Source organism: Bacillus sp. XB1, assembly GCF_053557995.1.
This window is the reverse complement of the sequence record NZ_JBNRIL010000001.1, coordinates 2298595-2356265: the sequence shown is the minus strand read 5'-3', so window position 1 is coordinate 2356265 and position 57671 is coordinate 2298595. Positions and strand designations below refer to the sequence as shown.

The window sequence follows — 57671 nt, the reverse complement described above, 5'->3', positions numbered from 1 at the left end:
AGTATTACGATTGCAGTTATAACAACGATTGTGACAACGGTACTTGGTGTATTCTTTGCAATTGCTTTACATCGTTATAAATATCGTTTCGAAGGGGCTATTAATGGCCTTGTATATTTACCAATTTTAATTCCTGATATTTTAATGGGATTATCTTTACTAATTCTTTTCAGCCAGTTAGGAATGGAACTTGGACAAACAACGATTATTATTGCACATATTACATTTAGTATTTCGTTTGTTGTTGTTATTTTAGCTGCGCGTCTTTCAAGTATGGGACGTGACTTAGAAGAAGCTGCAAATGATCTAGGAGCAACGCCTTGGCAAACGTTTCGTTATGTAACGTTCCCAGCAATTGCACCGGGAGTTATTTCGGCAGCATTATTAACATTCACATTATCAATTGATGATTTTGTAATTAGTTTCTTCGTATCAGGACCAGGATCAACAACATTGCCATTATATATTTACAGTATGGTTAAGCGCGGAGTATCACCAGAAATTAATGCTCTTTCTACAATTTTAATTGTTGCTATCGTAGGATTAATGGTTCTATCTGAAATCTTCCGGAATAAAGGTGCAGATGGTGAAGAAAACTCTGGAGGACACCTTCCTTTATAATACGAACGATATAGAAAGTACAAGGGGGTAATAAACCGATGAAATTAATGAAAAGAATAGCTGGCGCAGCAATTAGTTTTAGCCTTGTTGCTGGTGTGCTTGCTGGTTGTGGTGAAAAGAAAGAAGAATTAAATATTTATAGCTGGGCTGACAATTTTGATGAGCAAGTGCTAAAAGATTTTGAAAAGAAATATAATGTGAAAATTAACTATGACAAGTACGCAAGTAATGAAGAAATGCTTGCGAAATTACAAGCTGGTGGCGCAAAGTACGACTTAATCCAGCCGTCTGATTACATGGTTAAAACAATGGCGAAAATGGACTTATTAGCGCCGTTAGATAAAAAGAATATCCCGAATATCGAAAATATGGTTTCTAATTTCAAAACACCTGCGTTTGATCCAGAGAATAAATATTCTTTAGTGTACACTTGGGGTGTAACAGGGATTGCATACAATAAAAAGTATGTGAAAGAAGCACCTACAAGCTGGGCGGACTTATGGAATGAGAAATATAAAGGACATGTAACGTTACTGAACGATTCTCGTGAGGTATTAGGAGTGGGTCTTAAGAAGCACGGGTTCTCAAACAGTACGAAAGACGATGCACAATTAAAGACAGCAGCAGATGATTTAAAGAAGCTGCTTCCAAACTTATTAGCATTTGATACAGATAACATTAAACAAAAATTCATTACAGAAGATGCTTGGATCGGAACAGTTTGGTCTGGAGATGCAGCATTTATCGCAAAAGATAATAAAGATGTAGAATATGTTGTACCGAAAGAAGGCGGCACAATTTGGGCTGATACGTTAGCAATTCCAAAAGGTGCAAAACATAAAGAGCTTGCTGAGAAATTTATGAACTACTTACTAGATGAAAAAGTAAGTGTGAAAAACTACGAGTCAATTGGTTACAGTAATCCAAATGAAAAAGCTCATCCTCTTCATAGTAAAGAATACCGTGATAATCACATGATTTTCTTAACGAAAGAAGAGTTAGATCGTACAGAATGGCTTGTTGATGTAGACGATAAGTTAAAAGACTATGATCGTTACTGGACAGAGCTAAAAACAAAAGGTAAATAAGTAAGGAAATGCGGTTTCTAAAGTAGAAATCGCATTTTTTCATAGTAGGAGGAAATCGTTTGAATAAGAAGTTACATCAGTATGAGGTAATGTGTATCGGTTTGTTATTTGCTGTATTTGGTATTGTTGCTTGGCGCGTACATGCAGGTGGCGTTACAGTGATGGATACATACGTCCGTGGATTAGTAAGAGGGCTACAAACGGAAAGTTCTCTTATATTTTTCTCGTACTTTACAAAATTGGGATCAGCAATTGGGATAGTCGCTACGCTCGTCATAAGCTTGCTTGTTTTTTGGAAGAAGCGTTATTATGCTGCGATGATTGTATATCCAATGGGAATTTTAATAACACATCTTGTGAATAAAGGGATAAAAGAGATTGTAAAGAGAGAACGTCCGTCATTAAATGAAGCGCTAGATGCACTTGGATATAGTTTTCCTAGTGGACATGCAATGCTATCGATTATGACATTTGGATTTCTTACTTATATCATTGCTGCTAATTTGAAAAGCGTAGCTGGGAAATGTGTCACAACGATTTTGATGGGTATAGTAATTCTATCGATTGGATTAAGTAGAGTCATTTTAAATGTACATTACCCAACTGATATTTTAGCTGGTTACTGCGTAGGTGGTATTTTGTTAATTATCGCGATTTACTACCATCGTTTACTTACTGAGAGATTAGGGTTTAATAAAGAGAGATAGAAAAACGTCTGGAAAAACTATTATTATAGTTTTTCCAGACGTTTTTTGTTTATATCAAGATGTGATACAGTATAAGTGACAATTGAATTATTTAAAGTAGGTGAAAATGTGTGAAGACAAACGTACATAAAGTTGATAAGTGGGGGAAGTTAGGAACCTTTTTGTATCAGTTTCGTTATACAGTAATTGTAGCGTTACTGTTGCTCGCAATCGCACTTGGGATTTTTGCTCCAAAGTTACCGGGAGTATTAGGTGGTGACGGTTTCCAAACGGAAGGCGACTATCAAAAAACAAAAGAAATTTTAGATCAAGATTTTAAGAAGTCTCAAGATACGCTACTGCTCGTTTTTGAGAAAAATAAAGATGCTTCGCATGAGGAATTTAAAAAGCGAATAGATGAAATTGTAAAGAATGTTCAAGAGAAAGAGAGCTATGAATCTTTCCATCACCCAATCCAAAATAAAGAAATGCTACAAGATGACATCGGTTATGCGACAATTTTATTTTCCGGGAAAACAAATAAAGAAAGAATGGAAAAGACATTACAATTTGCTGATGAGATTGAGAAAGAAAGTAATGTAGCATTAAAAGTAACACCTACAGGATTTCCGAAAATTAATCAAGAGATTAATGAAAGAACGCAAAATGATTTAAAAGTAGCAGAAATGATTGGATTACCAATCGCGTTTCTTGTATTACTATTTTCGTTTGGTAGTCTTTTGGCATCAATTTTACCGATTTTGAATGGGGCGCTTAGTGTTATTAGTACGATGGGGATATTGTATTTCATCGGTGTTGATAAAGAACTATCTATTTTCGTGTTAAACGTTGCGCCGATGATTGGACTTGCATTATCTATTGATTTTGCGCTATTATTTGTGAACCGTTTTCGAGAGGAAGTTGCTAAACGAACGGTAAAAGAAGCGATAGCAATTACATATCAAACGGCAGGACGTGCGATTGTATTTTCAGGATTATGCGTATTTGTTGGGTTATCCGGTTTGTTTTTCTTTAAGATAGATTATATTCAATCTGTCGCGATTAGCGGAATGATTGTTGTCATTATGAGCATTTTATTCTCACTCACACTTCTTCCAGCACTATTATCGTTAATAGGTAAAAGAATATTAAAAAAGAATCAAGTAGCACATACGCCGGCAAAAGCATGGCGTAAATTTGCACAATTTGTGATGAAACATCCAATTGCAATGATTATTGTTGTTACAACATTTATTGTTATTTGCTTATTACCGTTACGTACAGCTAATTTGCAGTTCCCTGGTGTTGAAGCTTTACCTGAAAAGAGTGATACAAGGATTGCATATGAAAAGTATGAAGAAGCATTTAATGAAACTGTCAAAACACACGCTGATGTTACGTTAGTTGTAGAGACGAAAAAAGATATGAAAGAAAAAGAAAGTCTACAAAAGATAGAAGAAGTCGTTCGAAAGTTAAAAGATGATAAGAAAGTACATGAAGTAAGAAGTTTATACGACGGGTTAACTGGAATGAAAGCAAATCAAGTTGTTGGAATATTGCAGTCGCCAGAATCAGCGAAACTAACTCCTGTATTTGAAGCATACACGCAAGGGAATAAGACGACGATAGAAATCTTTTTGAAAACAAAACCACGTACAGAGACTGCAAAACAGTGGGTACGTGACTTTAAAAAGAACTATAAAGAAACGGATGTTACGTATTATCTAGGCGGAATGACGACGTTTCAACAAGAATTAGAAGATGAAATTAAAGATAAAGTTGTAATTGGTATGTCTGTTATATTTGGATCGACCTTTGTTATATTATTATTTGCATTCCGATCTATACTCATTCCAATTAAGGCAATTGTTATGAATATACTTAGTTTAAGTGCAACCATTGGAATTGTTGTTTGGTTATTTGAAGGTGGTCATTTCGGTTTAGAAGCAAGTCCGGTTCTGTTTGTCTTACCAATCTTCATTTTTGGCCTCGTATTTGGGCTTAGTATGGATTATGAAGTATTTCTTATTTCACGTATTCATGAGCTCTATGAAGAAACAGGAGATAACGATCAAGCAACGTTAGAAGGGCTCGTTTCAACAAGTAGAATCATTACATCAGCTGCTTTAATAATGATTGTTGTAACTGGTGCATTCGCATTTACTGATATTTTACCAGTAAAGCAGATGGGTCTTGGCGTTGCATTAGCAATATTTCTTGATGCAACAATTATTCGTCTTATGCTCGTACCAAGCTTAATGAAGTTATTTGGAGACTGGAACTGGTGGTTACCATTTCGAAAAAAACGAGAAAAAGCATCGTAAAAAATGCTCATCAATATGATGAGCATTTTTTATGAATAGCAAAGCCTACATTTTGCAAATAGTATGTGATAAGAACATTACATAATAAGTAGGTGAAGGCAATGTTTCGTTATTTTAAGTTTAAGTTAAATGATACAGTACAGTTTGCTGAGAACGATGGGCATATGTATCGCATTGTCGGTTATCGGTTAGAAAAAGGATTTTATCCAAAAGATGAATGGACTCATATCATTTATGAACTACTTAGAGAATTTGACGGGTATACGATGGATGCAGAAGAGGAAGAACTTGTAAAGGTCGTTCAAGTAGAGGATGAGTATTACAAAATACAAGAAGTATCAGGTTATCGCTATCCAGTAAAAATGAAACAAAAACAACAAGTGATGAAAATAGAAAAGATGGACGATTTATTAGATGCTTACAATGATTATAAAAGGTTGGCGGATTTCTTTAAGGATTTATCGTATGAACAAAAAGCTGAAGAAGTATTATTAGAAATGAAAAGACTTAGAGCTTGAGGGGCAGTCTATTATAAGACTGTCCTCTATTTTTGACAGTGCATCAAAGTGTGTTTTCCGTTACAATGAGAGAATCAATAGAAATAAGGTGATAAACAGTATGAAAACAAAGAAAAAGGGCGAATGGTGTGAAATTATCGTTCCAGCTAAATGGAATGGTATAAGTATTGAATCGGTATTAAAAGTAGAATGGGAAATACCGAAAAAGCTATTACATCAGCTTCGTATGGAAAAAGGTGTTACGGTTAACGGGGAACAAAGAAGATGGAATGAGCTTTTAAAAGAGAACGATAAGTTACAAGTCCATATGTTTGCGGAGGAAGAGTACGGTGTAGATCCAGAATATGGTGAATTACATGTAGTATACGAAGATGATCACGTACTTATCGTAAATAAACCAGAGCAAATGGACACACACCCTGCTGAAAAAGGTGGAACCGGGACGCTTGCAAATCTTGTTGCTTTTCATTTTCAAATGCAAGGTTTAGAGACGAAGGTGCGTCATATTCATCGTTTAGATAAAGATACGACAGGTGGTGTCGTGTTTGCTAAGCATAGAATTGCTGGTGCAATTATGGATCGTCTATTAATGGAAAGAAAAATTAAAAGAACGTACGCAGCGCTCGTTGAAGGGAAAGTAAAGAAGAAACAAGGAAAGATTGATGCTGCTATCGGAAGGGATCGCCATCATGCTACAAGGCATCGTATTTCTCCAAAAGGTGACCAAGCTATCACATATTATAAAGTAGAAAAGTATTTTAAGAAGCAAAACACGACTTTCGTAACGTTACAATTAGAAACGGGTAGAACACATCAAATTCGTGTTCATATGAGTCATAATGGTAATCCACTAGTTGGGGATGTATTATATGGTGGACAAACAAAATATATGTCCAGTCAAGCATTGCATGCGATGAAGATAAATTTCTTGCATCCAATTACGAAAGAAGCAATTGAAGTTGATGTGCCGTTTCCTACAAAGTTAAATAAAAAAATAAAAGAATTTCAAAAAGAAAATGCGTAAAGTATAAGTTTTAACTTGAAAAAAGTAGATTTTTGCAGGGATTTCTCTAAAAGAAGCGAAGCCGTTAAGAGAAAAGAGAGGTGAGAATCACTTGATCAAATATAAGTATGTACTTGGAATATTTTTCGCTTGTCTTTTACTTACTCTATTTCTCTATCCCTATTTACCAAATCGTATGGCAGTACATTGGAATGTAAATGGTGAGCCAAACGAGTTTATGAGTAAACAAGTTGTTGTAGCATTTATTCCTTGTTTTATTATTTTTTCATATGGATTTTTGTATATTATTTCACATAATATATTTAAGTTTAATGAAAGAGAGCATGGTATTATAGGCGGATTTATAAAGAAAATTACGTTATTTATGTTGTTTATTCATATGCTTATCCTCTTTATTAATTTTGGGGATTTGATATCCTTTCAAACAGGATTAACGATTGGGATTAGTATGTTTCTTTTTATGCTGAGTAAAGAATTTAAGAAAATAAAAGGCAAAGAAAAAGATCCAATTAAATTACAAAAAATTCGTTTAGTAAGTAGACGAATTTTTCAAGTGATGGCATGTGGTATATTGTTTTCATTGTTTTTGAACTTAGAGTGGGGATTTTATGTATTGCTTAGTGTAATAAGCTGTGGATCTATGTTGTTTATGTTATATATTTTCTATTCATACATAATAGAAAGCTATGAAACTTAAAAAAGAGTCTTCTCATGAGAAGACTCTTTTAATCTATTTATTTCGTAATAAATTGTTGTGTCCAGTAGTTGCCGCTTTCTACATAGCCAACACCGATGTGAGTGAAGCCGTTATTTAAGATGTTTGCACGGTGTCCAGCGCTGTTCATCCAAGCTTGTACTACTTCTTCAGGTGTACGTTGGCCTTGAGCGATGTTTTCACCTGCAGATGTATAAGAAATACCAAATTTCTTCATCATATCAAACGGAGATCCGTATGTAGGACTGTTATGATCAAAGTAGTTGTTTTTTTGCATATCTTCAGACTTAATACGTGCTACTTTACTTAATTCAGTATCGATTTTTAGTGCTGGTAAGCCTTGTTTTGCACGCTCAGCGTTTGTTAATTCAACAACACGTTGTTCGAACTCGCTTAAAGATTTTGCTTCTTCAGCAGGCTTTTGCTCAGCTGGTTTTTGTTCAGCAGGTTTTTGAGTATTGTTGTTTTCAGCAGGTTTTTGAGCTTCTGGTTTTTGAACTTCTTCAGCAGGCTTTTGCTCGGCTGGTTTTTGTTCAACTGGCTTTTGAGTTTCTGGCTTAGCTGTTGGTTGCTCAGTTACAACATTTTCAGTAGGTTGTTGACCAGGAATGAAGCAGTTTGGTTGGAAGTTTCCTTGTTGCCATTGTGCTAATGATTCAACTCCCATAGATTGTAAGAATGCTTGTAATTCTTGTTGGCTCATTTGTTTCATCATCACTTTTGAATGCTGAATATTTTGAACCTTTAAGTTAGATGGTTGTACTGTTGCAGCTTGTGCATCTAGAGAAGATACTCCTAAAGTAAGAGCTGTTGCAGCAGCTACAGATAATAAAACACGCTTTTTCATGATGTGTGTCCCCCTATATAAAGTTTTAATTTGTTTTCACACGATTTGTTTTTGACAGCCTGTCTGACTGACAAATTCATCGTAGCATACAATTTGCGAGAAAAAAGATGGAAAAAAATTCATAGACTTTAAAATTACCTAATTTATCCTAAGAGAAGGAGGGAGCAAAAATAAGAGAAATATAGAGTATAAAAGGAATTTATAGTGTTTTTATACTTGGTTTTAAGAGGGGGTTTTTGGATAAAGTTACCTAAATAGAAAATGAAGAATCCTATTGTATCAATGGTTTGAGCGATTTTTTGAGGAATATAATGGATTGATTTTTACAAAACTGTAATGTTTCTGTTGTTCTTTTTTATAATAAAGTAACATATTTTTAATGTTGTAGCAGACAAAAAAGCGGCTATCTCTTTACATAGACGAAGGAGATAGCCGTTTTCCTATTATTACGTATGTTACGAGTTATTACGAGTTAGTTTCAATTGCTTCTAATAATAAATCCACAATGTGAATTCCTCTTATCTTATGAGAAAGCCCTTCTCGCTCAATACCCAATTTCATTTGTAATAAACAACCTGGATTTGCAGTAACAATGGTTGCTGCTTCTGTTTCATGCACACGGTCCATTTTGTAATCTAGAAATTCCATTGATAACTCTGAATGAACAATATTGTAAATACCAGCAGAGCCACAGCAACGATCGGCATCTTTCATTTCTCGATATGTTGCACCTTGGATAGCCTCTAGTAACATACGAGGTTCAGAAGATGTGCGCATAACATTGCGTAAATGACAAGAGTCTTGATACGTAATAACTTGCGGCGTGAGTCGTAAGTCAGTTCGCTTATGGAAGTCTAGTTCTACTAGTATAGCAGTAATATCTTTAATCTTAGAAACAAACTGCTTAGCACGTTCAGCCCAATCCGGATCATCCTTTAAAAGATAATCATAGTCTACGAGGTAAGCTCCGCAACCACCTGCATTCGTAATAATATAGTCGATGTTTAAGTCTTCGAATGCTTTTATATTGCGCTTTGCTAATTCTTTTGCTCCACTCTTTTCACCAGCATGTCCATGCAATGCACCGCAGCAACTTTGTGTTTTCGGAATAACGATATCACAACCAGCTAATTGAAGAAGTTTCATCGTTGCGTTATTTGTTTCTAAAAACATCGTATCCATTAAGCAGCCTGTGAAGAATGCAACTTGTTTTTTCTTTGTACTTTCTGCAGGTAAAAATGAAGGACGATCTTTCATCGCTTTCATTTTAGGGACTTTTGGTAAAACGAGATCCATCGTTGCAAGTGTTTCGGGGAATAACTTCATAATCCCTGTTTTATGTGTTAGCGTTTGTAAACCAGAACGTTGATAAAATCCGATTAGTCCAGTTAATGTTCTCATTCGATTTTGATGGGGGAATAATCCTTCAAAAACGACTTTTCGAACAGCTTTCACTGGCACCGAGAATTTTTTATTTTGATTAATAATATCACGAGCTTCTTCTAATAAATGCCCATAATTTACACCAGATGGACAAACAGGCTCACAAGCACGGCAACCAAGACAAACGTTTAATGTATTCTCAACATCTTCATCTGGTTCGATTAAACCATCAACGACAGCTTTCATTAATGCGATACGTCCGCGCGGTGAATGTGACTCTTTATATCCGGATTGAATGTAGGTAGGACAAGTAGGTAAACAAAAACCGCATCGCATACAGTTTAGTAATTCATCTTCACTTAATCGTTCTTTAAATTCTTTTTGAATATTTCCTTTATTCAATGTCGTCATCGCTCAACCACCACTCTTTTTCGGGTGTCTTTCGCGAACATTTTTCCAGGATTCATAATGTTATTTGGATCGAAAGCTTGCTTTATTCCTTGCATAGCTGCAATACCTTCCTTACCTAATTTCATTTCTAAATATGGAGCTTTCATCGCACCAACACCATGTTCACCAGTAATTGTGCCACCAAGTTCAATTGCTTTCGCAAATATTTCAGCAAAAGCTTGTTCAGCTCGGTGCATTTCTTCTGCATTACGAGCGTCTGTCATACAAGTTGGATGTAAGTTACCATCACCAGCGTGTCCAAACGTACAAATAGGAATATTATATTTTTTTGCAATGGTATTAATAGCTTCAACCATTGGAGCTATTTGTGAACGTGGTACAGTTGCATCTTCTAATATTGTAGTAGGTTTTAATCGTGCGAGCGCTGATAGGGCACTACGGCGAGCGGTACGAAGCGCATCTGCTTCCGTCTCATCTTTTGCAACGCGAACATCAACTGCATTCATAGAGTGACAAACGTTAGCCATTTTTTCAATATCTCGATTGACTACTTCGGGTGGACCGTCTTGTTCGATTAATAAAATTGCTTTTACATCTGTAGGTAAACCGATTTGTGCAAACTCTTCTACTACTTCAATTGTCGGTTGGTCTAAAAACTCCAGTGTTGCTGGAATGATTTTATTTGCAATAATAGAAGAAACAGCACGTGCAGCTTCATTAATATCTTCATATAATGCAAGCATTGTTTTCTTTGTTTCAGGCATAGGAACAAGTTTTAATATGGCTTCTGTTACCACGCCAAGTGTTCCTTCAGAACCGATAAATAAACGAGTTAAATCGTAACCAGCTACATCTTTTGCTAATTTACCACCAGTGCGAATAATATCACCATTTGGTAAGACAAGTTCAAGCCCCATTACATAATCACGTGTTACGCCATATTTCAAACCGCGTAATCCACCTGAGTTTTCATTAATATTACCGCCGATTGTAGAAATTTTCATCGAGCTTGGATCTGGTGGATAAAATAAACCTTTTTCTTCTACCGCTTTAATAATATCAAGTGTAATGACACCAGCTTGTACAGTAATTGTTAAGTTTTCTTCATCAATTTCTAAAATATTGTTCATATGGCGGAAAATAAGGACGATACCGCCTTCAAGTGGACATGTTCCTGCGCAAAGATTTGTTCCAGACCCGCGCACATACACAGGAATTTTGTGAGTGTTACATACTTTTAACACTTCAGCTACTTCATTTGTATTACGAGGAGCAATGACTGCATCAGGCATTGCTTGGAAGTTTGGAGTGGCATCATAACTATAAGTTAAACGCCCCATATTGGATGTATCTACATTATCTTCGCCAACAATAGATACGAATGAATGAATAATTTGTTTTTCTAACATTGGAAATCCCCCTCAAACTGTTAACGTGTTTAGTTATAATAAACAACGTGGTAACAGTGCTTTCATTATAATGATAAAAAAGTCGAGGGATTCTTTCTATGTATAATCATCTAAAGATTAATCTGTTTTATCGTTCTTTTTTGTATGATTATCTAATAGGAGGAGTGCGAAGTATAAAACGTTTAAGTCTTTGAATTGTTTTGGATCAAGTCCTGTATGTTCTTCAATCTTTTTTAGCCTATAATGTAAGGTGTTAATGTGTATATGTAATTGTTTAGCTGTCTGTTTATAAGATTGGTTATAATCGATAAATAAGCGTAAAGTGTGCATAAGCTCAGGAGATGATAGTAAGCTTTCGATGGTACGCTCTAGAAATTGTTCACGCGTTTCGGCAGAAATATCTTGTAAACACATTTCTAAACGTAAATCTTCATTAAATACAATTTTTTTCGTTTCCAATGATACAGAAAGAGCACGTAATGCTTGTTCGTAACATATGTTCATATTGTTTGGGGTAACTGTTTGCCCAATCCCGATATATAAAGGAATAGAAAATAAAGCTTCGCAGTCTTGTTTTAACCGTTTTAAAAACTGATAAGTTTGTTCTTTGGAGCTCATCGCTGTAAATAAAATAAAACGATCATTTCCCCAGCGAACAAATAGATGCTCTTTTGTTAAAATATTTCGTACATGTTGCCATATTTTACGCTGGAGCATTGTGTCATTTTTGCCAATAGAAAACAAAACAAGTTGTTTTTTCTTATATAAATCAATGCCAAGTGTTTTGGCACGATCAAGAAAACTCGGGGACCACTCTGTATTTTGAAGCCAATCAAAGACAAAAGCTTCATAAGAACGGTGCTCAAGTTCTAATTGCTCTAAAAAGTAGTTTTCATGAATTAATAATTCGGTCATCTTACGCAATATTTCTCCGTAGCGTGAAATATTTTCAGGTTCTCCGGTAATCCCAATGACACCAATTACTTCATCATGAAATAATAGAGGAAGATTCATCCCAGCCTTTACACCTTGCAATCGCCTTTCATCTTCTTTTGTAATGATGACGGTTTTCTTTTGTTTAGCGCAGCGGAGTGCACCTTCATGAAATTGGCCAATTCTTTCTGTATCTGTACTTGCGATAATAACGCCTTCTATATTAATGATAATTATATTTTCTGTAATTAGTCTGCGTACTTCTCGTACAATTTTATTCGCTAAATCAGGAAATAGCATAATTGACACACCTCAAATTCTATTTGTTGTACATTATATATGTAAATTGAGTAAGAAAGGGGAATTTCACACTTTCCACACATTTATTTGTTATTTTACAATTATAACGAAATCATCTGAAGATGGAGGGAATCTTTTGAGAAAGTATGTTTTTCTTCTCTGTTTTTTATTTCTATTAGTAGGGTGTCAAGGAAGTTCATATACACCAATTGCTAAAGATAAAAATGTTATTATAACTACGAATATAAAAGAAGGCAGTATTAGTTTTATTGATAAAAAAGATAAAAAGTTAATTACGACATGGGAACTAAATGAGCCAATGGCTGGAATCACACTGCTTCCAAATGGCGATGAAATACTTGTATACGGTAAGCAATTAGAATATATGTATGTATATTCACTAGCGGAAGGAAGGCAAGTGGAAAAATATAAAACTGGAAAGGGCATTGTAAATGTGGTCGTATCAGCAGATAAAAAACAATTATTTGCTGCTGATCAAAATGTTCAAAAGGTAAGGTTCTTTACGATAAATGGGAAAGAGACAGGAAATGTTTCAACAGGAAAAGGGCCTATAACGATGGTAGAGTATCAGAATCGGTTATCTGTACTAAACTTTTATGATACGAAACTAAAGACAATTGATACGAAGAAAAAAGAAGTTGTTCAATCCTTTATGATTCCGCCAGCATCAACAGGAGCGACGATTAGTCCTGATGGGAAAGAAATATGGATTGGCGGGCATGGTGATGGAAATCAAGTGAATGAGAAAGTATTAGTGTATTCTTTACAGAGCGGTGAAATGGTACGTTCTTTACACGCTCCATTTATGCCTGTGAACATAACGAAAGATAATAAGTACGTATATGCATTAAGCCACGGTTCGAATATGCTTAGAAAATTTGATATTAGTACGTATAAAGAGGTAGCTTCCGTTGAAATAGGCTCAAATCCATTTGCATTTTTGAAAAGCGGAGCAGAAGGATATGTAGCAAGTTATGATAGTGATGAAGTGTGCGTCATGGATATGAAGAGTATGAAAATAAAACAAACAATTAAAGTCGGAAAAGGACCGTTTCAACTCATAGAGAGGGAAGGGAAGGACAATGAATAAATATAGAGTGCTAGTTGTAGATGATGAAAGTGATATGAGGCAGCTTGTTGGAATGTATTTGGATAACTTTGGATATGAGTGGGGAGAAGCTGAAAACGGAAAAGAGGCTCTTAAAAAACTAGAAACGGATCATTATGATTTCGTTGTATTAGATATAATGATGCCAGAAATGGATGGACTTTCAGTTTGTAAAGAAATTAGAAAAACGTCAGATGTGCCGATTATATTTTTAACCGCAAAAGGTGAAGAGTGGAATAGGGTGAATGGCTTACGTATGGGAGCAGACGATTATATTGTAAAACCGTTTAGTCCTGGTGAATTGGTTGCCCGTATGGAAGCTGTACTAAGAAGATATACAAAGCAAGAACAGCAAGAAGAGATTCAATTTGGACCAATTCTTATCAATGAAAAAAGCAGACGAATTGAGGCGAATGGTGAGTCGATTTCTCTTACTGTAAAAGAGTTTGATTTACTATATTTTCTTTGTCAGCATACAGGACAAGTATTTAGCCGGGAGCAATTACTTGAAAAGGTATGGGGATATGATTATGCCGGAAGTACAAGAACAGTAGATACGCACGTGAAAACGATGCGCTTGAAGCTTGGAGAAAGTGGAAACTACATTCAAACTGTTTGGGGTGTAGGCTATAAATTTGAGGTGTAACATATGTTTACGATGGTACAAAAACTTTGGCTTACAGTAGTATGTGCAGTATGTGTAACAGTGTCCTTTCTTTATTTCGTATCTTTATACTCGTATGAAAAGTTATACGTTGATAATTTAAAAACTTCGTTAGTAATGGAAGGGAAAAATCTTGCTGCTCAATATGATAAGCGTGAAGGAATATCAACTTTTGAAGAGAAAGTAAGATCGTTTGATCAAATATCTAGTTCAGACGTTATTTTCGTATCTAATCCGCGTGATTTAAGCGCATGTTTGCCTTTTGATGTGCATCATCATTCTCTTATAAGTGAAGGAGATAGGCAAACGCTATTAGATGGGAAAACTGTGACAAAAATAGGATATGAAGAACATTTTGACCGTAATATTATGGGGGTTGTCATTCCTGTATTGGAAAATAAAAAATTAGTCGGAATTGTCTATTCGTATATTCCTTTAAAAAGTATAAAAGATTTAATCTATGATATGGGTCTTATTTTAGCACCGTTAGCAATTGCTATGATTTTAATTACGATATGGGTTGGAAGAAAAATTATAATTGCAATTACGAAGCCACTTTCGCAAATGGAGCGGGTTGCAAATCATTTGGCTACGGGAGATTTTTCGGAGCGGATTACAGTTTCTTCAGAGGATGAAATTGGACGATTAGGAAAAGCATTTAATAAAATGGCAAATTCATTAGAAACAGAAGATGTAAAGCGTAAGGAATTTTTAGCAAATGTTTCGCATGAACTTAGAACACCACTTAGTTATATAAAAGGGTATAGCGAGGCTATTTTAGATGGTGTTGCAAAGGGAGCTCAGCAGGAAAAAGTAACGCAGCTAATTCATAAAGAAGCAGGTCGTATGCAGCGTCTCGTTCATGACTTGTTAGACTTAGCACAATTAGAAGGTGAGCACTTTCCGTTAAAGAAGCAACCTATCGTTTTTTCACAGCTGATTGAAGACGTATTAGATACGTATGAGATTAAGTTTATAGAAAAGGAAATTCATATTTCAACCAATTTAAATCCAGAGGTCATTGTCATGATTGATGAGGATCGTATGCAACAAGTGCTTCATAATGTGTTAGATAATGCGATACGATATACAAATCAAAAAGGAAATATCGTTATAACTTTAGAGCAAATCGATGATTACTGTGAATTAAAAATAAAAGATACAGGAATTGGCATTGATATAGAGCATTTGGAGAATCTTGGGGAACGCTTTTACAGAGTTGATAAAGCGAGAAGTCGTCAACATGGTGGAACAGGTTTAGGCCTTGCTATTGTGAAACAAATTGTTCATATACATGGTGGACAGTGGAAAATTGAAAGTGAAAAAGATAAGGGAACAACGGTTATTATTAAACTGAATGTACAGGATGAGGGGGGCATGTTCTAATTTTTAGGGCATGTTCTTTATATTGAAGAAAATATTTATCCCGCTATTCGCCGGTCAGTAAGACCCTCACCTCAAAATTCAGCGGAAGCAAAGAAGTTAGGTGGAGGCACTGCTGCCTGTAAAAGCCCGATTGGTGAGGGCTAATAATCAGTGGGGGATGAACAAAACCCTCACTGATTAAAGTTTCACTTTATACGTAAAAATATAAATTAATATGTAATAAATATCGAAAATTTGACTATTTTATGAACAAAACATTTGTACTTCTTATCAATTCGGTCTAAAATAGTTATGATGCAAAGTTCTTATAAATCGTTTCAATTGTTGTTTGGAAGATACTGAGGTGATTTAACTGGAGTACAAATCTATTAAACCGAAAAAAATTTACGAAGAAGTATCTGAAGCTATTTTAACAATGATTAAAAATGGTACGTTAAAACCTGGTGACAAACTACTCCCTGTGCATCAATTAGCTGAGCAGTTTCAAGTTGGCAGATCTGCTGTTCGTGAAGCGCTAAGTGCGCTAAGAGCGATGGGCTTAATTGAGATGAAACAAGGAGAAGGTACATATGTGAAGAACTTCGATTCTTCTTCATTAACGAAATCATTAAACAATAGATTATTAATGAAGAAAGAAGATATTTTGAATTTATTAGAAGTACGAAAGGTGCTTGAAGTGGGGGCAGTTCGAGTAGCGGCGGCAAAACGTACGGAAGATAATTTACAAAATATGAAACATTGGTTAGATGAAATGGCAAAGAGCATTGGAGATGAAAAGGCTGGCGAAAAAGCCGATTTTCAATTTCATATGGGAATTGCAGAGTCTTCGCATAATAGCATTTTGCTTGAACTCATGAATCATGTTTCAGAGATGATTGCTGAAACGATTGGTGAATCAAGACGCATTATTTTATATGGTGAACAAACGACATCAGAACGACTTATAGAAGAGCATCAAGTTATATATGATGCGGTGTTAAAACAAGATGTAGAATTAGCGCAGCAAGCAATGCTAGATCACTTAACAAATGTAGAACATATTGTCACAGGTAAAAACGATATAAATTCGTAATTTAATCTTTTAAAAATTTAATTTTCTGATAAAATAGAGAAAGATTAAGTAAGCGTTTTCTTTAGAAGAGGGAGAGGATAGGCCATGGTTGAGCCTATTTCTTCTCTGCTTAGTCATCTGATGACCATATGTTTGTTGGTGAAGTTGTAAAAAGGGGGAGTAATAGTTATGAAAGTTACTTTATTTGTTACTTGTTTAGTCGATATGTTTGAAACAAATGTCGGTAAAGCAACGGTTGAAGTGTTGGAGCGTTTAGGTTGTGAAATTGAATTTCCAGAAGCGCAAGTTTGTTGTGGTCAGCCTGCTTATAATAGCGGCCATGTAGAAGCAGCAAAAGAAGCAATGAAACATATGATTGAAACTTTCGAAGATGCAGAATATATTGTTACGCCATCTGGTTCTTGTGCGACAATGTTTCATGAGTATCCACATGTTTTCAAAGATGATCCAAAGTGGGCTAAACGTGCACAAAAAGTTGCTGATAAAACTTATGAATTTACACAGTTTATTGTGGATGTTTTAAAGGTTACTGATGTTGGTGCAAGTTTACCAGGGGTCGCTACTATTCATAAATCATGTCATATGACACGTATGCTTGGAATAAAAGAAGCACCAGGAATTTTATTATCAAATGTAAAAGGATTAACTGTGAGAGATTTGCCAAATGTGCAAAATTGTTGCGGGTTTGGGGGAACGTTTTCAGTTAAGATGACTCCAATTTCTGAGCAAATGGTAGACGAAAAAGTAGATAGTGTAATGGAAACAGGTGCAGATTATTTAATCGGTGCAGATTGTGGGTGTTTGTTAAACATTGGCGGACGTATTGAGCGTTTAGGAAAAGAAGTAAAAGTAATGCATATTGCTGAGGTACTGAATAGTCGCTCATGAAGGGGGAACATAAGCTATGTCTATGAAAATCAGTGAGAAAAAATTTAATGATCGCGTTGGTGATGGAATTCAAGATTCGTTTATGCGCGGAGCAGTATCTTCTGCACAAACGCGTTTATATACGAATCGCTTAAAAGCCGCAGATGAACTAGGAAACTGGGAAGAGTGGCGTGAACTAGGTGAACAAATTCGTCAACATACGTTAGAAAATCTTGATTATTACTTAATGCAGTTAAGTGAAAATGTATCAAAAAGAGGCGGACACGTGTACTTTGCGAAAACGAAAGAGGAAGCAGCAAAGTATATTCAAGACGTTGCAAAAAAGAAGCAGGCAAAAAAGATAGTAAAATCAAAGTCGATGGTAACAGAAGAAATCAGTATGAACCATGCGCTTGAAGAGATTGGCTGTGAAGTGTTAGAGAGTGACTTAGGAGAATATATCTTGCAAGTAGATAACGATCCACCTTCACATATTATTGCACCTGCACTTCATAAAAATAGAACGCAAATTCGCGATGTATTTAAAGAAAAGCTAGGCTATGAAAATTCTGATGACCCGTATGAAATGACAAAGTTTGTTCGTAAACAACTTCGTGAGAAATTTATGGATGCAGAAATTGGTGTAACTGGTTGTAACTTTGCTGTTGCAAATACTGGCTCTCTTTGTTTAGTAACGAATGAAGGTAATGCAGATCTTGTTATGTCAATTCCTAAAACACAAATAGCGGTAATGGGTATGGAACGTATGGTTCCGACAATGGAAGAATTAGATGTTTTAGTTGGTTTACTATGTCGTAGTGCAGTAGGTCAAAAATTAACAAGTTATGTAACAGTAGCGGGGCCAATTCAAGAAGAGGAAGTTGATGGACCTGAAGAATTTCATTTAGTTGTTGTTGATAATGGTCGCTCTCAAATTCTTGGATCTGAATTCCGTTCAGTATTACAATGTATTCGTTGCGCTGCTTGTGTTAATGTATGTCCTGTATATCGTCACGTTGGTGGACATTCATATGGATCGATTTACTCAGGACCAATCGGTGCGGTATTAACACCGCTTCTAGGTGGATATGATGATTACAAAGAGCTTCCTTATGCATCTAGTTTATGCGGAGCATGTACAGAAGCTTGTCCAGTAAAAATTCCATTGCATGATTTATTATTAAAACATCGTCAAGTCATCGTTGAGCAAGAAGGTCGTGCACCACTTGCAGAAAAACTGGCTATGAAAATGTTTAGTATGGGTGCTTCTTCAGCTGCTTTATATAAAATGGGTTCAAAAATGGCACCAGCGGCAATGAGTCCATTTACATCTGGTAATCGTGTATCAAAAGGTGTTGGACCACTTAAAAACTGGACGGATATTCGTGAATTCCCAGCTCCAAGTAAAGAACGATTCCGTGATTGGTATAAAGATCATAAGAAAGGCGGGGATAAATAATGACAGGATTAATTCAAAACCGTGATGCCTTTCTAGATAACATTGCAAAAGAACTTGGGCGCGCGCGTAAAACAGAAGGTGTAGAGCGTCCAGTATGGAAAAGTAATGTGAATATAGAAACGTTAAAAGATTATTCACAAGAAGAATTACTAGAAGTGTTTAAAGAGCAATGTACAAACATTCATACAACTGTAGTAGAAACGACAAACGACCGTTTAGGTGAAGACCTTCAAAAAGTAATCATGGAAAACGGCGGGGGACCTATTTTATTATCAGCAGATGCGCGTTTTGATGCATATGGTTTAACATCTTTATTTAAAGAAGAACTTCCAAAACGAGATGTTGAAGTAAATGTATGGGATCCAGAGAGAAAAGACGAAAATATGCGTTTAGCTGAAAAAGCGAATATTGGTATTGCATTTAGTGATTATACATTAGCTGAATCGGGTACAATTGTTGTACAAAGTCATAAAGGTCAAGGGCGTTCTTTACACTTTTTACCGACTGTATATTTTGCTATTATTCCACGTGAAACACTTGTGCCTCGTATTACACAAGCAGTTCAGGATATGAACTCACGCGTAGAAAATGGGGAGACAGCGGCATCTTGTATTAACTTTATTACAGGGCCAAGTAACTCGGCTGACATCGAGATGAATCTTGTTGTCGGAGTACATGGACCATTAAAAGCAGTTTATTTCATCGTATAAAAGAGGGGAAAGCAGGCCAGGAAATGGCCTGCTTTTTAGTAGAATAAAGGATAATATGAAGTAGAAGTTCTCTCCTTTTTTTGCTATGTTTTTTGGGAAAGGAGAGGAAGGGATGTTCACTTATTTATATGCACTGTTAGCAGGGATGGTGTTTGGTTCTTTTTTTATGCTAGTTGCGATGAGGGTTCCATTAGGTGCTTCTATTATTACCCCGCGTTCACATTGTGATTATTGCAAATATGTGCTAAGGACAAAAGAACTAATCCCCATCATTTCATTTTATATACAAAGAGGCTGTTGTACGAATTGTAAGAGGAAAATTCCAATTATGTATGTAGCATTTGAATGTATAACAGGAGGTATATTTCTTCTTACAGTGTATATGATTGGAATAGAACGAGAGCTTATTATTATTTTATCCCTTTTTTCGCTGCTTCTTATTATTTCAGTTACAGATTACTTATATATGTTAATTCCTGATTGTATTTTAATTTCGTTTGCCTTTTTACTCACTCTCGAAAGTGTTTTTGTACAATTAGTTACTTGGACAGATAGTATAGCTGGTAGTGGTGTTATATTTATTTTGTTATATTGCATGCAAAAGATATATCCAGAAGGGCTTGGCGGAGGAGATATAAAACTACTTTCGTTACTTGGATTTATAGTAGGAGTGAAAGGAGTTTTTATCGTTTTATTTTTAGCATCTTGTTTTAGTCTTTGTTTTTTCGGGATTGGTATCGGATTAAAACGTATAGAAGTACGAAAGCCACTTCCATTTGGTCCTTTTATTAGTCTCGGGGCAATATGTTATGTATTGGCCGCATATTCAAATTAGAGAGGGAATCGAAAATGAACGTATATATGGATGATCAAAGAAGTTGCCCGTTCGGGTATGTGCCCGCAACTACAGTAGAATGTGCTTTGCAAATGGTTCGGGATTATGATGTGAATATTCTTTCTCTTGATTTTAATATGGGATGGGGAGCGAAAAATGGACTAGATTTTGTAGAAGCTTTTTGTACAGAGGGGTTATATGTAAATGAAATTCGCTTTCATACGAATGATGTCATCGGTATGTACAAGATGAAACAGAGAATGGATAAGGGAAAGGAAGAAGGAGAAATTACTCCTCACCTTGTTATTAAATACGTGGGAAGCTAAAAACTCCAAAGTAAAACTTTGGAGTTTTTAATGTTTCATATGGGCTTGTAAAGGAATAATCTCTTCTTGTTGAGCTGTTGCGATTTCAGTTTCTTCCTGTTGAACTTCAGGCGTTTTCTTTGTTAAGTAGTGGTATACCATACCGACAAATACTGATCCGCCAATAATGTTACCAATTGTAACAGGAATTAAGTTATGAATAGCACCTGAAAAAGAAATTGTCTCAGGATGCGGTGAAACTAAAGATAAAGCAAAGAGTGATAAGTTTGCAATACTATGTTCGTAACCAGATAAGAAGAATGTGAAAACAAGTAGCATCATGACCATTATTTTTGCTGTGTCACCTTTAACCTGAGAAGGTAAGAAGCAAGCAAGACATACGAGCCAGTTACATAAAATGGCTTTAAAGAATAACTGCATCGTAGGTGTATTCATCTTTCCTTCAACGACTTTACTCATTAAGTGACCGTGATCAATTGCTTCAAAAATTCCAGTTGCGTAAAATAGTAAGGCAAAGAATAATGCGCCGGCTAAGTTACCTGCATAACAAGCAACCCAGTTACGAAGTGTATCAGAAATCGTTGTTTCTTTTCTTAAAGTTGCGACAGTAAAGTACATTGTGTTCCCAGTAAACAATTCAGCACCGCCATATATAATAAGTACGAGAGCAATCCCGAAAAACATAGAAGCGGCTAAATAAGTTGCTGGTGAATCTGCAATGTGAAAAAAGTTACCTAATTTAAAACATAGTACAATAATAAAACCGATATAAATACCAGCAAGTGCAGCACGAATGAAATATTGCATTGGGTTTGTATCTAGTATTTTCTTTTTGCTTTTAGCCAGTTTGACAACATAATCTAGTCCTTGTTCTAGCATGAGTAATACGCTCCTTTAGTAAATCTTCTATAAATACTCCTTATATGAATAAAGTACATGGAATTGTTCTTACTTTCAATAAGTTTGTGCAATGTTTCACAAAAAGGACATACATACATTAAGAAAACGTTTACAAAAGGTAGTATAATGGAATTTTTTCTGGACATTGCGAGGAAGAAAGGAAAAAGAAAAAGCGCTGTAATTACAGCGCTTTTTCGTCTAAATTCTTTTCCACTTTTACTTCTACTTCTTTTGAGAAGAACCAACCACCAACTGCGATTCCGACTAATACAATCCAGAATGTAAGCTTCCACGGAGTGGATTCTGGGAATGAATGTGGAATTACATTTAATGCAGGATGTGCTAATGTATAAACTGCTAGCTTCACACCAACCCAACCTACAATTAAGAATGCTGCAGTTTCAAGCCCTGGTTTACGTTTTAAGATTTGTACGAAAGCAGTTGCTGCAAATCGCATAATGATTAATCCGATAAGTCCACCTACAAAGATAACAACGAATTGCCCAGTATCAAGACTACCAATTGTACCTAGTCCTGTTTTTGGTAAAGTCATTGCTAGTGCAACAGCAGCTAAAATTGAATCAACTGCGAAGGCGATATCAGCAACCTCAACTTTAAATACAGTCCACCAAAAGTTCTCTTGTTTTTTCTTTGCTTCTTTTTCTTCTGTTTCTTCATCTGTATTCTTTTTAACATATGTTTTAAATAAGTGATTACCAGCGATAAACATAAGGTAGATGGCACCGATTGCTTGCACTTGCCATACATCGACTAAGAACGAAATCATAAATAACGATCCAAATCGGAAAACGAATGCCCCCGCTAATCCGTAAAATAGTGCTTTCTTTCGTTTTTCTTCTGGTAAATGTTTTACCATAATTGCAAGAACAAGAGCGTTATCAGCCGCTAAAATCCCTTCAAGTGCAATTAGGATGAGTAATACCCAACCATACTCCAATAATAATGATACATCCATGTACATTCTCCTCTCATCTCTATAACTTCTAAATAAGTGAAGAATTTCCCCACTATTTAGTTTCCCCATACTCCTGCCTATTAACTTTGGAAGAATCTGGAAATGAATGCAAAAAAGACCTCTGCCGTTAATAGGCAAAGGTCTTGCTAGACATATGTAATAAAAATGCCAACAAAGCCGGAAGAACTAAGTTCTACGTAATGACGACTTTGTTTCCAAGATATATTCTTGGACGCTACTCCCCTTTGGAGATATGTTATTGTATTCTCATTATATGGATAATTTATACGGTTGTCAACCTGTTAAAATATCTTCATTCGGATATTTTATTTTTCGGTTCTTTTTACGAGCAAATGAAAATGCCAATGTTAAAGGACCCATTTTCCCAAAAAACATCATAAAAATAATAATCGCTTTTCCAATTATAGTTAAGTGGGGTGTTAAGTTCATACTGAGGCCAACAGTCCCAAATGCTGAAAATACTTCGAAAGCACTCATCAATAGAGGAACTCGTTCAGTAATACTCAAAATTAAAATAGCAAAAAAGATAAATGAAATAGAAATAATAGTAATGGTTAATGATTTGACAATGAGAGTATCTTTAATGGATTTTTTAAATACGACAATATCTTCTTGTTCTTGTAAAAATTTAAATACACCAAAAAATATGATTAAAAATGTTGTTAACTTAATCCCCCCACCCGTTGAAGCACTACCAGCACCAATAAACATAAGTAGCATCATTAATAGCAGGGAAGGTTTTGACAATGTAGAAATATCAACTGTATTAAACCCGGCAGTTCGCGTTGAAATTGCTTGGAAATAAGAGGCCATTCCTTCTTCAAATGGGGTAAAACCTCTCATAGAAAGAGAGTTATGGAACTCGAATATAAAAATAAAAAGGGTAGCAATAATGTTGATGATTAGAGTAGAAGAGAGCATAAGTTTTGAATGTAGTGTAAGGTTTTTAAAGTTTTTCTTTCTTTTTATGTCTACGATCACTGTAAAACCAATTCCACCTAAAATGATGAGAGAGGAAATGACGAAATTGACAATAATGCTATGAGAATGGGACATTAAATTATCGCTCCACACAGAAAAACCAGCATTGTTAAAGGCTGAGATTGAATGGAAAAAACTATAATAGATCCCTTTGGTAACCCCGTATTTTGGTACCCACTCAAAAGAAAGAATTAAAGTAGCGATACATTCGACTGTAAAAGAGAATAAAAATAATGCTTTGGCAAGACGGATGACGCCGCCTATATTCGTTTGATTTAATGCTTGTTGTAATAAAATACGGTTTTGAAGACCGATTTTTCTGCCGAGCATAATCGCAATTAAGACAGCAAAGCTCATAATACCAAGTCCGCCAACTTGTATAAGCGTTAAAATGATACATTGTCCAAACAAAGTAAATACTTTTCCAGTGTCCACAACACCAAGCCCTGTAACCGTACAGGCAGAAACTGTTGTAAATAAAGCATCGAGCCATGAAATAGACGTTGTTGTAGCGATTGGAAGCTTTAATAAGCATGTACCTATAATTGATAACATGATAAAAGACAAAGTAAGAACGCGGGGAGGACTCATACGAATGTTAATCCGTTTCATGTTATATATCGTTCCTTTCTGTTTGCTCTTACTAGTATGTGAAAAAGTCCGATTATGTATGTGAAAAATAGAAAGAGGCAGAGAATATCTGCCTCTAAGCCATATGTTATATTATTATCCGCGTAATTGTTGTTGAGCTAAAGAAACAAGACGTTTTGTTACTTCACCGCCAACTGATCCGTTAGAACGAGATGCTGTATTAGACCCTAAGCTTACGCCGAATTCTTGTGCAATTTCATATTTAAATTGATCAAGTGCTTGTTCAGCACCTGGAACTAGTAATTTGTTTGTTTTTGCCATGATGATACACATCCTTATGAGTAATCCAGTCCAGATAAGTACTTATCTGAATTGGTACTGTTATTTTATGTGGAACCGGCGTGCTCATACGCGGAAGTAATCGGTGTGATTAGAAGTTATTGGATAGAAAAAAGAGTAGCAAATTTGCTACTCTTTTTTTAGTATTGTCGCTGTACCTTCCACGACAATATCATCCGATTGATTATATATATTTGTTTGCAACGTAATGATTTTTTTATCGTCACGCTTCTTAATAACCTCTGCCACAACGCGAAGTGTATCACCGATTTTGACAGGGGCACGGAATGAAACATTTTGGGATAAATAAATTGTATTTTTGCCTGGGAGTTTCGTTCCAAGGATGGTAGAAATAAAACTCGAAACGAGCATACCATGGGCAATGCGTTCTTTAAACATTGTCGTTTTTGCAAAAGAGTCTAAAATGTGAATAGGATTCACATCCCCAGTCAATTTTGCAAAATTGATAACATCTTCATCTGTAATTGTTTTTGTAAGGGATGCTTGATCACCGACTTGAATCTCATCATAACGAAGCTCCGGGACGGTTTGTGCTTCTTGGAATGGATTCATTTTGTCCTCCTTCTTTTCCATATCGAAAAATGCCAGCCATCTTGATGTAGTAGGAGGAAGAAAGAGTTTTGTTTGTGCTGCAGTTAGCTCCCACATTTTTCTTACTTGATGGAAGTAAATAGATTTTTTGAGTTTTCCTCGAACTTTTTTGCGAGTTCCAACTGTTTTGACTTGAACTCTTCCAAAAAACCCTCTAACTGTTTTTGAGCCTCTTCACGTTGTAATTGTTGTTGCTCAATAAATTGTTTTGTTGTTTCTTCAAATTGACCGCTTGTTTGTGTAAGAATTGACAAAGATGTTTTTGTAGGAGAAACAGTAAGTTGATGCATATGAGCAGAAAGTTCCTTCCATTTGTCCTGCCACTCGTTAATTTGATCATTTAAGGAGTTTCCAGTTAATTGTTTCACGTAATCTGTATATTGGTTGTTGAACTGAGCAGTGAGTTGTTGTAGTTCTTTTTCTAGTTCATCTACTCCTGATGTTAATTTATGCAAAGCGTCTTGTTGTTGTTTTAATGTTTCTAAAGTAAGCTGCTCTAATTGTTTCCCAGCTGAAGAGAAAAGGGAAAGTGATTGAGACCAGTTTTTCCAAAATGCATCGACTAATTCGTATGGTTTAGTTTCCATTGTTTGACCCCCAAATGTTTTTTTGCATATTGTGAACGCAGATTACTCTGCTGTACCACCAGGTGAAGATGAAGAATCCTTTTCATCCTTTTCTGGAGAAGTAGAAAATGGAAAGAATGCATTGGTGTATAACGTGAAAAACGTTCGCAACATATTTTGATAATGTTCAAAAGAAGTCGCACATGTTGTTAAATATTGCTCTCCATATTCAGTTAAAGAATAAATTCTTTTTGCCGGCCCTCCATCGCTTGTATCCCAAGTAGAAGAAATAAGGTTTTCTTTTTCTAATTTGCGTAGTGTTCTATAAACATTACCTTGGTCAACAGAAGAAAAGCCGATATCTATTAGCATTTGAATAAGTTTGTAACCATGAAGACTCCAGTCTTTTAGACAGAGAAGTAAGAAGGGAACTAAGAAGTTTTTTGGCATGGAGTTTGGTTGCTTCGCTTGGTTGCTCTCCAAACTTTCGCGTTGTTCTGGTTCATTTTGTAGCATGATTGTGCATCACCTCATGAATCAGTTAGATGGAATTTTTTGCTTATAAGTGCAATTTACACCTATCTGTTTTTAAAGTCAACACATTTGTTAGAAAATAGAAAAAAATAAAATATAGACTTGAAGTTTTATTCAGAATATTAGAAAATAGTGAATAGGTTGAATTGTTTCAAAAACGAAAAAGGGAGTGTAGGTAAAGTGATTGATCAAAAATTCGATCCACTACAAGCATGGAAAAATGCTTATGAACAAACCGAAACATTTTGGGGAAAAGCGCTCAATGAAACAATTAAAACAGAAGAATATTCTGCTTGGATGGGCAGCGTTCTAGATTTGAATTTGTTTTATCAAAAAGCATTAAATGATACGACAAAAAACTATTTAGAACAAGTAAATGTGCCGACGAAAGAGGATATCGCAAGAGTAGCTACGCTAGTTATTAACTTAGAAAATAAAGTAGATAACATTGAGGAGTTTCTAGAGGAGAAAGTCGATTCTTTAGGACAAGCTCCTACATTAAAGCGTGATGTGACGAAAGTGAAACAAGATATTCGTACGCTTGAAACAAAAGTAGATCAAATTTTAGAATTGCTAGAAAAGCAAAATGCAGTACTAGCTAAACTACAAGTACCTGTAAAAGAAGAGGTAAAGCCTGCGAATAAGCCAGAAAATAAAAAATGATAAAAGCGCTTGTTTATAACAGATAAAAGAGAGAGGGAGAATCTCTTTTCACGTATAAACAGCGAAACATAATTATATATGGACTCTATAGTATGAGTACCAAAATGATTCATAACAATCGTTCACAAATTCATTTAAGGGGGAAAAGAAATGGTTCAATTAAATGGAAAAGTAGCAATCGTAACAGGTGGAGCAAAAGGAATTGGAAAAGCAATTACAGTAGCATTAGCACAAGAGGGAGCAAAAGTAGTTATTAACTATAATAGCAGTAAAGAAGCAGCTGAAAATTTAGTAAATGAATTAGGAAAAGACGGACATGATGTTTATGCAGTGCAAGCGGATGTTTCTAAAGTAGAAGATGCAAACCGACTTGTAGAAGAAGCTGTGAATCATTTTGGTAAAGTTGATATTCTTGTTAATAATGCTGGTATTACAAGAGATCGTACATTCAAAAAGTTAAATCGTGAAGATTGGGAGCGCGTAATTGACGTGAATTTAAGTAGCGTATTTAATACGACAAGCGCTGTTCTTCCATACATAACAGAAGCGGAAGAAGGAAGAATTATTAGCATTTCTTCTATTATTGGTCAAGCAGGTGGATTTGGCCAAACAAACTACTCAGCAGCAAAAGCGGGTATGTTAGGATTTACAAAATCATTAGCGTTAGAACTTGCAAAAACAAATGTCACTGTAAACGCTATTTGCCCAGGATTTATTGATACTGAAATGGTAGCAGAAGTACCAGAAGAAGTACGTCAAAAAATCGTTGCAAAAATCCCGAAAAAACGTTTTGGTCAAGCCGATGAAATTGCAAAAGGTGTAGTATACCTATGCCGTGACGGTGCGTATATCACAGGTCAACAATTAAACATTAACGGCGGATTATATATGTAATGAAGTAAGAAAAAAGTGCATATCCATAGCAGGAATGCACTTCTTTTTTTAAGAAGGAAATCGACCAAAAAGGAGATAGAAAAATGACTACATTCGCAACAGAATGGGAAAAGCAATTAGAGCTATACCCAGAAGAGTACCGAAAAGCATACCGCCGAGTGAAAAGGGCGAGTGAAATTTTATTACGTGAACCAGAGCCGCAAGTAGGGTTAACGCCGAAAGAGGTTATTTGGACGAAGAATAAGACGAAGCTTTATCGCTACATTCCAAAACAAGAAAAAACACAGAGAGTTCCAATTCTATTAATATATGCTCTTATTAATAAACCATATATTATGGATTTAACTCCTGGAAATAGTTTAGTGGAATATCTAGTGGATCGTGGTTTTGATGTGTATATGCTTGATTGGGGCACATTTGGTTTAGAAGATAGTCATTTGAAATTTGATGATTTTGTGTTTGATTATATTGCAAAAGCAGTAAAAAAAGTAATGCGAACTGCAAAATCGGACGAGATTTCTTTACTTGGTTATTGCATGGGTGGAACGCTAACTTCTATTTATGCAGCACTTCATCCGCACATGCCAATTCGTAATTTAATTTTCATGACAAGTCCTTTTGATTTCTCTGAAACAGGATTGTATGGCCCTTTATTAGATGAGAAATACTTCAATTTAGATAAAGCGGTTGATACATTTGGAAATATTCCGCCAGAAATGATTGATTTCGGAAACAAAATGTTAAAGCCAATTACGAACTTTGTTGGTCCATATGTTGCTTTAGTAGATCGTTCAGAGAATGAGCGCTTCGTCGAAAGCTGGAGATTGGTTCAAAAGTGGGTTGGTGATGGTATTCCGTTCCCAGGTGAATCATACAGACAGTGGATTCGTGATTTTTATCAAAATAATAAGTTGGTTAAGGGTGAACTCGTTATTCGCGGACAAAAGGTAGACCTTGCAAATATTAAGGCGAATGTCTTAAATATTTCCGGGAAACGTGATCATATCGCTTTGCCATGTCAAGTAGAAGCATTACTAGACCATATTTCTAGCACAGATAAACAATATGTATGTTTACCAACAGGGCATATGTCTATCGTTTACGGTGGAACAGCTGTAAAACAAACATATCCGACGATTGGAAATTGGCTTGAAGAGCGTTCTAATTAAAAATAAAAAAATCCAACTAGCCTATGTTAGTTGGATTTTTTTATGAAAAATAACAAAACATAGAAAGGAGAAATTTATATTTTAGGAGTATAATTATGAAACTTATGATGGGTAAGTTGTTTTGGAATACAGGAGTTTCTGTACCTTGTTATCCACTGTTAGAAAATGATATGATATGTGATGTGCTCGTAGTTGGAAGCGGCGAAGCCGGTGCTCATATAGCGCATTCGTTAGCGAAAATTGGCATGAGTGTTACACTTATTGAAAAAAGAGCAATTGCGTGTGGTAGCACAGCTGCTAATACAGGTTTACTACAATTTCTTCATGATAAATCGTTAACCTCTCTTATCCATACATTTGGTAAAGAAAAAGGGGTACGAGCATATAAGCTTTGTTATGAAGCGCTAAGAACAATGGAAGAGGTTATACCGACTCTTGATATTAATCCCCATTTTATTCCGCGAAATAGTTTATATTATGCAAGTAAAAGTGAGGATGTCTCATTTTTACAAGAGGAATATAATACGTTACAGAATTATGGATTTCCAGTTGAATATTTTACAGAAGCTGATATTAAGAAACGTTATTCTTTTGCAAAACAAGCAGCGTTATATACGCAAGGTGATGCTGAGGTGAATCCGTATTTACTAGCGTATAGTTTTTTGCATAAAGCAAACCAAATGGGAGCTAATATATATGAACATACAGAGGCAATACATATAAAAAAACGCAAAAATGATTTAATTTGTTACACGAAAACAGGAAATCAAATTGTAGCAAAGAATATTATTATGGCGACAGGTTATGAGGCGCTTTTTGGAAAGAAAGAAAAAAATACAACAGTAGACACCTCTTATGCAATTGTAACAAATGAAATAGATCAATTTGAAGGCTGGCATGAGCGATCGTTAATTTGGGAAACGGCACGGCCCTACTTATATTTTCGAACGTATCGAAACCGCATTATTGTAGGCGGATTAGATGAAGCGCTACAAATTCAAACAATTGGTGATACGAAATTATTGCATAAGCGTGATATCCTTATTAATATTGTAAAAGAGATGTTCCCGCAGTATAAAAATATACAGGCAGACTACTATTGGGCAGCCGCATTTGGTGGTACTCATGATGGTCTCCCCATTTTAAAAGAAGACGAAAAGATACATAATTTGTTTTATGCATTGCCGTATGGAGGTAATGGAACTGTATATGGAATGGTCTTTGCCAAATTATTTGAGCAGTTATTTACAAATAAAGAAAGTAAAGATTTTTCTTTATTTAATCGATAGAAAAAAGGTAGCGAAGTGATGGAATGAGAGATATAAAAAAGTTTTTACAAAAATTACGTCCTGTACAACTCATCGTTTTGTTTTATTTATTAGCGGTAGTTGTATCGGTGATATTGCTTAGTTTACCGTTTGTTACGAAGCCTGGTGTGAAATGGACATTTATAGATGCGCTTTTTACATCGGTTAGTGCGGTAAGTGTTACGGGACTGTCTGTTATTACGATTTCAGATACGTTTACTACAGCAGGAATTATTGTTTTAGCTCTTATTTTACAATTAGGCGGCTTAGGAATTATGGCGCTTGGGACATTTGTTTGGATCATTACGGGGAAAAAGATTGGTTTGCAAAGAAGAAGATTAATTATGGCAGACCATAATCAAGGAAATTTATCGGGTCTCGTAGAATTGATGCGTTCTATTTTAATTGTAATTATTTCAATAGAACTTATTGGAGCAATCTTATTGGGGACAAGATTTTTACTTTACTTTCCGACTTGGCAAGAAGCTTATTTTCACGGTTTCTTTGCAGCTGTTAGTGCGACTACGAACGGCGGATTTGATTTAACAGGACAATCATTAATTCCTTATAAAAAAGATTATATTGTTCAAATGATTCATATGTTACTAATTATTTTAGGAGCGATTGGTTTCCCTGTGCTAATGGAAGTGAAACAATTCCTTAGTAAAAGGAGACAACAATTATTCCGTTTTTCATTATTTACAAAATTGACGACAACAACATTTTTTGCACTCGTTGTTGTTGGTACAATTATGATTTTTTTACTGGAGAGAAATCATTTTTTAGTAGGAAAGTCATGGCATGAAACTGTATTTTATACATTATTCCAATCTGTGACGACGCGAAGTGGTGGACTTGCAACAATGGATATACGTGAATTATCACAACCGACGCTTTTATTTATGAGTATATTAATGTTTATAGGGGCATCTCCAAGTTCGGTTGGGGGCGGAATACGTACAACTACATTTGCTGTTAGTATATTGTCACTATACACCTTTGCAAGGGGCGGTAGAACAGTTAGAGTCTTCAAACGTCAGCTACATGAAGAGGATGTACTGAAAGCATCTGTCGTTATGACGATGGGGATTTTGTTATGTGCTACTGCGCTATTCATTTTATCTATTACGGAAAATGTACCGCTTATGAGCTTAATTGTTGAAGTTTGTTCTGCTTTCGGAACGACGGGACTATCAACAGGTGTCACGCCTGATTTAACAACTGTTGGGAAACTTGTACTTATTGTGCTTATGTTTATCGGACGCGTTGGTATTTTAACATTTATTTTAGCTAGTGGTGGAAGGGAACAACCACCTCGCTATAAATACCCGAAAGAGCGGATTATTATTGGATAGTATGAAACCATTCTACCTACGTTAGGTAGAATGGTTTTTTAGTCGTTAATTCCAAATTGTGGATGCATGAAAGCTTCATCTTTATTATCCGCTTCGTTTTTTAGCAACTCTTGATTTTCTTCTGAAATCCACCCAATATCATTTGTAGGATGGATCCACTCATCGCCAGCCATAATGGCAGGATCTACTTCATCACTCCAATTGTTAAGCGGACTGTTCTCGGAATTATATTTACTGTCTCCAATTACAACATTATATTGATTCACAAAAGGTTGTTGCATCGTTTTTCCTGTTCCTTTAAAAGATGGAAAATTCATTTGATGCGGGAGCGTTTCGTCTAAAATGGGTGATTGAATCTTTTCTTTTTTCTTCAAAATTATCGCTCCTTTTTATAATGATTTCTTCATATGTAGTATTTCCATCTAACGCCTCTTATGTACTTGTTAACACTTGCCAGTAATAATTATTTTAAGTTGTTTCAAACTAGAGTAGAAAGTGATTTCTTGAGAGCAGGTGAATGTATTGGTAAAAAGAAAAGTGAAACAAAATGCGGCAATCAATAATAATAAAACTCCGAAAGAAAGCTTACCAGATGCAGAATTTGCATTAGAGTATGAAGGAGAAAATAGCGCAAAGTATGCGAATCGTAATTCAAAAAAAGGGAAACAAAAATGAGGCGTTTTTTACAAACGCCTCATTTTTTTGTGGGATTATAAAGGTTTTTTTAATTATTTGTAAATTTAGTGTTTTCTATTAGCAGAAAAATGCGAAAAAACATAGAAGTAGCAACGTATTACACAAAAACAAACAACAAACAAAAGATTAATGTTGGTTTAATACTGCTTTTACACTAGTTGTTTATATTTGAGTTGTACATAAGATTTGTAAAAGGAGAGAGAAACAGTGAAAAAAACAATCTTTAAAGCTGTAGCGACTGGAATGGTATTTTCGTTATTAATGGGGTGTGGTGCAAAGAAGGAAGAAAGTGCTGGAGCGAAAGTGAAAGATGACAAATTATCTGGATCATTAACTGTTTACACAGCAATTGAAGAAGAGCTTGTACCAATTTATCTTGATTCCTTTAAAAAGAAATATCCTGATGTGAAATTGAACATTGTACGTGATTCAACAGGAGTTATTACTGCGAAATTACTAGCTGAAGGGAAAAATACACAAGCCGATGTTGTATGGGGAACTGCGGCATCAAGTCTATTAGCTTTAGATAAAAAAGATATGTTAAAAGGATACTCTCCAAAAGGAGCAGATCGTGTTCTTCCACAATTTAAAGATGATAAGCAACCTGAAAAATGGGTAGGAAATACTGCATTTATGACGGGGATTGCTGTAAATAAAGAAGAGTTAAAGAAGAAAAATTTACCGATGCCAGAATCATATGAAGATTTAACGAAACCAGAGTATAAAGGAACACTTGTTATGCCACATCCAGCATCATCTGGAACAGGATTTTTAACAGTTTCTGCATGGCTACAAATCATGGGTGAAGATAAAGGCTGGGATTACATGAAGAAACTTCATGATAATATGGCAAGTTATACGCATTCAGGATCAAAACCAGCGAAATTAGCAGGAGCGGGTGAATATCCAGTTGGCGTATCAATGGTTTATAGTGCTTTGAAAGAGAAACAAAAAGGTGCACCAGTTGAAGTTGTATTGCCGAAAGAAGGATTAGGTTGGGAAGTAGAAGCGAACGCACTTATTAAAAAAGATAATGCAAAAAATGAAAAATTAGCGCAAGCATTTTTAGATTGGGCGATTACTGATGATGTAATGAAGTTATACTTCGAGAAAAATGGATTTGCGACAATTAAAAATGATTATAAACTTCCAGATGGATTCCCTAAAGATGTAACAGAAAAGTTATACAAAAAAAATGACTTTAAGTGGGCAGCAGAAAATCGTGACAAAATTTTAGAAAAATGGGAAAAAGAGTTTGGCCAAAAAGCAGAACCGAAAAAGTAAGTGAGTGGGAGAGAGAAAAAATGAGCGAATATTTATCAATTCAACACATTCAAAAACAGTTTGATGCATTTACAGCGTTAAAAGATATTTCTTTTACTGTGAACAAAAATGAGTTTGTATGTTTATTAGGCCCAAGTGGTTGTGGGAAAACGACATTGCTTCGAATTTTAGCAGGTCTAGAAGAGGCAACAACAGGTAGTATAGCTGTGAATGGAAAAGATATTACAGCATTACCTCCTGGAAAGAGAAACTTCGGAATGGTGTTTCAATCGTATGCATTATTTCCGAATTTAACAGCACTTGAAAATATTGAATACGGCTTAAAGACAAAAAAATATGGAAAAGTAGAAGTAAAAGAGAAAGCGCTAGAGGCGTTAAAACTTGTAGATTTACTGAATGTAAAAGATAAATATCCTGCTCAAATGTCTGGTGGACAACAGCAGCGAGTGGCACTTGCACGTGCGCTCGCTCTGTCTCCAGATATTTTGTTACTCGATGAGCCGTTATCTGCTTTAGATGCGAAAGTACGTGAAAAGTTACGTAGAGAAATGCGTGATTTGCAAGAGAAAGTAGGAGTAACAACTATTATGGTCACGCATGATCAAGAAGAGGCATTAACGATGGCTGATAAAATTGTTGTAATGAATCATGCGGAAATTATGCAGATTGGAACACCAGAGGAGATTTATCAAAGACCAGCCAATCCGTTTGTGGCAGATTTTATTGGTTCTATTAATTTCTTTTCGAAAAATAACGAAGAGCATGCAATTCGTCCTGAACATGTAACAATTGTACAAAAGGACGGTATTAAAACAGTTGTGGAAAGTATGGAATTTCGTGGATCTGTATATCGAACGGAAGTGCGAGTCGTAGAAGAAAACACACACCTTTATAATGAGAAAATTGTAGTGGATATATTAGCATCAGAAGTAGAAGTAGCTGATATTAGAAAAGGAAAGCCGATTCAAATCTCTTTCTCAGAAAATCATATGTTGTCATATGGAAAGAAGGTCATTGTATAGATGGAGATGTTAGAAAACTACAAGGTAGAAAGTGCGAAAAAAAAGATTAAGAGAAGTATAGGGAAAGAGGAATGGATCCAAAGGCTTGTAATTATCGGTATGATTCTTTCCTTCCTTGTCATACTTGTATTACCACTATTACAACTATTTACACAAGCTTTTTATAATAAAGATGGAGTTTTCATTGGTTTAGCGAATTTCAGTAAATATTTTACAACACCAACTTTAGTTCAGTCTTTACAAAATACGGTATGGATTTCGGGCGCAACAACAATTATTTCAGTTTCAATTGCATTCGTTTACGCATATGCAATTGCCCGTACGAATGTTTTTGGAAAGCGTGTATTTCAGTATGTAGCGTTATTACCATTGTTTGCACCAACGATGATGCACGGTATAGCACTTACATATTTATTTGGTAATCAAGGGCTAGTAACGAAAGGAATGTTTGGGTTATTTGAAGGTATACAAATCCCTTTATATGGACCAGTAGGAATTGTAATAGCTGAAGTTATGTATACATTTCCGCAAGCCTTTCTCATATTACTAATTGCCTTTCAAGGATCCGATTATCGTTTATATGAAGCTTCTAATATGCTAGGGGCGAGTAAAACAAAACAATTTTTCACGGTTACTTTACCTAGTGTAAAGTACGGATTAATTAGTGCAATGTTTGTTGTGTTTACACTTAGTTTCACTGATTTTGGGGCACCAAAAATTGTTGGTGGACAATATAATGTGCTTGCTACTGACGTATACAAACAAGTAATTGGACAGCAAAATATGTCGATGGGTGCAACAGTTGGACTGATTTTATTAATCCCAGCTATATTCGCATTTGCAGTTGATCGTATTACACAAAGAAAGCAGGCGAATTTCTTATCTTCAAAAGCAGTACCATACAGAATAATAGCTAATAAGAAAAGAGATGTCATCTCATTCATATACTGTAGTGTGATTACATTTATGATCATTCTGTTATTTGTGGCAGTTGGTATTGCTGCAAGTGTGAAAGTATGGCCATATAATATGAGTTTTACATTTGAGCATTTTAATTTTTCGAGTTTAACAGGAGATGGACTTGAAGCATTTAAAAATAGCGTAATTGTTTCAGCAGTTACAGCAGTTATTGGGGCGATTTTAACATTTGTATTTGCATATGCAATTGAGAAAATAGACCAGCTACAATTCTTCCGAAAAACAGGTTACTTTTTCTCTATCGTTCCTTTAGCCATACCAGGTTTAGTACTCGGATTAGGATATGTCTTTTTCTTTAGTCAACCAACGATTCAAATTTTGGGACTATCAGTAACGAACCCGTTTCATTCTTTATACGGAACAATCGCTGTGTTAGTACTAGTAAATATCATTCATTTTTATTCTGTAACATTTGTCACGGCAACGACTGCTTTAAAGAAATTAGATCGAGAGTTTGAGCTTGTTTCGCAGTCGATGGGTATTCCGTTTTATAAAACATTCTTTAGAGTAACGGTACCAATGTGTTTACCAGCAATTTTAGAAATGGTAATGTACTACTTCGTAAATTCAATGGTAACTGTATCGGCAGTTGTATTCCTATATGCAGCTGATTTTAAACTAGCTGCCGTATCAATCGTAAATATGGATGATGCAGGAAATGTGGCGCCAGCAGCTGCAATGAGTGTGCTTATTGTTGTTACAAATATTGTAGTAAGAGTTGTATATGAATGGGGAACGAAAGCACTTCGTAACCGAACTTCACAATGGCAAAAAAGATAAGTAAGAAAGGTGATGGACAGAATGAAAATTGAAGCAGTTATTTTTGATTGGGCAGGGACAACAGTTGATTACGGATGTTTTGCACCACTAGAAGTATTCATGGAGATTTTTCATAAACGGGGTGTAGCAATTACAGCAGAAGAAGCTCGTAAGCCAATGGGGTTATTAAAAATAGATCATGTAAGGGCACTTACTGAGATGCCTCGTATTGCGAGTGAGTGGAATCGTGTTTTCCAACAATTACCAACAGAAGCAGACATTCAGGAGATGTATGAAGAATTTGAAGAGATTCTCTTCGCTATTTTACCACGCTATGCTTCGCCGATTAATGGAGTAAAAGAAGTGATTGCTTCTTTACGTGAAAGAGGAATTAAAATTGGTTCAACGACTGGTTATACGAGAGAAATGATGGATATTGTAGCAAAGGAAGCAGCGTTACAAGGATATAAACCTGATTTTCTTGTTACGCCAGATGATGTTCCAGCAGGCCGTCCATATCCATGGATGTGCTATAAAAATGCAATGGAACTTGGTGTGTATCCGATGAACCATATGATAAAAGTTGGGGACACAGTATCAGATATGAAAGAAGGTAGAAATGCTGGAATGTGGACAGTTGGTGTAATTCTTGGCAGTAGCGAGCTCGGTTTAACGGAAGAGGAAGTGGAGAATATGGATTCGGTAGAACTTCGTGAAAAAATAGAAGTAGTTCGCAATCGTTTCGTTGAAAATGGGGCGCACTTTACGATAGAAACGATGCAGGAACTCGAAAGCGTAATGGAACATATCGAGAAACAAGAACTTATTATTTCATAAAAGGGGAATAGGATCATGACTGAAAATCACTACTTATTATTAACACCAGGACCATTAACGACAACAAAATCAGTAAAAGAAGTTATGCTATACGATTGGTGTACGTGGGATGATGAATATAATACGATGGTGCAAGAAGTAAGAGCTAAACTTGTATCGTTAGCGACGAAGGAAGAAGAGAAATATACAACAGTGTTAATGCAAGGAAGCGGTACGTTTTCAGTTGAAGCAGTAATTGGTTCTGTTATTCCGGCAAATGGGAAGATTCTCGTTTGTACAAATGGTGCGTACGGTAAGCGCATTGTGCAAATGGCAGAGATGTTACAGATTGATGTGGTGGTCAGTCAAACAGAAGAGTGGGAACCTACTAATATTGTAGAAGTAGAGAAGTTATTGCAAGAAGATAAAGAGATTACGCATATTGCAGTTGTTCATTGCGAAACGACGACAGGCATTATAAATCCAATTGTAGATGTATGTAAATTAGGAAAACAGTATGGAAAGGTTACAATTGTTGATGCGATGAGTAGTTTCGGCGGGATTGAAATAGACATTGCTGATTTACAAATTGATTTTTTAATTAGTAGTGCGAATAAGTGTATTCAAGGGGTTCCTGGATTCGGATTTGTAATCGCAAAACGTGATGAATTATTGAAGTGTAAAGGGCAAGGACGCTCTTTATCTCTTGATTTATATGATCAATGGGAAACGATGGAAAAACAAAATGGGAAATGGCGTTTTACTTCACCTACACATGTTGTACATGCTTTTTATCAAGCACTACTTGAACTAGAAAAAGAGGGAGGAGTAAGAGCGCGTTACAATCGATATTACAACAATCAAAAACTACTAGTAAATAGAATGGGAGAAATCGGATTTAAGCCACTAGTAGATGAGGAATACCAATCTCCTATTATTACATCTTTCATTTATCCAAAAGAGGGATTCGAGTTTCAACAGTTATATAACGAATTAAAGCGTTATGGATTTGTTATTTACCCTGGGAAAATTTCGAAAGTAGATACGTTCCGCATTGGAAATATCGGTGATGTACATGAACAAGATATTAATCGCTTAGTTGATAGTATTGCTAAAGGAGCTGTTATTGGGTGAAAGTGTTTTGCTTAGGTGGAGCAGGTAAAATTTGTCGCGAAGCTATTTTGGATTTAGTTCAATTTTCATCTTTTGAGACAATTACAGTAGCTGATTTTAACGAGGTGGAGGGCCGTAAAGTAGTAGAATGGCTCAACGACCCTCGTGTTGATTTTGTAAAAGTAGATGTAACGGATCACGAGGATACGGTTGCAAAAATGATTGGTTATGACATTGTAATGGACGGTACGACGATAAAGTTAAACAGATTGTCGACCCGCTGTATTGCAGAAGCAGGATGTCACGGTGTGAACTTAAATGGATTTGGTGAAGAAAATGAATCGCATGCTATATTTGTTGAAAATGAAAAGATATGTTTACCTGGATTTGGCATGACGCCGGGTGTAACGCAAATGATGGCAATGCATGCAGCAAATCAATTGGATACTGTAGAGTCTGTCCGTGTAAGTCACGGTTCGTATCGTCCGATTGCTTTTTCTGCATCAATTACAGAGACAACGACATATGAATATGATCCATATTTACCATCGCGTACAGTGTATGAAGATGGTGAATTTAAGCAAGTACCTCCGTTTGCGCGTCCGAGAGAAATAGAATTGCCAGAGCCTTATGGTAAGGCAACGCAGTATATCATTCCGCATTCTGAAACGATTACGCTAGCAAAGGCATTAGAAAATAAAGGTGTCAAACTGATAGAGACGAGAGGAACTTGGCCACAGCAAAATATGCAACTTGTACGTGCTTTATATGATTACGGCATATTGCGTAATGATCAGATTGAAATAAACGGGAAAGAAATAGGCATTATGGATTGTATTTCACAGTATTTATTGCAATCGAAAGAAGGGCAAGAAACAGAGCTTTATGGTTATGCACTTCATGTAGAAGTAATAGGTATGAAAAATAATGAGAAGCAAAGACATGTGTTATATCATACACATCCGTTATCTGATGGTTCTGTTGTAGGATGGGAAAAATTAAGAGCGTATACGAGAAACGTCGGTATTCCATTTGGGATTGCTGCAGAGTTAATTGCAAATGGAAATGTAAATAGGGTGGGTGTTGTTACGCCTGAAGAAGCCTTTGAAAATCCACAATTGATTTTTGATGAGCTAGCAAAGCGCGGTATTCATATTCATGAAGAAGTTTCTACTTATAAAGAAAATTATAGCTTTGTATAAGTAAGGACGTTTATAAGGGAGATATAAATGAGGTGAAGCTATGTCTGTAGTAGGAGAAGAAAGAAAGCGAACCATTCTTGAAAAGGTAGAATTTAAAGGGAAAGTAAAGGTTTCAGAATTAGCGAGAGAATTTGCTGTATCAACAGAAACGATTCGTCGATATTTAGAAGAATTAGATCGTGAAAAGAAGCTGAAAAAAGTGTATGGTGGAGCTGTTCAACTTCCAGGCGCTGGAGTAGAGGCACCAATGTTAGAAAGAGAAATGCTACATATAGAAGAGAAGAAAAGAATTGGTTATAAAGCAGCGACATTTGTAGAAGACGGTGATGTCATTGCAATTGATGATGGAAGTACACCGCTTCAAATGGTTCCATACCTTGTTCATCGTAAAAACTTAACGATTGTAACAAGTTCATTTCCAGTCGCAACACAATTAATTTCTTCTATTAATAAAAAGATGTTTCACGGTGAAGTTTTGTTTATAGGTGGAAAAGTATCTCCAAAGCATTCGCGTGTATCAGGGTCTATTTCTCAGCAAGTCATACAGCAATTTCATTTTCATAAAGCGTTCGTTTCGATTGATGGGTTATTACCTAGTTTTGGAGTTTCCAGCTTTGAATTAGAGAAAGCAAAATTGTCAGAGGCGATGATGAAATTAGCTGAGAAAACATATATTTTATGTGATCATACGAAGGTAGGCGTGAAAGGGAATTATCGTATAGCAGCAATTTCGCGTATTCAACACGTAATTTGTGATAAAAAAATGCCATATAGCTTTGAAGAAGAACTTAAGAAGCATAATATTCAGTGGACAGTTTGTTAAATACAGTGAAAGCACATAAACTCCCGCCTAATTTTTAGGAGGGAGTTTTATTATCTGTAAATTGTAAAATAAAAGATTTGCAGTTATGCAAAAAGTGGACACATTTTCTCACCTCTTTCATATAATTTACCAATACAAAAAAAGTTGGTCGAAGGAAAGAAGGGAGAACATGTCAGAACGAATATATAATAAACTTGTATTGTACGCGAATATTTTGCAAAAAATCGGTGTCATCAATGAGAAGGAAAAAAGTGAAATTCTTCATACGATAGGTAAAAAAGCCCTTTGAATAAAGGGCTTTTTTATTTTTTTATCTTTAAAAATATAAATTTAATGTAATATTCTCATTGACAATGATAATGATATTCATTATCATTTATTTGTGGATAATTGATAATACTTATCAATTGTAAAGATTATATATGATAGGGGATATTATTTTGAAAAAAAATTACATGAAGGCGCTAGTAGTAGCGACAACATTAGCAATTCCATTTGCTACGTACTCTACTCCAGCATTAGCGGCATTAAAAGTTGAAGCAAATCAATCGGTAGCAGCAGCGAGTGATCGCACGTATGATACTGAGATTAAAATATATAAGGACCAAAAAGATGAGCCATCTATGGTTTCTCAATATATAAAAGATCCTAAAGTAACGATTGCAGCTGGCAAAAAAATTATCACTGTAACAATGCAAGATAGTGATTATTTTCAATATCTTAGAATAGAAGATAGAAACCAGCCTGGTGTATTTCATGATGTGAAGGTTTTGTCAGAAGATAAGAGGAAGAATGGAACGAAAGTAGTTCAATTTGAAATTGGTGAGTTTGAGAAGAAGCACAATATGCAAATGCATATACTTATTCCAGCTATTGGATATGATCACAAATATCAAGTTCAATTTGAAATTAAAGATCCAACTGTAGGTAACAAAGAAACAGAGAAACCAGATGATAACTCTAATTCAGGCAATACGGAAACGGATAATCCAGTTGATAATCAAAATATGATAACAGATAAGAAATTAAGAGAGCTTGTTAATAAAAAAGTATTTAATAGAAAAGATTTAAATACACCAATTACGAAAGAAGATTTATTACAAGTAAAGGATTTGTTTTTAAATACAAATGAGATACTTGATTATAGTGCATTAAAATATATGCCAAATTTAAAATCTTTAACAGTTGCGAATGCGAAGATAAAAGATCCGTCGTTCTTTGCGAACTTAAAGCAATTAAGTCATTTAGCTTTGCGTGGTAATGAATTTTCAGATGTAACGCCACTTGTTAAGATGGATAATTTAGAATCTCTTGATTTAAGTAATAATAAAATTACAAACGTTGCACCACTAACTGAAATGAAAAATGTAAAAAGTTTATTTCTATCAGGCAACCAAATAGAAGATGTAACAGCATTAGCGAAAATGGAACAACTAGATTATTTGAATTTAGCAAATAATAAAATTACGAACGTTGCTCCATTAAGCGCTTTGAAAAATGTAACATACTTAACTTTAGCAGGTAATCAAATTGAAGATATTAAAGCGTTATATTCATTACCTTTAACAGACTTAGTATTAACACGTAATAAAGTTAAAGATTTATCCGGCATTGAGCAAATGAAGCAATTAGAAGAATTGTGGATCGGGAAAAATGAAATAAAAGATGTTACTCCTCTAAGTAAGATGACACAGTTAAAACAATTACACTTACCTAACAATGAGTTAAAGGATATTACGCCATTATCAAGTTTAGTAAACTTACAAAAGCTTGATTTAGAAGCGAATTATATTTCAGACTTATCACCAGTTAGTAATTTGAAAAAATTAGTATTTCTAAGTTTTGTTGCAAATGAAATCCGTGATGTGCGACCAGTTATAGAACTAAGTAAGACGGCTTATATTAATGTCCAAAATCAAAAAGTATTTTTAGAGGAAACAGAAGTAAATAAAGAAGTAAAAGTACCTATATATGAAAAAGATGGTGAGGTTTCTACGAAAATCCGTCTGAAGAGCGATAACGGTACGTATAGTAATGGTGTAGTGAAATGGAGTACACCAGGTGAGAAAATATATGAATTTGGTGTGAAAGATCCATTCGCGGATACAGGAATTTTCTTTACAGGGTCTGTTATTCAAAATGTAGTAGAAAGTAAAGACGGTAATACGTCTAAAGAAGATGAGAAAACAGAAGTGGTAGAATTTAAAGATGTACCAAAGGGACATTGGTCAGAAGAGGCAATTAATTACTTAGCGAAAGAAAAATTATTTATAGGCTATGGAAATGGTGAATTTGGATTTGGTGATAACATTACTCGTGGACAAGTAGCTCTTCTAATACAAAGGTATTTAAAATTAGAAAATAATCTAGTACCAAAAACGGCATTTACAGATACGAAAGGAAATATGTATGAAACGGCTATTGATGCAGTGGTTCAAGCTGGAATTATGACAGGCTATAGAAATGGTATGTTCCGTCCAGATGGAGTATTAACTCGATATGAAATGTCAGTAGTATTACAAAGAGTATTTCAGTTAAAAGAAAATGAAAATAGTGCAGAGAATTTTAAAGATATACCAAATGACCATTGGGCGAAAGGATATGTGAAAGCTTTAGTGGATAATAAAATATCAAAAGGCGATGGGGAAGGGAATTTTTTAGGAGATAATTTCGTAACACGTGAACAATATGCACAGTTTTTATATAATGCAATAAAGAAATAAAGTGAAACTTTAATCAGTGGGGGTTTTGTTCATTCCCCACTGATTATTAGCCCTCACTAATCGGGCTGCCCGTTAATGCGGAATAAAAAATGAGGAAAATACGCTATTCTTTAATTAAAGAGTAGCGTATTTTTATGTACAAAATGAAATAGGAAATAGATAGGAGTATAGACATATGAATAGCCTATTTTAAAGAAGAACCACGAAACTATATTGACAAAAAAGCGTTCTCATGTGATAATTCAATTAATTTTTAGAATAATCAAAAAATATTCCTTTTACATAGAAAGGATTTGAACCTTATATGAATATTATGCCGGGGGTGACGAAATGTTATTTTTTCTGAAGAAATGGAATGAATTAAAAGATGTGAAATCTGAATTGGCACTTCGTGATTGGTTTTATGGTACCAAAATTAGCTTATCGCTATGTACGTCAAAAGAGCCGTTAACATTCTTAGTAAATGTTGAAGGAAGAGATAAAGGGCTATTTTCGGAAGAAGATTTTATTGTCGTAAATTGCATGTGCGAGTCAGTATTTGAAAATGAAGAAAAACCAGCTGCAGAGTCATTTATGCATGCGGATATTTATAAAAAAAGTAGTGCAGGATGTATTTTACAAGTGCAGACTGTAGATAGTCATTTAATATCAGAGTTATATGGGGAAGAAGGAGAAGTAACGTTCGATAAACGCAGTGTGGAGCGTGTTTTCGGAAAAGAAGGTATAACAGAAATGACAATTCCAATTGTAGAAGATGAAAAAAAATTCGCTGATTTATTAGAAAGGAATGTTCCGAATTTCATTGAAGGTGGAGGGGTAGTTCTTGTTCATAATTACGGCATGATTGTGTGGGGAAAAACGCCAGAAGAGGCGAAAAAATGGCTAGAGGGTATAGAATATTTAATGAACTATCATGTAAAGTTATTAATGATTAAGGGGGCAAGAAGCTCTGTTATATAAAAATGGATGTGATATAGCTACAAGTTAATAAATAAATGAAAGCGTTTTAAAAATAATTTCACTCATAAAATATAGGTCTCCTTATTATATATAGATTACATGTTGACATGTAAGGAGGAACATATTTTGCGAGTTAAATATCATTTTCTGCCAAAGCAGCAAGTAACATTTTGCAAAATAAATGATTCTGGTGAAGAGGCACTGCAAATGATGAACGAAACGGGATTTCGAGCCATCCCGGTATTAGCAGAAGATGAGAAGAAATTCACGGGGATTATTTATAAAGTAGATTTATTAGAAAAAAAATGCAATAGCGGATTAGAGCATGTAAGTGCAGGGGATATGCTCGACGATTCCAATGCATTTATTTTTGAAAAGGATTCCTTCTTCAGAGCCTTTTATGTAATTCGTCGGCTTCCGTTTTTAGCCGTGCTAAATGATTATAATGAATTTGTCGGTATGTTAACGCATTCGAATATATTTGATGTTATTGAAGATTCATTTGGTATGCGAACAGGTGGTTATATATTAACAATTGCAACACAAGATTGTAAGGGAACGATTAAAGAGCTTGGGACATTGTTAAAAGCATATAATATCGGTGGCCTATTTACGCTAGATAACGGTGATCAATATATCCGCCGCGTTATTGTAAATATATCAGATGAGTTAGATGAAACAAAATTAAAGCAATTAATCGGAAAAATAGAGAAAAAAGGATTCAGAGTGAGTCACGTAGATTATATTTAAGTTAAAAAGAAAAGTACCTATCTGTTATATATAGATAGGTACTTTTTTGTCCCACTATTTGTGGGTAGTAAAATCCACGCCTCAAAATTTGGTGAAAGCAAAGAAGTTAGGTGGGCGGGTGTTACCTGTAAAAGCCCAATTGGTGAGGGCTGATTATATGTGAGTAATGAACTTTATTTTGAAACAGGAGGCGGGGATAATGCTAGATCAGATAAGAAAATAAAGTCTGCATGCTCACGAATTTTAGGGATAGAAGTTTCAATAACGCGTGATGTAATTTCACCTGGGGGGCCCACATGCCCGATAGCTACCATAATAGGTTTTTCTTGAATTTTTTTGATGAGTAATTGGGCTTGTTTTGAAATATGCCCTGCTGTATATACATCATCAAAAAATAGTTGGTTTTCAATAATAGGAACTCCTAATTCTTTTCCGATTTTTGGGACGACACTATTAGGATTCGTTTTACTATCTAAGTAAAATAAACCGTGTTTTTTACAAGCAGCAAGTATAAGGCGAACAATTCTTTCATCCGCTGTTACTTTTGACCCCATATGATTGTTCATTCCAATTGCATGCGGTACTTCTTGAATCGCTTGTTCAAGTCGGTTGTTTATTTCTTCATCGCTTAAATCAGTTGTAATTGCTTTCGGCCCAAGCCATTCTTTTTTACCTTTTATAGGTTCCATTGGCATATGTATAATAACTTCATGTCCTTTCTTATGGGCAGCTATTGCGTCTTCTTTTGTGGAAGGAAGAAAAGGCATAACAGCAACAGTGAGTGGAATGGGAAGTGATAACATTTGATTAGTCCCCTTCATATTATTACCGAAATCATCAATGACAATAGCAACTTTATTCGTATGAGCATTTGCTTGAATAGGAAATAAGAAAGACGGTAAAAACAAAACAATGATGAATAATGCAATCGTATATTTTCGCATATAAATATTTCCTTTCTATTGTTATCCTGCTATTTGTGGGTAGTAAGACTCCCACCTCAACATTGGGCTGGATAGGTGGGAGATTCACTGCCTACCCGATTGGTGAATGCTAATTATCAGTGGGGGCTGAACAAAAAAACACTGATTAAAGTTTCACTTTATCAATCATCATTATGTTTTGCTTTTTTATATAAATTAAACAAAAAATGTCGAAGAAAAGTAGGTGGAAAATTAAGAATCCCCGGTTTACGTAGAATTTATAAAAAAAGAAGATGAAAAAAATGTCTATTATTGCGAATGTATTTACAAAGATAGAATAATTTGTAATAATTCTCAAAGTGAGGGTAAAGATTTGTAAATTACAGGGAGAAAATGTTAAATTTTCTGATTCTTCAAATTTGCATATGATTAAGTAGTTAAAAAAAGTCAATGGAGAAGTGAAGTTAAGAGCATGGAAGTATAATAAGGGGGATATGGATGTTTACTGTAAAAAGGAAGTACACATTAGAAAAGCTTTCACGTGATATTCATATGAAACGTGAAGAAATGATTCAACTAGGATTAACAAGTGGGCTAAATAGTAGGGAGACAATTCAAGTTAGTCAAGAATTGGACAAGCTTATTTTACAATATCAATGTTATAAAGAAAAACAAACACCGAAATGGTTTTCAATTATAAAAATACCTATTTTCCAAATCGGGTATGAAGGAAAATCAAATAATTTTTGGCGAATGCTTGTGGCTGGTTTTATGAAATAAGTATAATTACCCTTATAGGATAAGGATAATTATACTATGTGTAACGGAATTTCGATATGAACTGTCGTTCCTTCATTTTCTGTACTGTCGATAAAAATATGCCCATTATACATCTCTACAATTCGTTTACATATGACAAGTCCAAGACCTGTTCCAGTATCTTTATTAGTAAAGAACGGATGAAAGAGGTGTTTTTGAATATGTTGCGGAATCCCTTTTCCAGTATCTGTAATATGCAGTTGTGCGTGTGTTTCATTGTTTTTTACTACAATGGTTAGTGTATCATTAGAAGTCATGGCCTCAATTGCATTTTTGGTAATGTTTAAAACCACTTGTTTCATATGGTCTTTCGAACAACGGATATGAACAGGATGGTCTGGCAAATGTAAATGGAATACAATGTTATGTAAATTCGCCTCAGATTGAATAATTAATGCTACCTCATTTAGAATTGTTCTTACATCATATGTTTGTTCGATGATGGCGGTTGGCTTTCCTAGAATAAGAAATTCACTTACAATTTCATTGATTCGCTCTATTTCTTGTTCAATTACGGAAAAGTAGAACTGATCTTGTTCATCTTTATATTTCTCTTTTAATAGAGCGACGAGTCCTTTAATTCCAGTAAGAGGATTACGGATTTCGTGTGCTGTACTCGCTGCAAAAGTTCCAACTAATTCAATTTTCTGTAGTTCATTTTGTTGTCTTTCAAGTTTTGTTTGACGTTTTAACAACATATATTGAGCAAGCAAAAATAAAATAGACATTAAAAATAAAGTAGCTATACACTCTATTGCAACCCACTGGTATAAGGTTTTTTGATGAATGGGTAATGGAGAAACAGAGACCTTCCAATTTAATCTTTGGAGTGGGGTAGTAAGCATATTAGAATGCGTATCACTTGTGTCGTTATTATCATCGGTTAGAAAAACTACATCATGTTTATCAGTTACCTCAAAATGGTATTGTGGTTTAATGGCATTTAAAGAAGAGGAAATGTAATCAAAGCGTAAACTAGCTAATAATAATCCTGAGAGCTCCTTCTGTTTATTAAATATGGGGGCAGCAATCATAATAGCTTTATGTCCAAGAACGCGATCAGTAATGACTGATGATACAGTGGTTTTTTTAGTTTGGAGCGCGTCTTGAATATATTTACGGTCTGAAACATCTATAGGCTTTGATTCATCTTCAGATGCGATTGTAATGACTCCTTCTGGTGTAGCGTAATATAGACCAGAAAAGCGTGCATCGTTTCCATCTGTATCATGTACAATTTGTTTAATGCCATTTATATTACCAGTCTCGGTGCCTACAACTTTTGCAAGCATGTCTAAAGCAGAAATTGCTTCACCAAGATGATGATCCAAATAATCTCTATATAAAAAGAGAACTGTATGAGCAGATAATTTGTTTTCCTGTTTCATTTTATATGTATGATACGAATAAAATATAGCACCAATCCCTATTGTCGGTAGGATAACAAGCAATATATATATAATTATGCTTTGGAATTTGACTTTCAAATGTGGTACTCCTTCTTTTTTTATTATCATTATATATAAACTATGTTAAAATTGTCATGTTTTTATTCAAGAATGATTTTTAATATATTAGGGGAGAGGAAATGGATGAGTGAATGCTCATTCGGAATTCACATGAAGTATGAAGTGGTATTTTCTTTTTATTGCTGAGAATTTAAGTGAAGGGTTGAAAGTTGTATGACATCAAATAATGAACGAGAAGATATTTCTCAATCTTTAAAAGTATTTATTGCATTATCTCGTGTACATCGTTCTGTTATGGATACTACAAATAAATCTATACAAAGTAACGGGTTAAATCCAACTGAATTTGCTGTATTAGAACTGCTATATCATAAAGGCGGTCAACCACTCCAGCAAATTGGTGAGCGCATTTTAATAGCTAGTGGCAGCATTACATATGTTGTAGATAAGTTGGAGAAAAAGGGATTAGTAAAGAGAATCCCATGTCCGAATGACAGACGTGTTATTTACGCGCAATTAACTGAGTCTGGCGAGAACTTTATTGCTTCTATTTTTCCGGGGCATGAGAAAGTTATACATCAGTCTTTTGAAATGTTAACGAAAGATGAAAAAGATGAATTACTTGATTTATTAAAAAAAATTGGGAAGTATGAAAAATAATATGTTCCAAAGGAGCTTTGGATAAATAAATCCAAGGCTTTTTTATTTGTAATGAACTCATGGCAGTCACTGCCGAAATTTGTTGAAAATTAAGAGGGGATTCGAGAATACGTATTGAATTATAATAAAGGTATGTAATGGAGAGGAGGCTCGTTCATGTCATTTAAAGACTATGAATATAAACGCCCAAATATTGAAGAGTTAAAAGAGAAATTTACTGTTGCTTTAGAGAAGTTTGATAACGCAAAAACTGTAGAAGAACAAAAACAAGTCATTCATTCAATTAATGAGATTCGCAACGATTTTGGTACAATGGGAAACCTTTGTTACATTCGCCATTCTGTTGATACGACGGATACTTTTTATAAGGAGGAGCAGGATTTCTTTGATGAATTCTCTCCAGTTGTACAAGGATATGGTACAAAATATTATAAGGCACTCATTAATTCTCCATTTCGTGAAGAATTAGAGGCGTATTATGGAAAACAATTATTTGCTCTAGCAGAATGTGATTTAAAAACATATTCAGATGAAGTCGTGAAAGATTTACAATTAGAAAATAAATTATCATCGCAATATACACAGTTATTAGCATCTGCAAAAATTGACTTTGCTGGAGAAGAAAGAACGTTATCGCAACTGATTCCGTTTATGCAAGGAAAAGAAAGAAGCGAACGTAAAGCAGCAAGTGAAGCATACTACGGATTTTTAGCTGGAAATGAGGAAGAACTAGATCGTATTTATGATGAGCTTGTTAAAGTGAGAACGAAAATCGCAAAATCTTTAGGTTTCAAAAACTTTGTTGAACTTGGATATGCAAGAATGTACCGTACAGATTATAATGCGGAGATGGTGGCTAATTACCGTCAGCAAGTGCTAGATTATATCGTTCCCGTTACAACGGAATTAAGAAAGCGACAACAAGCACGTATCGGTGTAGAGAAGTTAGCTTATTACGACGAAAACTTTGAGTTTGCTACAGGTAACCCAACTCCAAAAGGAGATGCGGATTGGATTGTTGATCATGGAAAGACAATGTATAAAGAGTTATCGGTTGAAACAGATGAATTTTTCAATTTCATGCTAGATAATGATTTATTAGATTTAGTTGCGAAAAAAGGAAAAGCTGGTGGCGGATATTGTACATATATTGAGAATTATAAAGCGCCATTTATTTTCTCAAACTTCAATGGAACATCTGGTGACATTGATGTATTAACACATGAAGCAGGTCATGCTTTCCAAGTATATGAAAGTCGTAAATTTGAAATTCCAGAATATAATTGGCCAACATATGAGGCATGTGAAATCCACTCTATGAGTATGGAATTCTTTACATGGCCATGGATGAAGCTATTCTTTGAAGAAGATGCAGATAAATATTACTTCTCTCACTTAAGTTCAGCACTCCTGTTTTTACCTTATGGTGTATCTGTTGACGAATATCAACATTATGTATATGAAAATCCTGAAGCATCACCGGAAGAGCGTAAGACAGCATGGCGTAACATAGAGAAGAAATATTTACCGCATCGTGATTATGAGGATAATGATTATTTAGAGCGCGGTGGTTTTTGGCAACGTCAAGGACATATTTATAGTTCGCCGTTCTATTATATTGATTACACGCTTGCTCAAATCTGTGCGCTACAATTTTGGAAACGTGCAAGAGATAATAGACAAGAGGCTTGGGAAGATTATGTGAATCTGTGCCAACAAGGTGGAAGTAAATCGTTCTTAGAATTAGTAGAAGTTGCAAATTTAACATCACCATTTGCTGAAGGCTGTGTGAAAAGTGTTATTACAGAAATTGAAGCATGGTTACATGCGATTGACGACACAAAATTGTAAAAAACATGCGCTTTTTTTCACATGTTTAACATCGACATAATGGGAAAATGATGAGATAATAAAAGAAAATTCAGAATACTAAAGAGGTGTTTCTAATAAGGAGCACCTCTTTTCACAAACAAAAGGGGGGAACAAGTATGCTTCAATCTAATATGGATGTAAGTTTAGAAAGTTTAGTAAACTCATTACAGTCTACTCGAAGCACGCTATTATCAGAAATTGAAATGTTAAATGACACAGAAGTGAATGTAAAGCCACGCCGTGATAAATGGAGCATTATTCAAATTTTACACCACTTGCATTTAGTTGAACAATCTGTCACGTCTGCCCTTGTATATGCTTTACAAAAAAAGGAAAGAAACATGACTCCATTTAAAGACCTCCAACTTACGCTTGATCGCACACATAAACGAGAAGCTCCTCAGCAAATGCAACCAACAGAAACTTTAATGAAAAAACAGCAAGGAATTCAATTGCTAGAACATTCACGCCAAGAACTATTACACGCGCTTCATAGTGTTATAGATGAAAAAGATTTATTTGAAAATGGATTAAAGCATCCTGTTTTTAATGATCTGAATTTGTATCAATGGGTTCAATTTCTTGATTTGCATGAACAAAGACATCTTACGCAGTTAAAAGAGGCGAAACATGCAATTTTGCAACGCTAAAGTGGAAGAAGTGGGAAACCACTTCTTTTTTGATACGTGCATAGTTTTCTTTCTTATTTTGGAATACTACATGGAGAAAGAAAAGAAGGAGTTGAAAAAACATGTCTAAAAAGAAGCGAGAAGAAGAGCGCGCCTGGAAAGCACGTAAAGAAAATCAACAACCGCACGGAAAAGTGAAAGCTTTTGCTGAATTAGTTGAAGGAACAGAAAAAACGTGATGAGTATTTCATCACGTTTTTTGTATGAGTGGAAAAGTTAATAAAAAGGTTGTACCGATTCCTTTTTCACTTATAATATCAATTTTTCCATTCATAGCTTGAACAACACTAAATACGACCATCATTCCAAGTCCAGTACCTTTTTCTTTCGTTGAATAAAAAGGAGAGCCAAGACGTTTTACTTGTTCTGAATCCATACCGACTCCTGTATCTTTTATATATAACTGAATATGCTTATGATCAGGAACTAATGTGAAATAAAGATCACCGCCTTTTGGCATAGCCTCAATGCAATTTTTTAAAATATTTAATAAACATTGATTTAGTTTTTGCTTTTCTCCAACGATAAAAAAAGAAGTGCTTTGCTTTATATAATGAGTACGTACATTTGTTAAATTAGCAAGCGGTGTAATTAACGACAATGCATGTAGTAATTCTTCTTCTAACTGTAATGTTTGTTCTTTTTCAATGCTTGGTTTAGCAAAGGTTAAATAATCTGTAAGAACATGATTTGCTTGTTCGATGCCATTAATGGCAATGTCGATATATAATTTTCGTTCCTGCTCAGTGCATGTACCTGATTGTAACAGTTGTAAAAAACCTTTCGTTGAAGTTAATGGATTGCGAATTTCATGAGAGATAGACGCTGCCATTTCACCAATTAAATGAAACTTTTCAGCATTTATAAGTTCGTTTTGGAGACGAACTTGAGTTTGTAATATGTGTAGTAAATATAGAATTAGAATCGTACCAAGCATTGAACATAATTCATACACAATAATATGCGGTATATAATCAGTCTTATTTGTAACCTTTGAAAGGAAGAAGGGTATCCAACTAAATCCGTATGTGAGACTGTAGATAATAGCAAGTGTTATTTTTATACGATTAGAAGTTCGATTGAAAAATTTATATGTTAATAATAGAACAATAAATAGAAGAACAGAACCGATAAGAGATGGGAAAACACCTACCCCACCTAATAATAAGCGATATATGTTTAATACAACTAAGATAGAACCACCAGCAATAGGCCCTCCCGTTAATGTACCGACAATTAATACAATATGGCGCATATCAAATTGAAAACCATTATTTGTTTTTGCTGCAAATGTAATACAGAGTACGGTAGCAAGGCAACAGAGTACAATGAATATAGCTGAATTTAATTTAGGAGAGCGTTTCCCTTTTTGATTCCAAAATAAATGATATACGAGCATTGTAATCAGGATGAATAATATATTTAAAAAGAGATAAATAATAAAGGATTTCAGTGGGATGCCTCCTCTCTTCTTAGATTAAATTAATCATACTATAAAATGAAAGAAATGAAATAATAAATAGCGGAAAAATCAGAAATTTTTACGCTAGTATACAATATGTTACAATAAGCTGTGTCAATGAAAGAAGAAATTCCGTGCATCGCGCGGGAGAGGTTCGCGAACTCCCTCTATAAAAAACTATGGAAACAACAATATCCTTAGGTATTGTTTTGTTTTTTTATTGTGACAGTTCAAGAACGTTCTTTCTTCTTATTTATAGTAGAGAAGGAGAATGAGTGAAATGAAAAAAGAAAAGGCAGTTGTTGTTTTTAGTGGAGGACAAGATAGTACGACATGTTTATTTTGGGCAATAGAGCAGTTTGCAGAGGTAGAAGCTGTAACGTTTAATTACAATCAACGTCATAAGCTAGAAATTGATTGTGCAGCGGAAATTGCAAAAGAACTAGGAATAAAGCATACGGTACTAGATATGAGTCTATTAAATCAACTTGCTCCAAATGCGTTAACGAGAACGGATATGGAGATTACACATGAAGAAGGTGAATTGCCATCGACATTTGTAGATGGACGAAATTTACTCTTCTTATCATTTGCTGCTGTATTAGCAAAACAAGTTGGAGCACGTCATATTGTAACGGGTGTATGTGAAACTGATTTCAGTGGTTATCCAGACTGCCGTGACGTGTTTGTGAAATCGTTAAATGTTACTTTAAATTTATCTATGGATTACCCGTTTGTCATTCACACGCCACTTATGTGGATTGATAAGGCTGAAACATGGAAATTATCAGATGAACTTGGAGCATTTGAGTTTGTTCGAGAAAAAACATTAACATGTTATAACGGAATCATTGGTGATGGTTGCGGTGAATGTCCAGCATGTCAACTTCGTAAAGCAGGATTAGATACGTACCTACAAGAACGCGAAGGAGCGAATAACTAATGGATAACTTTTTTGGATTTCGCATCGTAGAGAATTTGCAAAAAATGGACAAGGATATTCAGCGTAAACAACTCAAATACCATAATAAAAGAGTAATGGTCAGCAAGGAATTTACATTTGATGCAGCACACCATTTACACTGTTATGAAGGGAAATGTAAAAACTTACACGGTCACACATATAAAGTTGTATTTGGAATTAGTGGATATGTAAATGAAATAGGTCTTGCAATTGACTTTGGAGATATAAAAGAAATTTGGAAAAATGAAATCGAAATTTATCTAGATCATCGTTATTTAAACGAAACGTTACCTGCAATGAATACGACTGCTGAAAATATGGTCGTTTGGATTTATGAAAAGATGGCAGAAGCACTAACAAAAGAGAATCGAGTGAACGAATATAAAGGAGCTCGCGTTGAATTTGTTCGTCTATTTGAGACGCCGACTAGTTATGCGGAAGTAAGACGGGAGTGGATGCTTGATGAGTAAAATCCCTGTCTTAGAAATATTCGGTCCGACTATTCAAGGTGAAGGAATGGTTGTAGGGCAAAAAACAATGTTTATCCGTACAGCTGGTTGTGATTATAGCTGTGCTTGGTGTGATTCTGCTTTTACGTGGGATGGATCAGCTAAAGATCAAATTAGACAGATGACACCAGAAGATATTTGGGATGAGCTTGTTGCAATTGGAGGAGAAAATTTTTCTCATGTTACGATTTCAGGTGGAAATCCGGCATTGCTGAAAAATATTGAGTTTCTTCTTTCTATATTAAAAGAAAATGGAATGCGAACGGCAATTGAAACGCAAGGGAGTAAATGGCAAGATTGGTTACTTCAAATTGATGAGGTAACAATTTCTCCAAAACCACCAAGTTCAACGATGAAAACAGATTTTCATAAGTTAGATGCTATTATTCAGAAACTAGCAGGAAAAGATATTAGTTTAAAAGTAGTAGTATTCGATGATCATGATTTTGAATATGCAGTTAAGATGCACGAACGTTATCCAAAGGTACCATTTTTCTTACAAGTAGGAAACGATGATACAAAAACAGTGGATGATGCGATGCTTATAAAAAATTTATTAGATAAGTATGAATGGCTGATTGATAAAGCTGTAAATTGTAAAGAGATGAATGATGCAAAAGTATTGCCTCAGCTTCATGCGTTAGTATGGGGAAATAAGCGCGGCGTATAACGAGAAGGGATGTTTAAAATGACAGGAAGATTAGATGAAGATTTAAAAGATGTAACATTACTAGGGAATCAAAATACAAAATATTTATTTGAATATAGCCCAGAAATATTAGAGGTATTTGATAATAATCATCCAAACCGTGATTATTTTGTAAAATTCAATTGTCCTGAATTTACAAGTTTATGCCCGAAAACAGGACAACCAGATTTTGCAACAATTTATATTAGCTATATTCCAGAGCAAAAAATGGTAGAGAGTAAATCTTTAAAGTTGTATTTATTTAGTTTCCGCAATCATGGTGATTTCCACGAAGATTGCATGAACGTTATTATGAACGATTTAATTAAATTAATGGATCCGCGTTATATTGAGGTATGGGGGAAATTCACACCACGTGGTGGCATTTCAATTGATCCATACTGCAACTACGGGCGCCCAGGTACGAAGTATGAACAAATGGCTGACTACCGCATGATGAACCACGATCTATATCCGGAAACAATTGATAATCGTTAATAGAAAGAAAGGGCCTGTATACTATACAGGCCCTTTCTTTCTATTATATTATGCATTTTGATTAATGACAGTATAGTTTTTATGACTTACAACTGTAAGAGGTTCCATATCTAGTTCTCTAAAATTCTTCATAATTGTTATATCAACAATAACAGAGTTTTGATTTACTTTTTGAACACGGCCTTGCATTCCACCTTTAAATTCGATGATATCTCCAGTTTCTGCGATCTGCATAAGCAACTCTCCTTGTTACAGTTTTCCCAAAAAAAGAATAAATTTGGGTTTTTTTATTTCCTCCTATTTTGAACCATATTTCCTACTTTGTAAATGTTTCCAAAGTAAAAATTCGAAAAATATTCACTTTTTGTAAGAAAATATGTAGAAAATCCATGTTTTTTAGAAAAAATAGCAAAAATGCGAGAATCTTTATATCGAGGTATAATGAAAAAGTAGAATAACCTGCTGAAGTGGGAGAAATTAGAGGCGGTAAAATGATGTTTGAATTTGTGGGGAGTGTTATAGCTTTAATTTTATTTTTATTTTCTTATATGCATTTAAAAAAGATTCGTCAATATGATACGAGTACATATTTTGATGGGATGGATGGTATCCATGCTTCGATAACACATGATAGTGGTGGGGAGATGTAAAGGGATATAACTTTATTTTCTTGCGTGGTATGATGTTTAGAACTAGTGCATAATAGAGTTCATAAGTGATGAATGGAGAGTGAAAAGAATGAAGATTTCTTTTATTCGTCATGGTTGTTTAAGTCGTATAAGAGAACCGATGACAATTAATTCATTTCACGAATGGATGAAACAGTATGATTCCGAGTCAATGATACAAAAAGCTAAAATGCCGATAGAAACAATAGAGGCAATTGAAGCAGCGAAATTTGTCTTAACAAGTGATCAAAGGCGTGCTGTACAATCAGCAGCTGAATTGACGGATTCTTTATCTTTTATGCAAAATTCTCTTTTTAGAGAAGCTGAAGTTCCTTCATGCTTTTTTGCTCCGAAGTGGTTGAAATGCACAATTAAGGTATGGATGTTCATTGGACGAACATTATGGATACTTGGCTACCATAAAGGTGTTGAGTCTTATAAGGAAGTAAGAGAGAGGGTAAGGCAAGCGGCTTACCTGTTACATCGTTATGCTCTCGTACATGGAAGTATAGCTCTTGTAGGTCATAATTATGTGAATGTAATGATTGGTGCCGAACTGAGAGCGATGGGATGGTCTGGTTCTCCTATTTTGCACAGAGAGCCATGGGGATGTACAACATATACGTTTCACGAGGCGATGGATGGAAATATATTAAATACAAATTTAACATAAAAGCACACGATTTATATAAATCGTGTGCTTTCTTTTTAAGATATAGAAATTTTGACGTTTAATGGTTTTACGAGATGAGCATAAGGTTCCCCTACTAGCATAACAATTTCATCTTTTTTATAACCTAACTTTTCGTATAGTGAATAGGCGCGTTTGTTTTCTAAATTAACAAGTAAAGCGATTTTTTTATGCCCTTTTTCAGTTGCATAGATTTCGGCAGCTTCAATTAATTTAGAACCTATACCTTTTCCGCCGTGTGCACTTGAAACTGATAATGTATCAATGTAATACTCATCAAGCTCAGCTTCTTTTTCTAACGTAATTGATTCATCTTTATGTAATGCTCTTAAGTGATATACAATTGGTGCGTCAAGCTGTGTTGCTTCACTACCGTGATAAGCGACAATAATTCCAACTGCACTCTCGTCTTGTTCATAGACAAAACAGTTTTCGTAGCTCAGACGGTTATTTTCTTTTGAGAACCATGTCTCAAGTCCTAGTAATACTTCTGCTTCAACTGTGCTACCTGTGATTTTTTCAGCAATTTCATGCAGAGCATTATACAATAAAGGAGCTATTGCCATTGCATCTGTCTTTTTTGCTTTCCGAATCATAGTATCCCTCCTAGTTCTATTTGTATATTGTAGCATAGTGGTATGGAACTTTGCATAATTGAATGCCGAAATGTTTGATATAGAGAAGTAGCTATGTTAGTATATGATATTTAGTGGACATATAGTAAAACAATATTGTTTGCGAAATAACGAAAATAAAATCATGGCATAACAACGAGATAAAGTGAAACGTTAATCAGTAAGATTTTTTGTTCATTCTACGACTGATTAGTAGTCAACACCAATCGGACTACCTGCAAATAGCGGGATAAATTTACAGTTGTTGACCCATAGAATATAAGATAAAATATTGCAGAGAGGTGAAATACATGGATAAAGAATTAGCAAATACAATTTTAGATCAGCTAAAAAATGGTGAAATAAAGGAGTATGTTGTTACGAAAGATGTATTTTATACGTTC

61 protein-coding genes and 2 riboswitches (2 of these 63 only partly in view) are annotated in these 57671 nt (G+C 35.0%); of the genes, 44 read left to right on the top strand and 17 right to left on the bottom strand.

What is annotated here, in order from left to right:
* The 7 genes from potC to ACK1U5_RS12045 form a co-directional block, all read left to right on the top strand.
* Positions 1 to 621, top strand: partial view of a spermidine/putrescine ABC transporter permease PotC gene (gene potC, locus ACK1U5_RS12075; protein ID WP_000714192.1) — the 3' portion only. Its footprint begins 180 nt before the window's first position; 621 of the gene's 801 nt are visible here — the last part of the coding sequence; its start codon lies beyond the left edge, outside the window; the stop codon is at positions 619 to 621.
* Between the two features lie 38 nt (positions 622 to 659).
* A complete protein-coding gene (potD, locus tag ACK1U5_RS12070; protein ID WP_000772485.1) occupies positions 660 to 1709 on the top strand; it encodes a spermidine/putrescine ABC transporter substrate-binding protein PotD in 1050 nt (349 codons plus the stop codon).
* 59 nt (positions 1710 to 1768) lie between these two features.
* Positions 1769 to 2416: a phosphatase PAP2 family protein gene (locus tag ACK1U5_RS12065; RefSeq protein ID WP_001035520.1), complete on the top strand. Its 648-nt coding sequence runs from the start codon at positions 1769 to 1771 to the stop codon at positions 2414 to 2416.
* 110 nt (positions 2417 to 2526) lie between these two features.
* Positions 2527 to 4719: an MMPL family transporter gene (locus ACK1U5_RS12060; protein ID WP_069605223.1), complete on the top strand. Its 2193-nt coding sequence runs from the start codon at positions 2527 to 2529 to the stop codon at positions 4717 to 4719.
* A 101-nt stretch (positions 4720 to 4820) separates the two neighbouring features.
* Positions 4821 to 5237 (top strand): hypothetical protein, encoded by a 417-nt coding sequence (locus ACK1U5_RS12055; protein WP_000490301.1) that lies wholly within the window; start codon positions 4821 to 4823, stop codon positions 5235 to 5237.
* A 100-nt stretch (positions 5238 to 5337) separates the two neighbouring features.
* On the top strand, positions 5338 to 6261 hold the full coding sequence (locus tag ACK1U5_RS12050; RefSeq protein WP_069605224.1) for an RluA family pseudouridine synthase: 924 nt from the start codon (positions 5338 to 5340) through the stop codon (positions 6259 to 6261).
* Between the two features lie 91 nt (positions 6262 to 6352).
* Entirely contained in the window at positions 6353 to 6958 is a 606-nt protein-coding gene (locus ACK1U5_RS12045) for a DUF1648 domain-containing protein (protein ID WP_000598995.1), read from the top strand.
* 37 nt (positions 6959 to 6995) lie between these two features.
* Here ACK1U5_RS12045 and ACK1U5_RS12040 read toward each other — a convergent pair whose 3' ends face one another.
* The 4 genes from ACK1U5_RS12040 to ACK1U5_RS12025 form a co-directional block, all read right to left on the bottom strand.
* A complete protein-coding gene (locus tag ACK1U5_RS12040) occupies positions 6996 to 7823 on the bottom strand; it encodes a CAP domain-containing protein (protein ID WP_000747588.1) in 828 nt (275 codons plus the stop codon).
* Positions 7824 to 8288: 465 nt separating this feature from the next.
* Complete coding sequence (locus ACK1U5_RS12035; protein ID WP_050964622.1) at positions 8289 to 9617, bottom strand: (Fe-S)-binding protein; 1329 nt, start codon at positions 9615 to 9617, stop codon at positions 8289 to 8291.
* Positions 9614 to 11026: a glycolate oxidase subunit GlcD gene (glcD, locus tag ACK1U5_RS12030; protein ID WP_000890754.1), complete on the bottom strand. Its 1413-nt coding sequence runs from the start codon at positions 11024 to 11026 to the stop codon at positions 9614 to 9616. Before glcD ends, ACK1U5_RS12035 begins: the two co-directional genes overlap by 4 nt.
* Before the next feature lie 117 nt (positions 11027 to 11143).
* A complete protein-coding gene (locus tag ACK1U5_RS12025) occupies positions 11144 to 12268 on the bottom strand; it encodes a CdaR family transcriptional regulator (RefSeq protein ID WP_001999325.1) in 1125 nt (374 codons plus the stop codon).
* A gap of 127 nt (positions 12269 to 12395) precedes the next feature.
* Between ACK1U5_RS12025 and ACK1U5_RS12020 the strand changes: the two genes are divergently transcribed.
* From ACK1U5_RS12020 to ACK1U5_RS11980, 9 genes are all read left to right on the top strand, one after another.
* Entirely contained in the window at positions 12396 to 13370 is a 975-nt protein-coding gene (locus ACK1U5_RS12020; protein ID WP_001234144.1) for a YncE family protein, read from the top strand.
* Positions 13363 to 14034 carry a response regulator transcription factor gene (locus ACK1U5_RS12015; protein WP_001046400.1) on the top strand — a complete coding sequence of 224 codons (672 nt, stop codon included), beginning with the start codon at positions 13363 to 13365 and terminating at the stop codon, positions 14032 to 14034. Before ACK1U5_RS12020 ends, ACK1U5_RS12015 begins: the two co-directional genes overlap by 8 nt.
* A gap of 3 nt (positions 14035 to 14037) precedes the next feature.
* Positions 14038 to 15438 (top strand): sensor histidine kinase, encoded by a 1401-nt coding sequence (locus tag ACK1U5_RS12010; RefSeq protein WP_000494817.1) that lies wholly within the window; start codon positions 14038 to 14040, stop codon positions 15436 to 15438.
* A 382-nt stretch (positions 15439 to 15820) separates the two neighbouring features.
* Positions 15821 to 16510, top strand: a complete 690-nt coding sequence (locus ACK1U5_RS12005; protein WP_254904472.1) for a FadR/GntR family transcriptional regulator — start codon at positions 15821 to 15823, stop codon at positions 16508 to 16510.
* A gap of 168 nt (positions 16511 to 16678) precedes the next feature.
* On the top strand, positions 16679 to 17398 hold the full coding sequence (locus ACK1U5_RS12000; protein WP_000869150.1) for a (Fe-S)-binding protein: 720 nt from the start codon (positions 16679 to 16681) through the stop codon (positions 17396 to 17398).
* 16 nt (positions 17399 to 17414) lie between these two features.
* Positions 17415 to 18836, top strand: a complete 1422-nt coding sequence (locus ACK1U5_RS11995) for a LutB/LldF family L-lactate oxidation iron-sulfur protein (RefSeq protein WP_000061922.1) — start codon at positions 17415 to 17417, stop codon at positions 18834 to 18836.
* Positions 18836 to 19546 (top strand): LutC/YkgG family protein, encoded by a 711-nt coding sequence (locus tag ACK1U5_RS11990; RefSeq protein ID WP_000147183.1) that lies wholly within the window; start codon positions 18836 to 18838, stop codon positions 19544 to 19546. Before ACK1U5_RS11995 ends, ACK1U5_RS11990 begins: the two co-directional genes overlap by 1 nt.
* 112 nt (positions 19547 to 19658) lie before the next feature.
* A complete protein-coding gene (locus ACK1U5_RS11985) occupies positions 19659 to 20381 on the top strand; it encodes a prepilin peptidase (protein ID WP_000495717.1) in 723 nt (240 codons plus the stop codon).
* Between the two features lie 14 nt (positions 20382 to 20395).
* A complete protein-coding gene (locus ACK1U5_RS11980) occupies positions 20396 to 20707 on the top strand; it encodes a cyclic-phosphate processing receiver domain-containing protein (protein WP_001103763.1) in 312 nt (103 codons plus the stop codon).
* A gap of 27 nt (positions 20708 to 20734) precedes the next feature.
* Here the strand turns inward: ACK1U5_RS11980 and ACK1U5_RS11975 are convergent, their stop codons facing one another.
* The 7 genes from ACK1U5_RS11975 to phaQ all read right to left on the bottom strand — a co-directional run bounded on the left by ACK1U5_RS11975 (position 20735) and on the right by phaQ (position 26209).
* A complete protein-coding gene (locus ACK1U5_RS11975; RefSeq protein WP_000893027.1) occupies positions 20735 to 21586 on the bottom strand; it encodes a formate/nitrite transporter family protein in 852 nt (283 codons plus the stop codon).
* A 202-nt stretch (positions 21587 to 21788) separates the two neighbouring features.
* Positions 21789 to 22583 carry a TerC family protein gene (locus ACK1U5_RS11970; RefSeq protein ID WP_000383326.1) on the bottom strand — a complete coding sequence of 265 codons (795 nt, stop codon included), beginning with the start codon at positions 22581 to 22583 and terminating at the stop codon, positions 21789 to 21791.
* An 82-nt stretch (positions 22584 to 22665) separates the two neighbouring features.
* A riboswitch (yybP-ykoY riboswitch) is annotated at positions 22666 to 22839 on the bottom strand.
* Between the two features lie 38 nt (positions 22840 to 22877).
* Complete coding sequence (locus ACK1U5_RS11965; RefSeq protein ID WP_000822329.1) at positions 22878 to 24197, bottom strand: TrkH family potassium uptake protein; 1320 nt, start codon at positions 24195 to 24197, stop codon at positions 22878 to 22880.
* 114 nt (positions 24198 to 24311) lie between these two features.
* On the bottom strand, positions 24312 to 24497 hold the full coding sequence (locus tag ACK1U5_RS11960) for an alpha/beta-type small acid-soluble spore protein (protein ID WP_001140707.1): 186 nt from the start codon (positions 24495 to 24497) through the stop codon (positions 24312 to 24314).
* Between the two features lie 147 nt (positions 24498 to 24644).
* The gene (locus tag ACK1U5_RS11955; RefSeq protein ID WP_001067916.1) at positions 24645 to 25088 is read right to left on the bottom strand and encodes a MaoC family dehydratase; all 444 of its coding nucleotides are present in this window, start codon (positions 25086 to 25088) and stop codon (positions 24645 to 24647) included.
* A gap of 101 nt (positions 25089 to 25189) precedes the next feature.
* Positions 25190 to 25714, bottom strand: a complete 525-nt coding sequence (gene phaP, locus ACK1U5_RS11950) for a polyhydroxyalkanoic acid inclusion protein PhaP (RefSeq protein ID WP_000448594.1) — start codon at positions 25712 to 25714, stop codon at positions 25190 to 25192.
* A 42-nt stretch (positions 25715 to 25756) separates the two neighbouring features.
* On the bottom strand, positions 25757 to 26209 hold the full coding sequence (gene phaQ, locus ACK1U5_RS11945; protein WP_069605378.1) for a poly-beta-hydroxybutyrate-responsive repressor: 453 nt from the start codon (positions 26207 to 26209) through the stop codon (positions 25757 to 25759).
* A gap of 198 nt (positions 26210 to 26407) precedes the next feature.
* Between phaQ and phaR the strand changes: the two genes are divergently transcribed.
* From phaR to ACK1U5_RS11920, 5 genes are all read left to right on the top strand, one after another.
* Positions 26408 to 26890 (top strand): polyhydroxyalkanoic acid synthase subunit PhaR, encoded by a 483-nt coding sequence (gene phaR / locus ACK1U5_RS11940; protein ID WP_000566942.1) that lies wholly within the window; start codon positions 26408 to 26410, stop codon positions 26888 to 26890.
* 150 nt (positions 26891 to 27040) lie between these two features.
* The gene (locus ACK1U5_RS11935) at positions 27041 to 27784 is read left to right on the top strand and encodes an acetoacetyl-CoA reductase (protein WP_000250407.1); all 744 of its coding nucleotides are present in this window, start codon (positions 27041 to 27043) and stop codon (positions 27782 to 27784) included.
* 83 nt (positions 27785 to 27867) lie between these two features.
* The gene (gene phaC / locus ACK1U5_RS11930) at positions 27868 to 28953 is read left to right on the top strand and encodes a class III poly(R)-hydroxyalkanoic acid synthase subunit PhaC (RefSeq protein WP_000206336.1); all 1086 of its coding nucleotides are present in this window, start codon (positions 27868 to 27870) and stop codon (positions 28951 to 28953) included.
* A gap of 95 nt (positions 28954 to 29048) precedes the next feature.
* Complete coding sequence (locus ACK1U5_RS11925; RefSeq protein WP_000772518.1) at positions 29049 to 30242, top strand: NAD(P)/FAD-dependent oxidoreductase; 1194 nt, start codon at positions 29049 to 29051, stop codon at positions 30240 to 30242.
* A gap of 23 nt (positions 30243 to 30265) precedes the next feature.
* A complete protein-coding gene (locus tag ACK1U5_RS11920; RefSeq protein WP_001204707.1) occupies positions 30266 to 31615 on the top strand; it encodes a TrkH family potassium uptake protein in 1350 nt (449 codons plus the stop codon).
* Positions 31616 to 31653: 38 nt separating this feature from the next.
* On the opposite strand, the gene ACK1U5_RS11915 is transcribed toward ACK1U5_RS11920, so the two are convergent.
* Complete coding sequence (locus ACK1U5_RS11915) at positions 31654 to 31989, bottom strand: DUF3905 domain-containing protein (RefSeq protein WP_000726027.1); 336 nt, start codon at positions 31987 to 31989, stop codon at positions 31654 to 31656.
* Between the two features lie 148 nt (positions 31990 to 32137).
* On the opposite strand from ACK1U5_RS11915, the gene ACK1U5_RS11910 reads away from it, so the two are divergent.
* From ACK1U5_RS11910 to cbpA, 11 genes are all read left to right on the top strand, one after another.
* The gene (locus ACK1U5_RS11910) at positions 32138 to 32290 is read left to right on the top strand and encodes a hypothetical protein (RefSeq protein ID WP_000240799.1); all 153 of its coding nucleotides are present in this window, start codon (positions 32138 to 32140) and stop codon (positions 32288 to 32290) included.
* Positions 32291 to 32518: 228 nt separating this feature from the next.
* The gene (locus ACK1U5_RS11905; RefSeq protein WP_000750895.1) at positions 32519 to 33595 is read left to right on the top strand and encodes a putative 2-aminoethylphosphonate ABC transporter substrate-binding protein; all 1077 of its coding nucleotides are present in this window, start codon (positions 32519 to 32521) and stop codon (positions 33593 to 33595) included.
* A gap of 20 nt (positions 33596 to 33615) precedes the next feature.
* Complete coding sequence (locus ACK1U5_RS11900; protein WP_000006192.1) at positions 33616 to 34617, top strand: putative 2-aminoethylphosphonate ABC transporter ATP-binding protein; 1002 nt, start codon at positions 33616 to 33618, stop codon at positions 34615 to 34617.
* Positions 34618 to 36375: a putative 2-aminoethylphosphonate ABC transporter permease subunit gene (locus ACK1U5_RS11895; RefSeq protein WP_069605377.1), complete on the top strand. Its 1758-nt coding sequence runs from the start codon at positions 34618 to 34620 to the stop codon at positions 36373 to 36375.
* A 21-nt stretch (positions 36376 to 36396) separates the two neighbouring features.
* Complete coding sequence (gene phnX / locus ACK1U5_RS11890; RefSeq protein WP_000687363.1) at positions 36397 to 37191, top strand: phosphonoacetaldehyde hydrolase; 795 nt, start codon at positions 36397 to 36399, stop codon at positions 37189 to 37191.
* A 15-nt stretch (positions 37192 to 37206) separates the two neighbouring features.
* Positions 37207 to 38304, top strand: coding sequence for a 2-aminoethylphosphonate--pyruvate transaminase (phnW, locus tag ACK1U5_RS11885; RefSeq protein WP_000138230.1), 1098 nt, complete (start codon positions 37207 to 37209; stop codon positions 38302 to 38304).
* Positions 38301 to 39485: a saccharopine dehydrogenase family protein gene (locus ACK1U5_RS11880; protein ID WP_000862174.1), complete on the top strand. Its 1185-nt coding sequence runs from the start codon at positions 38301 to 38303 to the stop codon at positions 39483 to 39485. Before phnW ends, ACK1U5_RS11880 begins: the two co-directional genes overlap by 4 nt.
* Positions 39486 to 39525: 40 nt before the next feature.
* Positions 39526 to 40308, top strand: a complete 783-nt coding sequence (locus ACK1U5_RS11875; RefSeq protein ID WP_000117667.1) for a DeoR/GlpR family DNA-binding transcription regulator — start codon at positions 39526 to 39528, stop codon at positions 40306 to 40308.
* A 422-nt stretch (positions 40309 to 40730) separates the two neighbouring features.
* Positions 40731 to 43031 carry an NEAT domain-containing leucine-rich repeat protein gene (locus ACK1U5_RS11870; protein WP_080481932.1) on the top strand — a complete coding sequence of 767 codons (2301 nt, stop codon included), beginning with the start codon at positions 40731 to 40733 and terminating at the stop codon, positions 43029 to 43031.
* A 330-nt stretch (positions 43032 to 43361) separates the two neighbouring features.
* Positions 43362 to 43991 carry a class II aldolase/adducin family protein gene (locus ACK1U5_RS11865; RefSeq protein ID WP_000896005.1) on the top strand — a complete coding sequence of 210 codons (630 nt, stop codon included), beginning with the start codon at positions 43362 to 43364 and terminating at the stop codon, positions 43989 to 43991.
* A gap of 126 nt (positions 43992 to 44117) precedes the next feature.
* Entirely contained in the window at positions 44118 to 44741 is a 624-nt protein-coding gene (gene cbpA / locus ACK1U5_RS11860) for a cyclic di-AMP binding protein CbpA (protein WP_001264207.1), read from the top strand.
* Between the two features lie 173 nt (positions 44742 to 44914).
* Here cbpA and ACK1U5_RS11855 read toward each other — a convergent pair whose 3' ends face one another.
* The gene (locus ACK1U5_RS11855; protein ID WP_001234107.1) at positions 44915 to 45685 is read right to left on the bottom strand and encodes a divergent polysaccharide deacetylase family protein; all 771 of its coding nucleotides are present in this window, start codon (positions 45683 to 45685) and stop codon (positions 44915 to 44917) included.
* Positions 45686 to 46162: 477 nt separating this feature from the next.
* Between ACK1U5_RS11855 and ACK1U5_RS11850 the strand changes: the two genes are divergently transcribed.
* Complete coding sequence (locus ACK1U5_RS11850) at positions 46163 to 46444, top strand: aspartyl-phosphate phosphatase Spo0E family protein (RefSeq protein WP_000495536.1); 282 nt, start codon at positions 46163 to 46165, stop codon at positions 46442 to 46444.
* A gap of 29 nt (positions 46445 to 46473) precedes the next feature.
* Here ACK1U5_RS11850 and ACK1U5_RS11845 read toward each other — a convergent pair whose 3' ends face one another.
* Positions 46474 to 47970: a DUF3149 domain-containing protein gene (locus ACK1U5_RS11845; RefSeq protein ID WP_069604923.1), complete on the bottom strand. Its 1497-nt coding sequence runs from the start codon at positions 47968 to 47970 to the stop codon at positions 46474 to 46476.
* Positions 47971 to 48165: 195 nt separating this feature from the next.
* Between ACK1U5_RS11845 and ACK1U5_RS11840 the strand changes: the two genes are divergently transcribed.
* From ACK1U5_RS11840 to ACK1U5_RS11825, 4 genes are all read left to right on the top strand, one after another.
* Positions 48166 to 48612, top strand: a complete 447-nt coding sequence (locus ACK1U5_RS11840; protein WP_000203336.1) for a MarR family winged helix-turn-helix transcriptional regulator — start codon at positions 48166 to 48168, stop codon at positions 48610 to 48612.
* A gap of 156 nt (positions 48613 to 48768) precedes the next feature.
* Entirely contained in the window at positions 48769 to 50463 is a 1695-nt protein-coding gene (locus ACK1U5_RS11835) for a M3 family oligoendopeptidase (RefSeq protein WP_000008578.1), read from the top strand.
* Positions 50464 to 50600: 137 nt separating this feature from the next.
* Positions 50601 to 51134, top strand: coding sequence for a DinB family protein (locus ACK1U5_RS11830; RefSeq protein ID WP_000941970.1), 534 nt, complete (start codon positions 50601 to 50603; stop codon positions 51132 to 51134).
* A gap of 101 nt (positions 51135 to 51235) precedes the next feature.
* Positions 51236 to 51352, top strand: coding sequence for a DUF6254 family protein (locus ACK1U5_RS11825; protein WP_000038355.1), 117 nt, complete (start codon positions 51236 to 51238; stop codon positions 51350 to 51352).
* Between the two features lie 11 nt (positions 51353 to 51363).
* Here the strand turns inward: ACK1U5_RS11825 and kinB are convergent, their stop codons facing one another.
* Entirely contained in the window at positions 51364 to 52572 is a 1209-nt protein-coding gene (kinB, locus tag ACK1U5_RS11820; RefSeq protein WP_000964157.1) for a sporulation sensor histidine kinase KinB, read from the bottom strand.
* Positions 52573 to 52778: 206 nt separating this feature from the next.
* Positions 52779 to 52822, top strand: a riboswitch (PreQ1 riboswitch).
* A gap of 93 nt (positions 52823 to 52915) precedes the next feature.
* Here kinB and queC point away from each other — a divergent pair.
* The 4 genes from queC to queF are packed head-to-tail and all read left to right on the top strand — an operon-like array spanning position 52916 to position 55294.
* Complete coding sequence (gene queC / locus ACK1U5_RS11815; RefSeq protein ID WP_000711595.1) at positions 52916 to 53578, top strand: 7-cyano-7-deazaguanine synthase QueC; 663 nt, start codon at positions 52916 to 52918, stop codon at positions 53576 to 53578.
* Positions 53578 to 54069 carry a 6-carboxytetrahydropterin synthase QueD gene (queD, locus tag ACK1U5_RS11810; protein WP_000368414.1) on the top strand — a complete coding sequence of 164 codons (492 nt, stop codon included), beginning with the start codon at positions 53578 to 53580 and terminating at the stop codon, positions 54067 to 54069. Before queC ends, queD begins: the two co-directional genes overlap by 1 nt.
* Positions 54062 to 54778, top strand: coding sequence for a 7-carboxy-7-deazaguanine synthase QueE (queE, locus tag ACK1U5_RS11805; RefSeq protein ID WP_000036298.1), 717 nt, complete (start codon positions 54062 to 54064; stop codon positions 54776 to 54778). The genes queD and queE overlap by 8 nt, the downstream gene beginning before the upstream one ends.
* 18 nt (positions 54779 to 54796) lie before the next feature.
* On the top strand, positions 54797 to 55294 hold the full coding sequence (gene queF / locus ACK1U5_RS11800) for a preQ(1) synthase (protein ID WP_001986050.1): 498 nt from the start codon (positions 54797 to 54799) through the stop codon (positions 55292 to 55294).
* Positions 55295 to 55342: 48 nt separating this feature from the next.
* Here queF and ACK1U5_RS11795 read toward each other — a convergent pair whose 3' ends face one another.
* Positions 55343 to 55528, bottom strand: a complete 186-nt coding sequence (locus ACK1U5_RS11795; protein ID WP_001165082.1) for a YkvS family protein — start codon at positions 55526 to 55528, stop codon at positions 55343 to 55345.
* A 260-nt stretch (positions 55529 to 55788) separates the two neighbouring features.
* On the opposite strand from ACK1U5_RS11795, the gene ACK1U5_RS11790 reads away from it, so the two are divergent.
* Together ACK1U5_RS11790 and ACK1U5_RS11785 are read left to right on the top strand one after the other, a co-directional pair.
* Positions 55789 to 55944 carry a hypothetical protein gene (locus tag ACK1U5_RS11790; protein ID WP_000461432.1) on the top strand — a complete coding sequence of 52 codons (156 nt, stop codon included), beginning with the start codon at positions 55789 to 55791 and terminating at the stop codon, positions 55942 to 55944.
* Positions 55945 to 56032: 88 nt separating this feature from the next.
* Entirely contained in the window at positions 56033 to 56635 is a 603-nt protein-coding gene (locus ACK1U5_RS11785) for a hypothetical protein (protein ID WP_000703099.1), read from the top strand.
* A 35-nt stretch (positions 56636 to 56670) separates the two neighbouring features.
* On the opposite strand, the gene ACK1U5_RS11780 is transcribed toward ACK1U5_RS11785, so the two are convergent.
* Positions 56671 to 57249 carry a GNAT family N-acetyltransferase gene (locus ACK1U5_RS11780; RefSeq protein WP_000619549.1) on the bottom strand — a complete coding sequence of 193 codons (579 nt, stop codon included), beginning with the start codon at positions 57247 to 57249 and terminating at the stop codon, positions 56671 to 56673.
* A 329-nt stretch (positions 57250 to 57578) separates the two neighbouring features.
* Here ACK1U5_RS11780 and ACK1U5_RS11775 point away from each other — a divergent pair, with 329 nt between their 5' ends.
* Positions 57579 to 57671 carry the beginning of a hypothetical protein gene (locus ACK1U5_RS11775; RefSeq protein ID WP_000356684.1) on the top strand. 102 nt of this gene lie beyond the right edge of the window, so only the first 93 of its 195 coding nucleotides appear in the window; it begins with the start codon at positions 57579 to 57581; its stop codon lies off the right edge, out of view.

Coding starts and splice junctions, on each gene's coding strand:
- potD (WP_000772485.1), top strand. CDS start 660: ATGAAATTAATGAAAAGAATAGCTGGCGCAGCAATTAGTTTTAGCCTT.
- ACK1U5_RS12055 (WP_000490301.1), top strand. CDS start 4,821: ATGTTTCGTTATTTTAAGTTTAAGTTAAATGATACAGTACAGTTTGCT.
- ACK1U5_RS12050 (WP_069605224.1), top strand. CDS start 5,338: ATGAAAACAAAGAAAAAGGGCGAATGGTGTGAAATTATCGTTCCAGCT.
- ACK1U5_RS12040 (WP_000747588.1), bottom strand. CDS start 7,823: ATGAAAAAGCGTGTTTTATTATCTGTAGCTGCTGCAACAGCTCTTACT.
- ACK1U5_RS12035 (WP_050964622.1), bottom strand. CDS start 9,617: ATGACGACATTGAATAAAGGAAATATTCAAAAAGAATTTAAAGAACGA.
- glcD (WP_000890754.1), bottom strand. CDS start 11,026: ATGTTAGAAAAACAAATTATTCATTCATTCGTATCTATTGTTGGCGAA.
- ACK1U5_RS12015 (WP_001046400.1), top strand. CDS start 13,363: ATGAATAAATATAGAGTGCTAGTTGTAGATGATGAAAGTGATATGAGG.
- ACK1U5_RS12010 (WP_000494817.1), top strand. CDS start 14,038: ATGTTTACGATGGTACAAAAACTTTGGCTTACAGTAGTATGTGCAGTA.
- ACK1U5_RS12000 (WP_000869150.1), top strand. CDS start 16,679: ATGAAAGTTACTTTATTTGTTACTTGTTTAGTCGATATGTTTGAAACA.
- ACK1U5_RS11995 (WP_000061922.1), top strand. CDS start 17,415: ATGTCTATGAAAATCAGTGAGAAAAAATTTAATGATCGCGTTGGTGAT.
- ACK1U5_RS11990 (WP_000147183.1), top strand. CDS start 18,836: ATGACAGGATTAATTCAAAACCGTGATGCCTTTCTAGATAACATTGCA.
- ACK1U5_RS11985 (WP_000495717.1), top strand. CDS start 19,659: ATGTTCACTTATTTATATGCACTGTTAGCAGGGATGGTGTTTGGTTCT.
- ACK1U5_RS11980 (WP_001103763.1), top strand. CDS start 20,396: ATGAACGTATATATGGATGATCAAAGAAGTTGCCCGTTCGGGTATGTG.
- ACK1U5_RS11975 (WP_000893027.1), bottom strand. CDS start 21,586: ATGCTAGAACAAGGACTAGATTATGTTGTCAAACTGGCTAAAAGCAAA.
- ACK1U5_RS11970 (WP_000383326.1), bottom strand. CDS start 22,583: ATGGATGTATCATTATTATTGGAGTATGGTTGGGTATTACTCATCCTA.
- ACK1U5_RS11965 (WP_000822329.1), bottom strand. CDS start 24,197: ATGAAACGGATTAACATTCGTATGAGTCCTCCCCGCGTTCTTACTTTG.
- ACK1U5_RS11960 (WP_001140707.1), bottom strand. CDS start 24,497: ATGGCAAAAACAAACAAATTACTAGTTCCAGGTGCTGAACAAGCACTT.
- ACK1U5_RS11955 (WP_001067916.1), bottom strand. CDS start 25,088: ATGAATCCATTCCAAGAAGCACAAACCGTCCCGGAGCTTCGTTATGAT.
- phaP (WP_000448594.1), bottom strand. CDS start 25,714: ATGGAAACTAAACCATACGAATTAGTCGATGCATTTTGGAAAAACTGG.
- phaQ (WP_069605378.1), bottom strand. CDS start 26,209: ATGCTACAAAATGAACCAGAACAACGCGAAAGTTTGGAGAGCAACCAA.
- ACK1U5_RS11935 (WP_000250407.1), top strand. CDS start 27,041: ATGGTTCAATTAAATGGAAAAGTAGCAATCGTAACAGGTGGAGCAAAA.
- phaC (WP_000206336.1), top strand. CDS start 27,868: ATGACTACATTCGCAACAGAATGGGAAAAGCAATTAGAGCTATACCCA.
- ACK1U5_RS11925 (WP_000772518.1), top strand. CDS start 29,049: ATGAAACTTATGATGGGTAAGTTGTTTTGGAATACAGGAGTTTCTGTA.
- ACK1U5_RS11920 (WP_001204707.1), top strand. CDS start 30,266: ATGAGAGATATAAAAAAGTTTTTACAAAAATTACGTCCTGTACAACTC.
- ACK1U5_RS11900 (WP_000006192.1), top strand. CDS start 33,616: ATGAGCGAATATTTATCAATTCAACACATTCAAAAACAGTTTGATGCA.
- ACK1U5_RS11895 (WP_069605377.1), top strand. CDS start 34,618: ATGGAGATGTTAGAAAACTACAAGGTAGAAAGTGCGAAAAAAAAGATT.
- phnX (WP_000687363.1), top strand. CDS start 36,397: ATGAAAATTGAAGCAGTTATTTTTGATTGGGCAGGGACAACAGTTGAT.
- phnW (WP_000138230.1), top strand. CDS start 37,207: ATGACTGAAAATCACTACTTATTATTAACACCAGGACCATTAACGACA.
- ACK1U5_RS11875 (WP_000117667.1), top strand. CDS start 39,526: ATGTCTGTAGTAGGAGAAGAAAGAAAGCGAACCATTCTTGAAAAGGTA.
- ACK1U5_RS11870 (WP_080481932.1), top strand. CDS start 40,731: ATGATAGGGGATATTATTTTGAAAAAAAATTACATGAAGGCGCTAGTA.
- ACK1U5_RS11865 (WP_000896005.1), top strand. CDS start 43,362: ATGTTATTTTTTCTGAAGAAATGGAATGAATTAAAAGATGTGAAATCT.
- ACK1U5_RS11855 (WP_001234107.1), bottom strand. CDS start 45,685: ATGCGAAAATATACGATTGCATTATTCATCATTGTTTTGTTTTTACCG.
- ACK1U5_RS11850 (WP_000495536.1), top strand. CDS start 46,163: ATGTTTACTGTAAAAAGGAAGTACACATTAGAAAAGCTTTCACGTGAT.
- ACK1U5_RS11840 (WP_000203336.1), top strand. CDS start 48,166: ATGACATCAAATAATGAACGAGAAGATATTTCTCAATCTTTAAAAGTA.
- ACK1U5_RS11835 (WP_000008578.1), top strand. CDS start 48,769: ATGTCATTTAAAGACTATGAATATAAACGCCCAAATATTGAAGAGTTA.
- ACK1U5_RS11830 (WP_000941970.1), top strand. CDS start 50,601: ATGCTTCAATCTAATATGGATGTAAGTTTAGAAAGTTTAGTAAACTCA.
- ACK1U5_RS11825 (WP_000038355.1), top strand. CDS start 51,236: ATGTCTAAAAAGAAGCGAGAAGAAGAGCGCGCCTGGAAAGCACGTAAA.
- kinB (WP_000964157.1), bottom strand. CDS start 52,572: ATGCTCGTATATCATTTATTTTGGAATCAAAAAGGGAAACGCTCTCCT.
- queC (WP_000711595.1), top strand. CDS start 52,916: ATGAAAAAAGAAAAGGCAGTTGTTGTTTTTAGTGGAGGACAAGATAGT.
- queD (WP_000368414.1), top strand. CDS start 53,578: ATGGATAACTTTTTTGGATTTCGCATCGTAGAGAATTTGCAAAAAATG.
- queE (WP_000036298.1), top strand. CDS start 54,062: ATGAGTAAAATCCCTGTCTTAGAAATATTCGGTCCGACTATTCAAGGT.
- queF (WP_001986050.1), top strand. CDS start 54,797: ATGACAGGAAGATTAGATGAAGATTTAAAAGATGTAACATTACTAGGG.
- ACK1U5_RS11795 (WP_001165082.1), bottom strand. CDS start 55,528: ATGCAGATCGCAGAAACTGGAGATATCATCGAATTTAAAGGTGGAATG.
- ACK1U5_RS11790 (WP_000461432.1), top strand. CDS start 55,789: ATGTTTGAATTTGTGGGGAGTGTTATAGCTTTAATTTTATTTTTATTT.
- ACK1U5_RS11785 (WP_000703099.1), top strand. CDS start 56,033: ATGAAGATTTCTTTTATTCGTCATGGTTGTTTAAGTCGTATAAGAGAA.
- ACK1U5_RS11780 (WP_000619549.1), bottom strand. CDS start 57,249: ATGATTCGGAAAGCAAAAAAGACAGATGCAATGGCAATAGCTCCTTTA.